Below are 57,671 nucleotides of genomic sequence, written 5' to 3' on the forward strand. Positions count from 1 at the left end.
ACATGCTGCCTCACCCGACCCACCCGGGTCACAGCACAACGTAACAACACGCAGTAACTGCACCTACGAACTTAAGGACCCACGTTGACCGAGACCACGCGGCTGGCGCCGGGCGATAAAGCGCCCCCCTTCAGCCTTCCCGACGCCGACGGCAACAAAGTATCGCTGGCCGACTACAAGGGCCGCCGGGTCGTTGTGTACTTCTACCCGGCCGCTTCGACGCCGGGGTGCACCAAGCAGGCCTGCGACTTCCGCGACAGCCTCGCCGAGCTCAACGAGGCCGGCCTCGACGTCGTCGGAATCTCCCCCGACAAGCCGGAGAAGCTGGCCAAGTTCGGCGACGCCGAGGGGCTGACGTTCCCGCTGCTGTCCGATCCCGAGCGCAAGGTGCTGACGGCCTATGGCGCCTACGGCGAGAAGCAGATGTACGGCAAGACCGTCACCGGCGTCATCCGCTCGACGTTCGTCGTCGACGAAAAGGGCAAGATCGCCGTCGCGCAGTACAACGTAAAAGCCACCGGCCACGTCGCCAAGCTGCGTCGCGACCTTTCCGTCTAGCCGATGAAGGCGGCCGCCGTGTGCTCGGTGATGGGCCGCGCGCAGCCCTGTTCGTCGCAGACCCGCTGCAACTTCTCCAGCGTCTCGTCGAGCCCCGGCCCAAGCCGCTTTCCGGGGGTGAAGGTGGCCGGAAGATGCTGCATGCCCTGAATCACGCCGATGGTCGGATAGTGCACGGTGCCGGCCGGGTCGCAGCGGTAGTCGGGCATCCGGTCGAGCACCGCCATAAGCATCGATTTGAACACGACGCGCGCGACGTTGGAGCCGATGCAGCGGTGAATGCCGAGGCCGAAGCTGAAGTGCCGGTTGTTCTTACGGCCGAGATCCAACCGATTCGGATCGGGAAACACCGCCGGGTCGCGGTTGGCCATCGCCCAGGACAACCACAGCCGATCGCCCTCCTTGAAACGTGTGCCCGCTATTTCCAGATCGGCGGCGATCGTGCGACCGTCCCCGGGCGCGGGCGTGAAGTACCGCAGGAACTCCTCGGTCGCCGAGTCGAGCAGCGTTTCCGATTCCGCCCGGAGCAGTTCGCGCTGTTCGGGATTTTCACCTAGCCATTCGAGTGCGTGCGCGGTCAGCGCGGTCGTCGTGTCGAAGCCTCCGCCGATGATCAAGCCGAGCATTCCGAGCAGTTCGCTGTCAGGGGCGGGTTCTCCGTCGATCTGAAGCCTTGCCAACGCATCCACCAGGCCCGGGCGCGGGTTCTCGCGGATCTCGAGCAGGTGGTTGAACAGGTCCATGCCCATCGCCATCGTCTGCTCCAAAACCCTTGGGTAGTCCGGAGAATCGGCGGGGGTGTAGACACCGGCGTGGGCCGGCTCGCAATAGAGCTGCCATTTCTTCAGGGGAACGCCCATCATCGCCAGCGTCAGGACCGCGGGTGTGATGTTCGCGAGATCGTCGACGAAGTCGATCCGCCCCCCTTCGATTTTCTCGTCGATGCTCGCCCGCACGATCTCGTCGACAAACGGCTTCCAGCGCTTGACGGCCGCCGGCGACAGGTAGGGGTTGAGGATGCTGCGGTAGACGGAGTGCTCCGGTTCGTCCATTTCGAGCATGCCGCCGCGCACGCCGGTCCCCTGCGACACCGTGGGGATTGTGATGCCCTTGTAGCCGGTGCCGTCGCCGGTCACGTCGTGGTCGTTGGACACCTGCGGGCACCGCGCGAGCTCGAAGACTTCCCGATTGCCTGCGGCCACCCAATGCCCGTCATAGGTGTCGGTCCACGCCAGCGGGCAGGTGGCGTGCATCTCCTCGGTGATCGCGGTGAACCGCTCGCGGTACTCCGGGGTATGGCGATCAAAATGGTAACGGTGGGGCTTGCCGGCCTTAGCTGCCGTGCCGGTCAGGGTGTCTTCCGTAGTCACCGTGGCCTCTCCTGCGGACGAGTGGCTGCCTGTAGAAGCAGTATGCGACGAGACGGTCCGTCTACAAAGCCATTCTGAATTTCAATTGGGATCGGTAGCCGCCGGCGACCGCGACAATTTCGGTAATGGATCGCCGTGACGTGCGGCCCAATTAAGCTTCAAAAGGACTGTCGAGGAATACACCTCGCACCTTGGGCCGGATCGTCGCGGGAGCGCTGATATCGGGCGGCGTAACACTGGCCGGCCTGGGCCTGGCCGCACCCGCCCAGGCCGGGCCGTCTTACTGGCATTACTGCCCCGGCCAGAAATGGGGATACACCGTTGCGATACCGCCAGGATTCGATTTGAGTGTGTGCCACTGGTTCGCCGTGACCGTGACCAACGGCCCGTCGGGCCCGGTGTATCACTTCGAGGAGGCCAATCCCGCCGACGTACCCCCGCCGGCCCCCGGCTTCCCCTGGCCGTGACATATCGCGCGACCTCGGCTCGATACAACACCAATACCGAATTCCAGAGCGGATGAGCGATGGCCCCGAAAGAAGACCCGGAGAAGCAAGACCCAGAGGAATACATACGCAACCTCGAGCGTGGCGCCGGGCAGTCGTCGGGTGCTCCCTATTCGTCCGGCACGTCAAACAGCGGCCGTGCACTCGGGAGTTGGTTCGGGGGCGTCGCGAGGCTGGCGAACACCCCGCGTGGTCGGGTGGTATTGGTGGGTGCGTTCGCGGCCGTGTTCGCGATCGCGGCCCTCGTGAGTCATTACTCCGGCACCACCGTGCACGGAAATCTCACGATGATCAATGGCGGGGCCAAGGACACGATCGACTGCAACGGCGGAAACCTCAGGCTCGAAGGCGACAACAACACCTATATCGTCACCGGCCACTGTCGCAGGCTTGACGTCTCCGGAAGCGCGAACCACGTGACCGTCGACAGCGCCGACGTCATCAGTGCTTTCGGCGACGACAACGCGATCACGTACCACTCCGGGTCACCAACGATCAACAAGACGGGTAACAACAACGTCGTGTCTCAGCGCCAAGGCAGCCGTTGACCCACTGACGGTGCTGGTCCCGAAAGCCCGTGCGGCGAAGGTCAATACATCGTCGCGCCCGACAGATCCAGGGCGATGTCGACCAGCATGTCCTCCTGCCCACCGACCATGCCGCGGCGTCCGGCCTCGACGAGCAGCGTACGTGCGTCCACACCGAACCGTTCGGCCGCGGCCTCCGCATGGCGCAGGAAGCTGGAGTACACCCCGGCATAGCCGAGGGTGAGCGTCTCGCGATCGACGCGCACCGGACGTTGCTGCAGGGGCCGCACCAGGTCATCGGCGGCGTCTTCGAGGGCGTTGAGATCGCAGCCGTGCCGCCAATTCATGCGGGTCGCGGCCGCGATGAAAACCTCCAGCGGGGCGTTGCCCGCACCGGCGCCCATGCCGGCCAGTGACGCGTCGACCCGACGGCACCCATGCTCGACGGCCACCATCGAATTCGCCACGCCCAGCGACAGGTTGTGGTGGGCGTGAATGCCGACTTCGGTTTCCGCGCAGAGCCTTTGACGCACCGCGTCGACGCGCTCGGCGACGTCGCGCATGGTCATGGCACCGCCGGAGTCGACCACGTATACGCAGCCGGCGCCGTAGCTCTCCATCAACGCGGCTTGCTCGGCCAGCGCCTGCGCAGTGCTGAGGTGGCTCATCATCAAGAAGCCGACCGTGTCCATGCCCATCTCGCGGGCGGCTGAGATGTGGTGTGCCGAGATGTCGGCCTCGGTGCAGTGCGTGGCGACCCGCACCACACCGGCACCCGCCCGGTGCGCGGCGGCGAGGTCTCGGATGGTGCCTATTCCCGGCAGCACCAGCGTCGCGATCTTGGCGCGGTGCACCACGGCGGCGACGGCCTCGATCCACTCCAGATCCGTGTGTGCGCCAAACCCGTAGACGCAGCTGGACCCGCCCAGTCCGTCACCGTGAGCGACCTCGATCGAGTCCACTCCCGCGGCGTCGAGCGCCGCCGCGATGTCGGCGGCCTGTCGCAGCGTGTACTGGTGTCGCACCGCGTGCATCCCGTCGCGCAGGGTGACGTCGCTGATGTAGAGCTGCTCGGTCGTACTCATGGTCAGACACCGGCCTTCGTCATTGAATGTGCCGCAATGCTTTTCGCCGTCGCCAGCGCCGCGGAGGTCATGATGTCGAGGTTTCCGGCGTAGGCGGGCAGGTAGTCGGCGGCGCCGGTCACCTGCAGGAGGCTGGTGATCCTGGTGCCGATGAACTTTCCTGTCTCGGGAATGTAGAGCGGGTCGTCCGGGCCGAATCTCTCGAACTGCACTGGCTGCTTGAGCCGGTAGCCGGGCACGTAGCGCTGGACCCGCTCGATCATCGCGGCGATGGACGCCTCGATGGCGACATGGTCGCAGTCACCTTCGACCAGGCAGTACACCGTGTTGCGCATCAGGATCGGTGGATCGGCCGGGTTGAGGACGATGACCGCTTTGCCCCGTTGAGCACCGCCGACCACTTGCAATGCGGTGGCGGTGGTTTCGGTGAACTCGTCGATGTTCGCGCGGGTACCGGGCCCGGCCGACCGCGACGAGATCGACGACACGATCTCGGCGTAGGACACCGGCGCCACCTGGTTCACCGCGGCCACGATCGGCACCGTCGCCTGCCCGCCGCACGTCACCATGTTGAGGTTCGGCGCGTCGATGTGGTCTTCGAGATTGACCACCGGAACGCAGAACGGGCCAACAGCAGCCGGGGTGAGGTCGAGAACACGTATCCCGCTGTGACGCAACGTCTCCCAATGCCTGAGGTGGGCATTGGCAGAGGTAGCGTCGAATACCAACCGAATCTGGTCGAAGCCGGGGATCGCGAGCAACCCGTCGACGCCCGCCGCGGATGTCGGCACGCCAAGTTGTTTCGCCCGCGCCAGACCGCCGGAAGCCGGGTCGATGCCGATCATCGCCGCCATGGTCAGCGGTCCGCCGCTGCGCAGGATCTTGAGCATGAGGTCGGTGCCGATGTTGCCCGACCCGATGATTGCCACGGGAAATGCGGGACTGGCCATGGGTTTTCCTTTCGGTCTAGGTGAAACTGAGGCCGACGGTGCCCAGGCCGGTGATCGTCGCCGATGCCCGATCGCCGGCCTGCACAAACGCGGCGCTGGTGTAGGAGCCGGACATCACGAATTGCCCCGCCTCGATCGCGGTCCCGTACTCGGACAGCGCGTTGGCCAGCCACGCGACGGCCGCGGCCGGGTCCCCCATCACGGCGGTACCCTGGCCGGTTTCGACGAGCGCATCGTTGAGGTAGAGCGCCGCGGTGGTATCGGGCAGCCGCGACGTGTTCGAGATCGGCACCCACCTGCCCAGCACCACCGCGCCCGAGCTGGCGTTGTCGGCGACGGTGTCCGCCAAGCTGATCCGCCAATCCGCGATGCGGCTGTCGACGACTTCCAGCGCCGCGGCCACTGCTTCGGTGGCCGCCATCACCTCGTCGACCGTCACCCCCGGACCGCGCAGCGGCGCCCGCAGCAGAAACGCCACCTCGGGCTCCACCCGCGGCGCGCAGAAATCACTCCTGGGCACCGTCGTCCCATCGGCCAGCATCATCGTGTCCAGGACGTAGCCGAAGTCGGGCTCATTGACACCCAGCAGGGTTTGCATTGGCGCCGAGGTCAGCCCGATCTTGTGGCCGCGCAGCCGCGCACCCGCACCGAGGTGGCGAGCCAGATTACGCCGCTGAGTCGAATAGGCCTGAGCCACATCCAAATTGGGGTATGCCTCGGTCAGCGGCGGGATCGGGTCGCTGCTCAACTGTGCGGCGTACAACCGCTGAGCCGCGGCGTCCAGCTGCAGGTCCGCAGCGAACACATCGGTCATCTGAGGTCCCCGGATCCCAACAGCTGAGTCGCCGACTCGAAAACCAGGCGCGCGTGCAGCTCGAACAGCTTGAGCAGATCCACCGAATCGCCGCCGATCTCTTTGGCGATGAACAGCCCGTCGGCACCGGCGATCGCGTACGTGGTCAGCAGCCGCACGCTCTGCTCGTCGAGTTCGGGCGCGACGTCGCGCACCATCGTCTCGAACCGGGCAAACGCCCGGTCGCGCACTTCGAGGAACATCGCGCGGGCGCGCGGCTCGATCGGGCGCCGCTCCAGCGCGAGCATCAGGCCCAGGCGGATGAAGTCGGGCGCATCCAACAGCGCCTTGGCCACCTGTGTCCCCAGTTCGACCACCCGCGCGCGGACCATGGCGCCGCCCGGAAGGTCCAGCGCGGCGAGCCACCGGCCGAAGCTGCGCTCGATGACCGCGGCTATCAGGTCGTCCTTGTCGGCGAAGTGCCAGTAGATGGATGTTGGGGGCAGCCCGCTTTTCTTGCTGACCAGAGAGATCGTCGTGCCTTCGTAACCGCGTTCGGTCGCGACCTCGGTCGCCGCATCGAGGATGCGCTCGCGCGACTGCTCTCCGTTGCTGCGGGTGCGTCTGCGGGCGCGCGGTTCGGCTGCGCCCGTTCCTTCCGTCACGGTGCCTCCTCGGGGGTGTTGACGATCACGCTACAAAAGCTTACTGTATGGATCGCTACATTAACAACTCGCGAAGAGGTCGACATGACGGACCAGAAAACCTATGACGTGGCGATCGTTGGCTACGGACCGGTGGGCTGCACCGCAGCGAACCTGTTAGGCCAACTGGGTCTCAATGTCGTGGTGGTGGAACGCGACCCCAACATCTATGCCCGGGCGCGGGCCATCTCGACCGACGAGGAAGTTGTCCGCATCTGGCAACAGGTCGGGCTCGCCGATCGCCTCAACGCCGACATGCAACCCGGCTCCGGCGCGGCGTTCGTCGACGCCAACGGTGTGCCGTTCGTCAGGCTGCTGCCCGTCTCGCGGGGCAACGGCCACCCGCCGCAGCAGTTCATCTACCAACCGGCGCTGGAGAAGGTGCTGCGCGAAGGGGTCGACCGGTTCCCCAACGTGTCCGTCCTGCTCAACCACGAATGCCTACGGCTCATCCCGCAGGAAGGCGGCGTCGAATTGATGCTGGCCGACCTCTCGGTCGACGAGTTCCGCCGCGTGCGGGCTTCCTATGTGATCGCCGCCGACGGCGGGTCAAGCGCCACCCGTGCCCAGCTGGGTGTCGGGTTCAGCGGTCGGACCTACGCCGAGCGCTGGATCGTCATCGACACCAAAGTGCTCCAGGAATGGCCCGGCCACGACCGGCTTCGTTTCCACTGCAACCCCGATCGGCCCACCGTCGACTGCCCCACCCCGCTGGGACACCACCGCTGGGAGTTCCCGGTACGCGACGAGGAGGATGAGCGCGACCTGCTGTCGGAGGAGGCGATCTGGAAGGTGTTGAGCCGTCAGGGAATATCGCCGGAGAACGTACAGATCCTCGGCTTCGCCTGCTACAGCCACCATGTCCGCTTCGCCGACCGGTGGCGGACGGGCCGGATCTTTTTGGCCGGAGATGCCGCGCACGCGATGCCTCCGTGGATCGGCCAGGGTATGTGCGCGGGCGTGCGCGACGTGGCGAACCTGTGCTGGAAGCTGGGGGCGGTGCTGCACGGGTCGCTGCCGGAGTCCGTTCTCGACACCTACCAGGCCGAGCGCCTTCCGCATGTGCAAGAGGTGACCAACCGCGCGGTCAAGACCGGCAACCTCATCATCCAGCGCAATCGGTTCCGGGCGGCGATGCGCAATCACGTGTTCCGCACCGCCAGCAGGGTGCCGTATTTCAGCACCTGGTTGCGCGACCATCGCTGGCTGCCCGACGCGCGCTATCACGACGGTTTGTTGGCGCGCAACGGAAACGGGGCGGTCGGCTGGCTCATCCCACAACCGTGCGTCCTCGATGAAAAGGGCGACAACGTGCGCCTCGATGACGTGCTCGGCGGCCGCTGGACCGTACTGCACACCGGCGGCCCAGCCCAATGGCCGGACTGGCGGGCAGCGGGCGTGCCCGTGCTGCAGGTCGCCCCGCCCGGAAGCGTTCCGCGCGCGGACTGCGTCGTCGACAATGACGGGTCGCTGATCGCCTGGCTCGGTAAGAAGGGCGCCTCGGTGGTGGCCCTTCGGCCCGACGGCTTCATCTACGCGGGCGCCGGTGACCGCCAACCTCTGCCCCCGCCGCCGGCCGGCTTCAAACCTTAAGGAACGCAATGAGTATCGGCACTATCACCGAACACACCGTACGGGTCAACGGCAAAGAGATCTTCGTCGCCGAGAGCGGCGCCGGCCCTGCCGTCGTCCTGCTGCACGGGGGCGGTCCGGGCGCGTCGGGCATGTCGAACTACGCCCGCAATGTCGACGCCCTCGCCGCGGAGTTCCGCGTCCTGGTTCCGGACATGCCGGGTTACGGCCGCTCCAGCAAGGGTGTCGACCGGCGAGATCCGTTCGGATACCTGGCCGTTCACATCCGCGGCATGCTCGACGAGCTCGGCATCAACCGCGCGCATCTGGTCGGCAATTCCTACGGCGGTTCGTGCGCGCTGCGGCTGGCGCTGGACACCCCGGACCGCGTCGACAAGCTCGTGCTGATGGGTCCCGGTGGCGTCGGAACCACCCGCGGACTGCCAAGCGCGGGGTTGCGAAATCTGTTGGCGTACTACGGTGGCGACGGACCGAGCCTGCAGAAGCTGCGCACGTTCATCCGCTCCTACCTGGTCTATGACGCGGACGCAGTGCCCGACGCGCTGATCGAGTCCCGCTACCAGGCGTCGATCGATCCTGAGGTCGTTGCCGACCCTCCCCTGCAACGCCCGTCCGGCTTGCGCACCCTGTGGCGCATGGACTTCACCCGCGACCGCAGACTGGGCAGCCTCTCGACGCCGACGCTGATCGTCTGGGGACGTGACGACAAGGTCAACAAACCCAGCGGGGCCGCGATGCTGGCCGACCGGATGCCCAACGCCGACGTCCTGCTCGCCGCCCGCACCGGACACTGGGTGCAGTGGGAGCGCGCCGAACTGTTCAACGCGGTCACCACCGCATTTCTGAAGGGCTAGGACTCAATATGTCTGCCACACAATCATCTTCGGTGTTCGGCAACGTGCATCTGGGTTATGTCGTGATCGAGACAAACAAGATCAGCGACTGGAAACGCTTCGGCCGCGACGCGATCGGCATGCATCTCGACGAGCTGGCCCCCGACACCGTCCGATTCCGCCTCGACGACAACGAATGTCGCGTGCTGCTCCGGCGGGGGCCCGCCGAGGATGTCGTCGCGCTGGGTTGGCAGCTCGACGGCCATGCGACCTTCGATGAGGTCAACCGCCGCGTCGCCGATCACGGGGTGCCCTGCGTCGAGGGGACCGAAGAAGAAGAGAAGCTGCGTGGTGTCGAACGCTTCCTGCGGTTTCCCGGCCCGCACGGGCTCGCCCAGGAGATCTACACCACCGCTCGTACCGCGCCGCTGTCCCTGGACATACCGGGGAGCGGATTCGTCACCGGCGCAGGCGGAATGGGCCATGTCGCCCTCACCACCAAGAAGCCGCACCAAGTGCGCGGCTACTACAACCACGTGTTCGACGCGCGGCTTTCGGACTACATCGACGAAACGATCAGCGGAATGAAGTTCAAGATCCGATTCCTCCGGGTCAACGAACGACACCATTCCGTGGCAATCGCGTCGGTAAACACCTTGCCGCTCAACCCGATTCGCACCCGAGTCCAGCACGTCAACATCCAGGTCACCACACTCGACGACATGGTCGCTTCCTATCGACGCGTCAAGGAACTGGGCTTCGGCATCGCGCTGTCGGTGGGCCAGCACACCAACGACAAGGAGCTGTCCTACTACGCCTTGACGCCGTCGGGATTCGAGTGGGAGGTCGGTTGGAACCCGATCGTCGTCGACGAGTCCACCTGGAACCCCACCACGCACCAGGGCATCAGCATTTGGGGGCACCAGCCGGAAGGGCAAACCGTCATCGCCAAGCTCAACCAGTTCGCGACGGCCGCGCGCTCGGTGCTGCAGCGGGAAGACACCGTCGCGGCGCTCAGCGCACCGGGGATCGCCGACGACTAGCGGCGTCGAGCTAGGCCAGCTTCGCCAACAGCAGGGCCTCGGCGATGGCTGCGCGTTCCAGCACGCCCAAGTGCAGACTCTCGTTGATGCTGTGGGCCTGCGTTGCCGGGTCTTCTACCCCGGTCACCAGGATTTTCGCCTGCGGGAACGCCTCGGCGAACTCGGCGATGAACGGGATCGAGCCGCCCATGCCCATGTCGACCGCGTCGACACCCCACGCCTGCCGGAACGCTGCTCGTGCCGCGTCGTAGACGCTGCCGCTGGCATCGATGGCGTACGGCTCACCGATGTCACCGCGGGTGACGCTGACCTGTGCGCCCCACGGGGTGTGCTGTTGCAGGTGGGTCGTCAACGCGTCCAGGTGTGCGGCCGCGTCGCCGCCGGGCGCGACCCGCATGCTGATCTTGGCGGCCGCCCGCGGGATCAGCGTGTTCGACGCCTTCGCGATCGGCGTGGTATCGATGCCGATCACGGTGATCGCGGGCTTGGCCCACAGCCGCTGCGGCGCCGAACCCGAGCCGATCTCGGACACCCCGTCCAGCAGGCCGGAGTCGGCGCGCACCCGTTCGGGTGGGTAATCCACCGCGGCGGCGGTGCTTTCGTGCAAGCCGGCGACGGCCACGTTTCCGTCGTCGTCGTGCAGGCTGGCCAGCAGTCGCACCAGCACGCTGAGCGCGTCGGGCACCACGCCGCCCCAAATGCCGGAGTGCAGGCCGTGGTCGAGGGTGGCGACCTCGACGACGCAGTCGACCAGGCCGCGCAGCGTGACCGTCAGCGCCGGGGTCTCGGTGCTCCAGTTGTCCGAGTCGGCGATGACGATCACGTCGGCGGCCAACGCGTCCTTGTGCGCGGCGAGCAGGCGCCCCAACGACGGCGAGCCGGATTCCTCTTCCCCTTCGACGAAGACCGTCACGCCGACCGGAGGTTGGCCGCCGTGCGCCCGGAATGCGGCCAAATGCGTTGCGATACCGGCCTTGTCGTCGGCGCTGCCGCGCCCATACAGGCGTCCGTCGCGCTCGGTGGGCTCGAACGGCGGCGACGCCCACTGGTCGCGGTCGCCCTCGGGCTGCACGTCGTGGTGGGCGTACAGCAGCACGGTGGGCGCGCCGGCGGGTGCGGGGTGCTGGGCGATGACGGCCGGGGCGCCGCCCTCGCCGACGATGCGCACGTCGCCAAAACCGGCCTGGGACAACAGATCCGCCACTGCCTGCGCGCTGCGATGCACCTCGTCGCGGCGGCCCGGATCGGCCCACACCGATTCGATCCGCACCAGGTCCTCGAGATCGCGGCGCACCGACGGCAGGACGTCACGGACGCGCTGGGCTAGGTCAGTCATGTTTTCGAGGCTAGCCGCGTGGTAAGCCACATCCGTCACTTGGGCCGCTGGAAGTCACGGAGAACGTTTTGCCCGCCTCTCAGCGACAGACACAGGTCCGGCTTGCCGAATGGCCGAATTGTCGCTGAGAGGCGGGCAAAACGGCACATGCCGGCTTCGGGTGACGGGTGAGACCCATGCGAGGCCCCAACGCTACGGCGTCTCGAGGATCGCGACCGCGGCCGCGGTATCCCCTTCGTGAGTCAGCGACACATGGATCGTGACGTCGGCCAGATGCGTGGCGATGTCTCCGGTCAACCGCACCCGCGGCCGTCCCCACATGTCGGTGACGACTTCGATGTCGCGGTGGATGTCCTCGCGCAGGATCGGCCGCTGGGAGAATCGGGATCCGGACCAGGCCTTGATCACCGCTTCCTTGGCGGCCCATCGTGCCGCCAGGTGACGCGCCGCCGACGAACTCTTGTCGGAGGCGTCGCGACGCTCACCCGGCGTAAATGTTTCGGAGAACACCGTTCCCGGTTGGTCAACCTGGTCGGCGAAATCCGGAATGGAGACGAGATCGATCCCCACACCGACAATGCCCATGGCTGGCCAGGTTAACCGATCGCCAAAGTCATCCGGCAGGCACCTCATAGGCCTCGTCATCGCCCAGTCGCGCGACCGGGTTCAGCAGCATCGACGCCTCCTGTCGCTTCTCCGGCGCGCTGTGGTCGAAACGACGGTCCGGCGGCCGCTGATACATCGGCTCGCCGCCGGCGATGGCCGACACCAGCCGGCGCTGCCCGGCCAGCAGGCGCGCGTTCGCCCGCCGCTGGTAGTCCTCGCGCTCGCTCGGGTCCAACGTCGCGATGAACGCCTGCGGGTGCACCAGCGCGACCAGCCCGGACACGTGACCGAACCCGAGGCTGGTCAGCATGCCGGCCTTGAGCGGGAACTTCCCGCCGAGGCGCAGGGTGTCGCGCACCCAGACGAAGTGGGCCGAGCCGGACAGCTCGTCGTCGACGCAGTCCAGGCTGCGGTTCGGCGGGATCACGCCGTCGCGCAGCATCTGGCACAGCCCCATCATCTGGAAGACCGCGGCGCCACCCTTGGCGTGTCCGGTGAGGCTCTTCTGCGAGACGACGAACAGCGGCGCACCCTCAGAGCGTCCCAGCGAGTCGGCCAGCCGCTCGTGCAGCTCGGTCTCGTTGGGATCGTTGGCCAGCGTCGACGTGTCGTGCTTGGAGATCACCGCGATGTCGTCGGCGCCAACACCCAACTTGGCCAATTCTCGCGCCAGCGGCGACTCCTTGCCGCCGCGTCCCGCGCCGAGTGCACCCAGGCCGGGGGCCGGGATGGAGGTGTGCACACCGTCGCCGAAGGACTGCGCGAAGCCCACCACCGCGAGTACCGGCAGACCCATCTTCAGCGCCAGGTCACCGCGCGCCAGCAGGATGGTGCCGCCACCCTGTGCCTCGACGAAGCCGAGCCGCCGACGGTCGTTGGGCCGCGAGAACTTCGAGTCCGTGATGCCACGGTCGCGCATCATCTCGGTGCTGGCGGTGGCCGCCATGTCCCCGAAGCCGATGATGCCTTCCAGCGTCAGGTCGTCGATACCGCCGGCCACGACCATCTCGGCCTTGCCCAACTTGATCTTGTCGACGCCCTCCTCGACCGACACCGCGGCTGTCGCGCACGCGGCGACCGGGTGAATCATCGAGCCGTAGCTGCCGATGTAGGACTGAACCACATGCGCAGCAACGATGTTCGGCAGTACTTCCTGGAAGATGTCGTTCGGCTTGTTACGGCCCAACAGGTTTCCGTGGTACATCGTCTGCATCGAGCTGCCGCCACCCATGCCGGTGCCCATGGTGTTGGCCACCAGGCTCGGGTGCACATAGCGCATCACTTCGGCGGGATTGAACCCGGCGGACAGGAACGCGTCGACGGTCGCGACGATGTTCCACACCGCAAGGCGGTCAATGGAACTGGCCATGTCGGCGCTGATGCCCCACACGGTCGGGTCGAACCCGGTCGGGACTTGGCCGCCGACCACCCGCGACAGCTTGTTCTTGCGCGGCACCCGAATCTCGGTGCCGGCCTTGCGGATAACCTGCCAGTCGCTCGACTCGGGCACCGGCCGGATCACCGTGTGCTCGGGGTCGAATTCGGCGAACGCGCGGGCGTCGGCCTCCGACGAGACGACGAACGCGAAGTCCTTGTCCAGGAACACCGACACCAGCAGCGGCGACGCGTGGTCGGGGTCGATCGAGCCGTCGTCGACGAACTCCCGGATGCCGCAACGCTCGACGACGATGTCGTGGTAGCGCTCGACCAGTTCGGCCTCGTCGATCAGGTCACCGGAAGCCGTGTCATACCAACCCGGTTGGGGGTCGTCCTCCCAGCGGATCAGCCCGGTGGTCCAGGCCAGCTCGAGGACACCCGCGGCCGACAGTTCGTTGTCGACCTCCATCTCGAAGCGGGTGCGCGACGAACCGTACGGGCCGAGTTCGGCGCCGCCGACGATCACCACCAGGTCGGCGGGGTCGAGATCGAGGTCGGCCCATTCCGGCGGCGGCGCCGGGGTGAACCCGCGCGGCGGGGACGGCAGCGCGGCGATGGTGCCCGCTGCCGGCTGGTCGTCTTCGACTGCCTCCGAGGACATCTCCTCGCGAGCCTTGGCGGCCAACTCCGCCATGTCGATTTCGACGTCGCCGAGACCACCGGTCAGATCCGCCTCAATCGGCTTGCTGGCCGCGGCCACCTTCGACTCCACATCGCACAGCGCCAGCAGCATCCCGGCCATCTCGTCGGTGGAGTAGGTGGTGACACCGGCTTCCTCGACGGCGGTGACGATGGCGTCGTTGTGACCCATCAGCCCGGTGCCGCGGGTCCAGCCAATCAGCGCGTGCGCCAAGCTGACTCGCGCGGCCCACGAGGATTCCGCGTGCCAGCGGCTCACCAGGGCGTCCAGCGCGGACTTGGCCTCGCCGTAAGCGCCGTCACCGCCGAACATTCCGCGGTTGGGCGAGCCCGGCAGCACGACATGCAGGCGTGAGGCGATGTCGCGCTCGGCGCCGATCTTGGACAGGCCCGCGATCAGCCGCTGTACGGCCCACAGCAGAACCTTCATCTCCATCTCGGAGCGTGAGCCGGCCTCTGACAGATCGCCGGCCACCCGCGGTGCCGCGAACGGGAACAGCAGGGTCGGGGTCTGGGCGTCCTTGATGTGAATCGACTGTGGCCCAAGGCTTTCGCTCTGCTCGGTACCGACCCATTCGACCAAGGCGTCGATGTCGGAGTAGGAGGCCATGTTGGCCGCGACCACCCACAGCGTCGCACCGAACCGGGCGTGGTCGCGGTAGAGGTTGCGGTAGAACGCCAGCCGGTCGTCGTCAAGCTTGGACGTCGTCGCGATCACGGTGGCACCGCCGTCGAGTAGACGCGCCACGACCGACGCGGCGATCGAACCCTTCGACGCACCGGTGACGACCGCGACTTCGCTGTTGTAGGGGCCGGGGTCCGGGTTCTCGGCACCCGCGGCGATGCGGCCGAACAGTGAGGCGTGGATTCCACGGCCCGCCGCCAGGGCCTTGCCCTGCCACCACGTCGCCTGGGTGGCGACGACATGGCCGGCGCCCTCGAACCGCTCCGACAGGTTCACCCAGTCGGCATCGATGTCGCCCTCGTCGGTCAGCCATAGCTTGACCAGGTCCTCGCGGGCGCTGGCCCAGCGGTCGTCGAACACCACGGCCTTCTTGGCCTCGAACGTCGGCGCCACCAAACGTGGCCATTCCGAACCCAATTCGGCGGTGACCAGGTCGATCAGCTCGGCATCGGTGGCCACCGGCGAGGCGCTGACGGTGTCGTCCAGACCCAGCTGTCCCAGCACCAGGCGGGCCGCCGAAGCCAGCACGCCGTCGCGGCCGGTGATCTGGTCGGTGAACTCCGAGAGTGCGGCGGCATCGATCGTCGCTCCGCCGCCACCGCCCGCCGAGGGCAGCGACACCGAAACACCGTGGCGCGCCGCGACCGCAGCGACCGCGGCGTCGACGACCTTGTCGACAGCGGCAGCGTCGGACAGCGCACCCTCGTGCAGGTGCCCCATCGCACCGCCGCGGACGCTGGTGCCCTCGCGGGTTCCCAGCGCGACCTCGACGACGACGTGCTTGGCCCACCCCTCGCCGAGCTCCCAGGTCTTGGTGACCCGCTCGATGATCGCGGCCGGCCGCTTGCCGGACGGCCCGAGGACCGTGCGCAGCTGGTCGTTGATCGCGTCGGAAAGCACTGGGCCGTACGGCTTGTAGGTACGCGCCAGCTTGGTGACCTGCGACCGCAGCCCGGCCAGGTCGGCCTCGGCGGCACCGTCGATGGCCCCGAGGTTCAACTCCGAACCGAGGTCGACCAGTAGCTGGTTACGTCGCGACGACGCACCGTCGGTGATGGACTCGATGGAGTCCAGCTGCTCGATCTGGTCGATGCGCATCTTCGCCGACAGCGCGATCAACGCCAGAGTGGCGTCGGCCGCGTCGAACGTGAGGTCGTCCGGTCGCGGAGCACCCGAAGGCGCGGTGGGCGCGGCTGCCGGTGCGACCGCTTGCGGCGCGGCACCCTCTGACGCGGCAGCGCCGGCATCGACGACCGCTTCCTCCTCGGCCTCCGGCTCGGGGTCGGTGTCGTTGGCGAACAGCACCGCGGCGTCGCGCTCGGCGTTGAGCACTTCGACTGTGCTGTGCGCATATTCGGGTAACTTGAGGGTGTTGGTGGCCAGTCCGGCGACGGTCGGCGCGGACTTCACGCCGATCTCGACGAACCGCTCCACGCCCAGGCCGCCAGCGGCTTCCTCGATGAAGAGCAGGTCCTGAGTTTCGATCCAGCGCACCGGGCTGGCGAACTGCCACGCCAACAGCTCGATGAACACCGTGCGGGCCATCTCACGCGGCCGCTCGGCAAGCCAGGTGTCGTAGTCGGCCAGGATCTCATCCAGCGGTTCGGCCGGCACCAGATCCCGGATCTCCTGGATGAAGTCGCGATCCAGCGTGAACGGCCGCGGCACCAGGTTGGGGATGTAGCGGCCGATGACCAGCTCGGGGTCCTGGTCGCGCGGCATCACCCGCTCCAGCGAGCGGCGGAAGTCGGCGACGCCGACCCGCAGCACCCGCGAGTGGAACGGCACGTCGATGCCCGGCACCAAGATGAAAGAGCGCTTGCCGCCGCTGATTTCGCGACGCTTCTCCACGGCTTCCTCGAGGGCCTCGAGACCGCGGACCGTGCCGGCGATCGCGTACTGCGAGCCGCGCAAGTTGAAGTTCACGATCTCCAGAAATTCCCCGGTGCGCTCGGCGATTTCGGCGACGAAGTCGGTGACCTGGTCGTCGGGCAGGTCGATCTGCGAGGGGCGGATCGCGGCCAACCGGTAGTTGGAACGGCCCATCTCGTCGCGCGGCACGATGTCGTGCATGTTCGACCCGCGGTGGAACACGGTCTCCAGCAACGCTTCCAGCTCGTAGACGCCCAAAACGCATGCCAGCGCGGTGTATTCACCGACGGAGTGCCCACACGCGATGGCGCCCTCGACGAATGCACCCTGCTCGCGCATCTCCGCGACCTGGGCGGCCGCCACGGTCGCCATTGCGACCTGCGTGAACTGCGTCAGGTACAGCACACCGTCGGGGTGGTGGTAGTGCACGCCGCTGGCGATCAGGCTGGTCGGGTTGTCGCGTACCACGTGCAGCACCGAGAAACCCAGGGTGTCGCGGGTGAACTTGTCCGCGTCGTCCCAGACCTTGCGCGCGGCCTTGGACCGGGCCCGGACCTCCATGCCCATGCCCTTGTGCTGGATGCCCTGGCCGGGGAACGCGTAGACGGTCTTCGGTGCGGCCAGTCGCGCGGTCGCCGACATCACCAGGTCGGTTCCGACCTTTGCCGTAACCTCCAAAACCTCTGCGCCCTGGTCGATCCCGACGCGATCGACCCGGAAGTCGACCTCGTCGCCGGGGCGCACCATGCCCAGGAAGCGCGCGGTCCAGCCGATCAGGCGGGCCGGCGGCCGGGCCTGGCCGTCGGTGGCGGTCACGGTGTGCTGCGCGGCGGCCGACAGCCACATGCCGTGCACGATGGGCGATTCCAGGCCGGCCAGCAGAGCGGCAGCCCGATCCGTGTGAATCGGGTTGTGGTCACCGGACACCACGGCGAACGGACGCATGTCGACCGGCGCGATCATGGTGACGTCGCGGCGGCGACGGCGCGGGGTGTCGGTGGTGTTCTTCGATACCGCACCACCGGCCCGGGACGGGTCGGTAAGTTCGGCCGAACCGGTACGCCCGAGGATCGCGAAGCGCTCCTCGAGGGTCGCGATCGTCGTACCGTCGGGGCCGGCCACCGTCACCGAAACCGGGACAACTCGGCCCATGTCGGTGTCGATCGCCGCCGAAGCCGTTGCGGTAACGGTCAATTGGGCCGGTTGCGCAGGCAGCTTGCCGACCACATGAACGGCGTGGTCGAGGTGGACCAGGCTCAGCAGGCCCTCGACGACCGGGACGCCGGTCTCGGTGACCGCGGAACCGATCGTGGCGAAGACCGCGGGCCAGCACAGGCCGACCAGCGCGTCGGGCACGGTGGTGAGGCTGGGCGCCAGGCGCTCGCCGAAGGTGGCCGTGACCCCGGTGTGGTCGGCGACGCGCTCGGGGTCCCAATCCACCGTCACGGTCGCGGTCCCGTCGGTGACCGCCGGGAGGGATTCCGGACCATCGACGCCGGCGGCGATCGCCAGGACGGCACGCATAGCGGCGGTGGCGTCGTCGGCGGAGACCATCGGCGCACCGCCGTCAATGGTGTTGGCGTGCAACGTGAATGAGATGTCAATCCAGACGCCGGACACCGGGACGCTCAGAACGACGCGCTCCTCGGACTGGACCTGCAGGCGAGCACCGGTCGACGAGTGCGTGGCGCGCTGACCTTCGTGGACCAGCCAATCGGCCGGATCGGCGATGCGGTGAACCGGGTTGATGGCGGTGCGCCCGGCCCACAGCACATCGGGGGCGTCGAGCACGACTGCCAGCGGTCCGGTCACGTCCGGGCGGCCCAGCCGGCGCGAGCGGACGGCTTTCGCCTCGCCGCCGGCGGCCAACACGTCGTCGATGGCGGCCTGCTCGAAACGGTCGAGCAGTTCACCGACGGGCTCGTCGGCCCGGGTGATGCCGGCAACGGCGGCGGTGCCGGGGATGATGCACACCTGGTCGGCGTCGTAGCGGGCGTCGTGCGCCTGCCACAGCGAGTCGCTGCGCCACCAGCGCCGCACGTCCTTGTCGATGACCGGCACGAAGTTGACCGGCTTGCCCAGCGTCTTGCACAGCGTGACGAAGAACGGTACGTCGGCCGGGTGCAGCACCACGGTTTCGGCGTCGGGGTAGCTCGCGAGCAGCTGTTCGAGAGCCGCCTGCGGGTTGTCCAGTAGCGCCTCGTCGTTGAACAGCGTTTCGATCGGGCCGTGGTCCTGGGAGTGCAACCGGGCCTCGGCGCGCTGCAGCATCTGCTGGAAACGGTCGCGCCAGGTGTCGGCCAGCCATGGGCTGCCGGGCCTGGCGGTGTCGGCGGTCGAGTTGCCCTCACCGATGGCGAGCTCGACGTAGCGCTGCAGCCACTGCAGGTACGTCATCTCCTTGACGTCACCGAAGTACGGCTTGGCGGTGTTGGCCATCGCGGCGATGATCTCGTCGCGGCGCTGCGCGACGGCGTCGGCGTCACCGGCGACCTCGTCGAGCAGCCGGCCGCAGCGCGAGGCGGAGTTGTCGATCTCGTGAATGTCGGCACCGAGCTGGCTGCGGCTGGAAGCCATGCCGCCCTGGGCTTTTCCGGCACCGATCCACTGGTCGGTGCCGGTCGTCTCGACCAGCAGCTGCTTGACCGACGGCGACGTGGTGGATTCCAGCGTGGCCATCGCCGCGGTGCCGACCAGGATCCCGTCGACCGGCATCGACGGGAAACCGTACGACTGCGACCAGCGGCCGGACAGGTACTCGGCGGCGCGCTCGGGCGTGCCGATGCCGCCGCCGACGCACACGGTGATGTTGGAGCGCGAACGCAGCTCCGAGTAGGTCGCCAGCAGCAGGTCGTCGAGGTCTTCCCACGAGTGGTGGCCGCCGGCGCGTCCGCCCTCGATGTGCACGATCACCGATTTGGTGGGCGCCTCGGTCGCGATGCGGATGACCGAGCGAATCTGCTCGATGGTGCCGGGCTTGAACACGACGTGGCTGATGCCGACCTCGTTGAGCTCGTCGATCAGCGCGACGGCTTCCTCCAGGTCCGGGATGCCGGCGCTGATCACCAGGCCGTCGATCGCGGCGCCGGCCTGACGGGCCTTCTGCACCAAGCGCTTACCGCCGACCTGGAGCTTCCACAGGTAGGGGTCGAGGAACAGGGTGTTGAACTGGTAGGTGCGGCCCGTGTCGAGCAACCCGGACAGCTCCTCGATGCGCGCGGCGAAGATTTCCTCGGTTACCTGCCCGCCACCGGCCAGCTCGGCCCAGTGTCCGGCGTTGGCCGCGGCGGCGACGATCTTGGCGTCGACGGTGGTCGGGGTCATGCCGGCCAGCAGGATCGGCGAGCGCCCGGTCAGCCGGGTGAACTTCGTCGAGAGCTTGACGCGGCCGTCGGGCAGGGTCACGACGGTCGGCGCGTAGCTCGACCAGGGCCGTGCCACCTCGGGGGTGGCGCCGACGGTGAACAGGTTGCGCTGACCGCCGCGGGTGGCGGCGGGCACGATGCCGACGCCGAGGCCGCGGATCACCGGCGCGGTGAGTCGGGTCAGGATGTCGCCGGGACCCAGGTCGAGAATCCAGCGCGCGCCGGCGTTGTGCACCGCGGTGATCTCTTCCACCCAGTCGACACCGCTGACCAGGATGGCGTCGGTCAGGCGCCGGGCCAGCTCGACGTCCAGGCCGACCTTCTCGGCCCAGCCGCCGACGATGTCGATGCCGTCGGCCAGCCGTGGGGTGTGAAAGCCCACCTCAACCTGAACCGGGTCGAACGTCGGCGCGAAGACGTCGCCGCCGCGCAGCTTGTTCTTGCGGTCGGCTTCTTCTTTCTCGGAGATCTGCTGGCAGTACAGCTCGAAGCGGGAGAGTTGCTCCGGCGTGCCGGTGATGACGACCGAGCGCCGGCCGTTGCGGATGGACAGCACCGGGGGCAGCACGGTGCGAACGTCCTTCGAGAACTCGTCGAGCAGCGCGACGATGCGCTCCGGGTCGGCGTTGGTGACCGACACCATCGGCGGGCGGTCGCCGAGTACGGAGATGCCACGGCGACGGGCCACCAGCGTTCCGGCCGCTCCGATCAGCTGGGCCAGCGCCAGCAGCTCGACGTCGCGAGCCCCCTCGGCCTTGAACGCCTCGACGGCGAGCACGCCCTGCGAGTGCCCGGCTACGGCGACCGGTGGGGTCGCGGTCCAGTCCATGCCCTGTCGCGCCAGGGCACGCCCGGCCGCGATCTGGGTGAGCAGCACGCCGGGCATCGACACCGCGGCCGACGTCAGGTGCTTGTCGGCCGGCGTCGGGTCCTCGGCCGCCAGCGCGCGCACCCACTGCAGCGGCTCGAAGCCGATCGGACGCACCACGACCAGCTCCTTGGCCACCGGCTCGAGCAGCAGCTCCGCTTCGCCGACGAGCGTGGCGATATCGGTCTCGATGCCCGCCGACGACACCAGTTCTTCCAGAGTTTCCAACCAGGCACTGCCCTGCCCACCGAACGCGACAGCGTACGGCTCGCCGGCCGTGAGACGGTCGACCAGAGCGTGGGTGTTGTGCGGGCCATTCCCGTCGCGGTCAGCGGACACCCGGTCGTGCTCGTGGATCGTCACCTTGTATATCTCCCTGTATGCGTCTTCACGTATCGGTTCGTTCGGCCTGCTGATAGTCCCGGCGGGCGGGGCCCCAGCCGGCTCTGGGTCGATTCCGCTTTGAATCGCAGCCCGAATAGCGGCTGACCGGTGTGTTGTCGGCGGGCCACTCAAGTCGACCAAGCGGCGCGGCGGACTGCATCGGCTGTACTAAGAGTGTCATAAGGATTCGGGTCGTTTTTCTGCGCTGATCGGTTACTGATGAGTTCTACGCGCGGGTAACCGTGTCGTGGGTAACACCCGGATTAACCGGCCTTCGGGGTATCCAGAACAAACGTCCTGCATGCAGGTGGTTACGGTCGAGTAGCTATAACTGCGCTGTTCAAGGCGGCATTGTTATCAAATCGTTATGTTAAGAATTCGTAGTGCGTGCCGCCCTTCGCGCCGCGGCGGCCGCGGCGTCTCGCACTCGAAGGCCTGCGCGCGGCACGACGAATGGCGAACAAGTGTTTGCTGGAGTCGAGTTGCGAAAGCGCGGCCGGATGAGCTAAAGGGTCAGAGATATTCGCGATGCCGCGTGATTGCTAGGCCCACTGCCCGAATTGCGGCTTGAGGATCTCGTTGACGTCCACCCCAATGCCGCCCACGCTGCGCTTATCGATCTCGACCTGGTGCAGATTGGCCGCCGGATGGGCATAGCCCTTGGGCGAGCCCCAGTTGTGCTGCCAGAAGCAGGAGCCCAGGCCGTCGTGCAGCGCCCAGTCGATGGTTTTGGAGTTGGCGTAAACGCCCGTCCGCTGGTGCCCGATCACCGACTCCCAGGACCGCAGGTATGGAGCGATCTGGCTTTTGTACTGGTCATAAGACGGGTCGTCGTCGATCGATGCGTAAATCGGCGCGTCGGCAGGCCCGCCGGCCGCCTCGTGTAGCTCCATCCCCCGCTTGGCGTGTTGCAGTCCGGCGCTGGCGCCGCCCAGCCAGTCGGCGGAGTTGCCCTTGCCGTACTGATAGCAGGAGACGATTTTGAGCCCGCTGCTGTGCAGGTCACGCGCTTCGGAGAGTTGGATCGGCTTGCCCAGCATCCAGTTGCCGCCCGGCCGCCGGTCCGAGACATAACGAATCGACCCCACGGCGCCCGCGGCCCGGATCTGGCTGGCCGGGATGACCCCCGCGGCGTAGTCCAGCAGAGTGCCCAGGGATGCCGAGGCCGTCGGCGCGCACATCGACGAGCCCGCGACACCCAGCCCGACCAGAGCCGGGGTCGCGGCCGCGAATTTGAGCACGTCACGGCGCGAAATCGACACACCGGAAAGGGTACGACACAAAGCTCATCAGACACATCAGTCACACGGGTCACAGCTTTGTCACTTCTGGACAACTCGTGTTTAGTCCGCGGCGACTCCGCGGGGATCGAGGGTGCGGTTACGCCAATGACTGTGCGCTCAGGGTGGAGACACGCCGGGCCGGGCCGCCGTGCGCGCACGCCGAAAACCGTGAGCGCACCCCCAAACCAATCCAGATCCCTGCCCAATTTTTATTGTCACTACTAACTTTATAAAGTTAACGTCGGAGGGTGCAGAAATCACAGGGGGCTTCCGATGGATCGTGACCAGCTCATCGACCTGACCCGACGGGCTTTGAAGTTGGCCCGCGATAAGACCACCGACCTGGCGCCGCAGACATACACCGTCGACGCCGGCGATTACACATCACTGCAGCGACACCTCAGCGAACGGGCGTTGCTGCTGGCCAGCCCGCAACTGGTCGGCTACGTCAGCGAGCTGCCCGCCCCCGGCGCCTACTGCACCAAGACCGTGATGGGGCGATCGATCCTGCTGACGCGGACGTCCGACGGGTCGGTCCGCGCCTTCGACAATGTCTGCCTGCACCGCCAATCCCCGGTCGTGACCGGGTGTGGCTCCGCGAAGCGGTTCAGCTGTCCCTATCACGCGTGGACTTACGACAACACCGGCAAGCTGGTCGGGCTGCCGGGTCGCGAGGGCTTCCCGGATACGACGGTCAAGTCCGATTCATTGACCGAGCTCCCCGCCGCCGAGTTCGCCGGGTTCCTCTGGGTGGCGCTGGACAAAGACGCCACCCTGGACGTCGCCGCGCACCTGGGACCGCTGGCCGACGAACTCGACTCGTGGGGCATCGGCCGCTGGTCTCCGTTGGGTGAAAAGGTCCTCGACACCCCGATCAACTGGAAGCTGGCCGTCGACACCTTCGCCGAGAACTACCACTTCGCCACCGTGCACCGGGACACCTTCGCCACGATCGCCCGCAGCAACTGCACGGTGTTCGACTCGTATGGGCCGCACCATCGGTTGATCTTCCCGCTCAACGCGATCCTCGAGCTGGAGAATGTTCCCGAGGAGCAGTGGGACCCGTTCCACAACATGGTGGTGATCTACGCGTTGTTCCCCAACATCGTGATCTCGGTGACGATCGCCAACGGCGAGCTCTTCCGGATCTACCCCGGCGACGAACCCGGCAGGTCGATCACCGTGCACCAAAACTCAACACCGCTGGACCTTTCCGAGGAATCCGTGGCGGCCGGTGCTCAAGCCGTGTTCGAGTACGCGCATGCAACCGTGCGAGACGAGGACTACAAGCTGGTGGAGGCGCTGCAGGCCAATCTCAACTCGGGCGCACGCGACCACCTGGTGTTCGGCCGCAACGAGCCAGGACTGCAGCATCGCCACATCGCCTGGGCCGAGGCGCTCGCCGCCTCAGCTGCTGTCGGCTGACTGGACCTCGGACAGCACCGCGATCAGATCGTCGAGAAGCGTTGCAAGCGCGCTGTTTTGCGCGGGAAGAGCCCCGGCCAACAATTCGGCCGCCGCGCCGCGACGGCCCGCCGCCACCAACGCCACCAGCTCGTCGACCATCGACTGCAGGCCCGGATCGACGTCGGCGACAGTGGTGGCCAGCACCTCAACCAGCTCCCAGTCCCGGTACAGCGCGAACGAACGCTCGTTGAACGCGAAGCCGCTCACCGGCTGACCCCACAGCGTGCCCTGGTAGCGGTACGGGCCTTCCATATATTCGATCGGCAAACCGTGCGCCGGAGCCGGCACCAGAGGCTCGCCAATGAGATCGAGTTGCAGTGTGGCGCAAGTAATTCGGTGCCGGTCGGCCATGTACCGAGCCGGGGCCGGCGGACGCACCAGCGGCCGCACGGTTTCCGGCCATCGCACATAGCTGCTGACAGTGACCTCCACGTCCTCGGCGCACTCGGGTGCGATGGCCGGGTCGGGATGACTCGTCGTTACACCGGTAAACGGTTGCAGCGCATTGCCGTTCGTGCGATCGAACTGCCGCCAGATACTCAGGTCGACGCCGTTGTCGAAATTGATCGTGCGCCATTCGTGCGAGCGGGCCCGCGGGTCTCCCCCGGATCCACCGCCACCTGCGTACTTGGGGAACCACTGCCTGTCGACATGTCCGGCGCTACCGGAGACCTGCTCGATCGTCTCGCCCCAGCGCAGCGTTCCGGTCATCGACATGCCGGTCTGGAAATACGAGTACGTGTCGTCTTGGCCGAAGCAGACGATCTTGCCGTTGTAGGTCGACGCTCCCACCGGCGTCGGCGCGCGCGTCGGGGTAACGACCAAATCCAGCCGCATGGACCGGCCCTGGTGATCCTGGCCCACCAGGCTGACCCGATACGTGTAGGGCAGCAATTCACCGTCGCCGTCGCGGCATGTCGTCCAGGACGCGGTGCCGGCACTGCTCTGATAGCTGATGTCGAGATAGCCTGCGGCCATGGACAATTTGCGCTGCGCGCCCGGTTCCATGTTCTTCGGCGGCATGTCGTAATCGGTGTACGTGCCGTAGTCGCCGGTATCCAGGTCGAACAGCGCCATCGTGTAGAAATCGGCGACGACCGTTCCCCCGGGTTGGTTCTTGTTGAAGATGGTCAGGAACGCAAACGACCGGTCGCTCTCGACGGCCTGCAGTTGCCCGGCGATGAACCACGTGTCGGACTCCTGGTCGGGATGTTCACCCTCGGCCTCGGGGAAATCCAGCTGGCTGTCACCGGGCACCAACTGATACGGGTAACGGCGCCAATCGGTGTTCATTTCGGCTTCCTTGCCACGGCGCTATCCTTATTCTTTGCTATGTTAGCGTCAATAGCGAAGTTACGGCCACGACCTCACCCCCGGCCCAAGGAAGTGCCCCGATGACAGAAAAATCCGACCATCGGACCTACGCCGAAGTGTTCATCGGAGGGCAGTGGCGCAGGCCCGCCAATCCGCAACAGCTCGCCGTGATTTCGCCGCATACCGAGGAGCCCATCGGCCACGTCCAAGTCGCCGGGCCCGAGGACGTCGATGCCGCGGTTGCCGCCGCCCGCCACGCCTTCGACCATGGGCCGTGGCCACGACTGACCCACGCCGAACGGATGGCCAAGGTCGAAGAGCTCGCCGCGATCTATGCCGGCCACGTCGACGAGATGGCTGATCTGATCACCGACGAGATGGGGTCGCCACGCACCTTCAGCCGGATGGGTCAGGGTGCGGCGGCGGCGGCGCTGATCCACCTCACGCTGGCCGCCGCCCGCGACTTCCCTTGGGTGGAACGCCGCCAAGGTGTGCTCGGCGAAGTACACCTCCGCCGGGCGCCGGTCGGTGTGGTCGGGGCGATCGTGCCGTGGAACGTACCGCAATTCCTGATCATGCCCAAGCTCATTCCGGCCCTGATCGCCGGCTGCCCGGTCATCATCAAGCCTGCACCCGAAACACCTTTGGACGCTTTGTGGTTGGCCGAGATGATCGAGCAGCTCGACCTGCCCGACGGCGTGGTGTCGGTGCTGCCGGGCGGTACCGACGTCGGTGAGGCGCTGGTGCGCCATCCCGGCGTCGACAAGATCTCCTTCACCGGGTCCAGCGCCGTCGGACGCCGCATCGCCACGCTCTGCGGCGAGCAGCTCAAGAGGGTGAGCCTGGAGCTCGGCGGCAAGTCGGCAGCGATCATTCTGGACGACGCGGATATCCCCAAGACGGTGGCCGGGCTGAAGTCGGCCAGCCTGATGAACAACGGACAAGCCTGCGTCGCCCAGACCCGCATCCTGGTCAGCGACCGACGGCAGGACGAGTTCGTCGACGCGCTGGCCGAGATGATGTCGGGACTCAATGTCGGGGATCCGACCGACGAGGCGACCGACATCGGGCCGCTTTTCGCACAACGACATCAACGCCAGGTGCAGGAGTACATCCAGTCTGGACAAACCGAAGGCGCGCGCACCGTGCTCGGTGGCCTCAATAGCGCACAAGACAGTCCGGCTGAGCGCGGCTGGTATGTGAGGCCAACGCTTTTCGTCGACGCGACCAACAACATGCGCATCGCCCGCGAGGAGATTTTCGGACCGGTGTTGACCGTACTGCGGTATCGCGACGAAGCCGACGCGGTCCGGATCGCCAACGAGAGCAACTACGGCCTGGCCGGTTCGGTGTGGACGTCCGACATCGCGCACGGCCTCGAGGTCGCCGCCGGTGTGCGCACCGGCACGTACGGCATCAACATGTACACCCTGGATATCGGCGCCCCGTTCGGCGGTTTCAAGCAGTCGGGCATCGGACGCGAGTTCGGCCCAGAGGGCCTGCACGAGTACGTCGAGCTTCAGACGCTGGTGTGCAAGGGGCAGCTGCCGCCGCTAACCGATTGACAATCAACCACTTTGGGGCATCTGCAACGTGAGCTCGACCGGGCAGCACAGCACGCCGTGTTGGTTGGTCACTTCGATCGTGATGTCGACCAGCCGGCGCGGTGGGTCCACCGAGGTGTCCAGCCGCTTGGCCACCGCCCGGCCCCGGCCAATCATCGTGTCACCCGCGTAGATCGAACCGGCCAGCCGCAGCGAGCGGCGTACCACCCGGCTGCTCGGCCCGGCCCAGTCGGTCGCGATGCGATCGGCGAACCCGGCGAGATGCATGGTGTTGAGGTAAATCGTTGGATTGCCTTGACTTTGCGCGTACACGGGATCGAAGTGGCCGGGGAAATAGTCCCAGGTCGCGCCGGCGTTCTCGACCACCCGCTGGTAGCTGATTTCATCGACCACTTCCGGCAGCTCGACGGGAACGGTGATCTGGTTCCAATCCAATTCGGCAAGGTTCATGCCGACGGTGCCGGGGTGAAGCGGAACAACGTATTTCGTGATCGGGCAACGACCGTTCCGTCCTGACGGCGATAGGTCTCCAGCGTCTCGATGAAATGGCCGCTACCCAGCCGGGTCTGCTTCTCCGGTGATACCGAGACCAGTTCCTCGACACTGGTGAGCATGTCACCCTCCACGATGGGTTCGGTGAACTCGACGTCGTTGGCGGCATTGATGAATGTGGTGCCCGGCAACGGCACTCGCAAGACCAGCGAGGCGACGGGTCGCCGGCCGCCCGGCTCCCACGGCGGGGGTATCAGCCAGCCCATCAACAGACCCGGCGGGGCCAGCAGGCCGCCCCACCGCTGCCGGGCGAATTCCGGATCCCAGTACGACCGGTTGCCGTCGTGAATCATCGAGGCATACAACTGAATACGCGCACCGCTTACCGGATTCACCGCGGTCCGCGGTTCGCTTGCCGCGCCAACCATGCGCAGCGCGTCTTCGTATGTGCCGAAGGCTAATTGGTAGCTGAGGTCCGAATCCACGTAGCGGTGCCGCTCACATGACAAGCGGGTGCCGGCTCGGCACCAGATCCCAGGACAGATTGCGCGACGTGTAGTACCAGCCGCCACGCTCGTAGATCAGCTCATCCCGGTACGTCCCGGTGGCGCGCAGCGTGGTGTCGCCGAAGGCGGCGGAGAACAGCACCACGACACAACGCTGCATCGCGTGGACACCGTCGACCGCGATCTCGTGATCGACGGTCACCAACCGTTGTCCCTCGCCCCCGTCGAAGGCCAGACGCAGGTCGGCGAACAGTTCGCCGTCGCGGACGAAGCTGGCGCCGGAATGACGAAAGGTCGCGATCCAGCTATCGCGGTCACCGTCGGAGTATGCGCGATTGTGCCGGGCGTTCAAATTCAAGATCGCATCGCGGCCGGTCGCGGCGTGCAGGAACTGTTCCTGCTGGTAGGACAACGTCATTTCTACTCGCCAGCCTCTCCCCGAAGGACAAAAAGAATCGAGCTACGTAACATGGACTTTACTTACCGCTTAACAATATATCCGTATTCTTCCCGATCCCAGACCCCTGAAGTCAAACCTTTGGCTCGCAATAAATCTTTACGTACCCGTCCGATAACGTTCTTCGGGAGTTCGTTGACCTCCTCGACATACCGGGGCACGCAGAAGTAGGGCATCCGGTCGGCGCAGAAGTCGAGCAAATCGGCGCAGTCCAGCACCGCGTCCGGCCGCAGCGCGACCACGACCAGGATGTCGTCCTCGCCCAAATCGCTGGGCACCCCGATCGCTGCAGCCTCGGCGACCGCGGGATGGCCCATCACGACGCGTTCCACTTCGACCGAGGAGATGTTCTCGCCGCGCCTGCGCAGCGAATCCTTGATCCGGTCCACATACGTCAGATTCTGATCGGCGTCCAGCCGGCCGAGATCACCGGTGCGAAACCACTCCGGGTGCGGGTCCACCCGAGCGTCCCGGCCTAGGTAGCCCTCGCTCATCACGTGCGGGTGCCTGGGCCGGCAGGCGATCTCGCCCACGGCCCCGGCGGGCAGCGGGTTCCCGTCGTCGTCGACAATGCGCACGTCGAAGTTGGGATTGGGCCGCCCCGAGGTCCCGGGCACGCCCTCGTCGGCGACGCCCTTGACCGCGATCGGGAAGGCCTCGGTCATCCCGTACATCGTGACAATGCGGCAGCCGTAACGCTTTTCGATGTCGCGGTAGCGGCCAGCGTCGATCGGCGCGGCGGAGATGAACCGCAGCGGCAGCTCCGCATCGCCGCGCTCGGCGGGCCGGTTGTACAGCATCGACACCATCGCGCCGGCTCCGGCGAAGCCGACCGCGCCATGGGCGCGGATGTCATCCCACACCTGAGCGGGATGGAACGATTGCGCCAACACGGTCGTCGCGCCTACCAGCATCGGGGCCAGCACGCTGGGAGCGGCGCTCAAGTGGAACAACGGCATCGCCGTCCACAACGCCTCTCCCGCCCGCAACTCCCAGGCCGCCGCAACGGTCGCAGCCACCGAGAACAGGTAATGCCAGCTCGTGGCAACGGCTTTCGACGGCCCAGTGGTGCCCGACGTGTAGAACAACGCCCCTACGTCCCCCTCCCCCGCCGGTTTGTCCGCGCAGCGGACTCCGGCGTTCAGCGCCGCACCAAGCGAATCATCTTGCACGACAACGTCAGTCACCGTGTCCAGCCCGTCGGCAACCTCATCGACGCGCGCCCGGCGCTCGGCGTCGGTGAGAATCACCTTGGGCCGCGCCAACTGCAGCGTGTGCAGCAGGAAGTCTCCCTTGTTCGCGGCGTTGACCGCCGCACTCACCGCGCCGATGCGGGCCGCGCCCAACCAGAAGTACACCCATTCGGGACAGGTTCCGGTGAACAACGCCACCCCGTCACCGCGGCCCACCCCCAATTCGCTGAGCATGTTCGCCGCCGCGCAGGAGCGCTGCCGCATCTGCTCGAACGTCACCTCGGTCCCGGCGATCGACATCATCACCCGATCGGGGTACTGCTCGGCCCGGCGATCCAACACGTCCGCAACGGTGAACCGCTCCACGCCGAAATCGGAGGGCCCCAGGGGCTTACTCCGAACCGAATGCATCACTTAGGCTTTCGCGGCCGCCGGGTCGGGCTCGCCGGCAGCGGTGTACCCGAAGTCGTCAGGCGACGGCTCGGCGTCCGGGTAGAAGCGGTGCGCCCAGCGCCGCAGCGCCGCATAGTCGCGCGCCTCCTCGGGAGCCAGGTTCGGCTTCTCCAGGTACTTCATGTTCTCCCAGGTGAAAAAGTCCTGTTTGATGACTTCTTGTTGCAGCGCCAGGAATTTCGCGGCCCGGCCAGTGGGCTTGTCGCCGGTGTCGCCGGGTTCGCGGACGGAAGCCTGCGTGTAGAAGTAGTCGGTGTAGTCCTCGTCGACCGGCGTCTGCCCGGTGACCTCGATGGTGGCCACCAGGTCACTCGGAAAACGGACGAGCCCTAGGCCCAACGAATAGTTGTCGTAGATGATCTTGGCGTCGACCGGCCCGTTGGGGGTCAGCCACGTCTTGGCCCGGCCCCCACCAAAGTGAGCGTTGACGGTGGCATGCAGGTGATAGCCCGCCACCTCGAACGAGGCGGTGTTGGCGGGGTTGGCGGCCTTGTGCACATACTGCACGTGATAGGGGTCGGCCGCGTTCTCGATGATCATCTGCGCGTGCACCTTGACCCGGTTGAGCATCCGGCTGTGCGGGTGCAGCGGGTAGTACTCGCCGGTCTCCAATTCGGGCAGCGCCGGCGGCTGCCAGTAAGGCGCCCGGCCGTGGCGTTCGTGCCAGACCAGGATGAAGCCGTACCACTCCATGGTCGGATAGGTGCGGATGCGGACGTTGTTCTTGCAGCCGATCTTGCTGTACGGGATCAATGCGTTGCTGCCGTCTCCGCGCCACTGCCAACCGTGCCAGGGACAGACGATGTTCTCGTTGTCGACGGTGCCGCCGACGCCCATGTTGGCGCCGAGGTGCTGGCAGTAGGCGTCCAGCACATTGACCTTGCCGGAGGCGGTGCGGAACAACACCAGCTCCTCACCGAAGTAGTGCAGGCGCTTGACGTCACCGGGCTTGACGTCGCTGGCGAAGGCAACGATGAACCACCCGGTCGGGAACCGATAGGTGGACAGCGCAATGCCGGACTGTCCGAACTCGCGTTCCGACGGGTCTTGCTCTGAAATCGTATGCGTCACGAGAACTCCGTTTCCCACGCGGCCGGGCCGCTCTTACCTCACCGCGTTTCGACGACTAAAGTCTATTTTTACTATTTTAATCATTGAACGTCAACGCGGCGCCGGCCGGTTGCCGCACGGTCGGAGAGCGAGCGGGGTTGCGCATGACTGCTGCTGCAGTGGACCTATCCGATTTCGCCTTGTGGCGTAACGGTTTTCCCGACGAGTTGTTCGCCGATTTACGACACACCCGATCCCTTTTCCGGCACGAACTGACACCGGGTGTCGCAGCCACGGTCAAGCGCCAATTCTGGGTCGCCACCAAGCACCGGCATGCCGTTCGCCTGCATCGCGACACCGAATCGTTCACCGCGGCCGACGGCCCGCTCATCCAGCCGGTCGCGCTGTTCTCGTCGTCGCCAACGATCATCACGCTGGACCCACCGGAGCTGAACAAGCGCCGCAAACTCATCTCCAACGCGTTCAATCCACGCGCGATCGCCAAGCTGGAGGCCGGCATCCGAGCGCGAGCGGCGCAGATGATCGACGCGCTGCTCGCCAAGGGCGGTGGGGATTGGATCGAAGATGTTGCCGACGCGTTGCCGATGACGGTGATCGGCGACATCATCGGCATCCCAGACGAAGACCGGCCGCGGATCTTCGACATCTTCGACCGCATCCTGAAGGCGCTAACGCCCGAGGCAGGCCCGAGCGGACAAGTAGAGCTCGAGCTCTTCGGTTCGGTCTTCGCATACGCGATGGAGCTCACCGCGGACAAGCGCGGCAACCCGACCGGCGACATCTGGAGCACGCTGGCGACCGCGGTAATCACCGGCGACGACGGCCAGGAATTCCGCCTGCCCGCAAACGAGCTGGAGTTCTTCTTCTTCGTGCTCGCGTTCGCCGGCAGCGACACCACCAAAAACGCACTGGCCATGGGATTACAGGCGTTCGTCGCCGACCCCGAGCAGATCGAACGCTACCGCGCGGACGAAGCGGTGCGGCCCGGCGCCGTCGAGGAGGTGCTGCGCTGGGCCTCCCCGGTGGCGTACTGGACCCGAACCGCGAAGATCGACGTGGAGATGGACGGTCAGCACATCCCCGCGGGTGACCGGGTGGTGTCGATGCTGCGTTCTGCCAATCGCGACGAGGACGTCTTCGAATCGCCGTTCGCGTTCGACATCGGCCGGCAACCCAACCCGCACGTCGCGTTCGGCGGCGGCGGGCCACATCACTGCCTGGGCGCGATGCTGGCGCGCGCCGAACTGCGGGCCGTGCTCGACGAGCTGCTGCTGCGCTGCGATCGCATCGAAATCGGGCCCGTCACCGTGTCGTATCCGAACCTGACCACCAACATGTCGATCTACGACGAGATGCCGATCTCCCTGGCCGAGCGCTGACTCAGTCCTCCTGGATTCGCAGCGCGGCCTTGGGGCATTGCTCCACGGCGGCTCGCACATCGATTTCGCGATCCGGCGGCACCGGACCGTCGGCGATCTGCACCACGTCCTCGTCGCCCAGTTCGAAGATGTCCTGGGCGAGCGATTCACAAAAGCCGTTGGCTTCGCACAAGGTCTCGTCGACGGTCACGCGCATCAGTTGCCTCCTTACAGGCCCTTCGGGCGGGTTCCGATCACCCCGCCGGCAGCGAGGTTCGCCAGTTCTTCGTCGGTCAGCCCGCACCGATCGCGTAGTACCTCTCCATTGTGCTCGCCCAACAGCGGCGGTGGGCGAAGCAGCCACCGATCCTGACCGGTAAGCAACGCGAACGGCGGGCACGGATACTCCGCTCTCCCGATGCTCGAGTGCTGCAGCTCTTCGAAAAAACCCCGATCGCGCAATTGAGGGTTCTCGGTCACCAGCGACGGCGAGACCACCGGCGCCGCAGGCACACCCGCGCTCGCCAGCCGCTCCACCGTCGGCCCCAGGGGCTGCCCGGCAAACCACTGCCGCAGCCGGTCGTCGATGTCGTCGGCGCGCTCGCGTCGTCCTGCGGCGGTGCTTAGAGAATCGTCACACCAGGCCGGCCGCCCCATCACATCGACGAGCGCGGCCCACTGCTGGTCGTCGCGCACGGTGACCGCGATCCAATCGTCGTCTCCAGTACACCGGTAGAGGTTCTGGATCGACCCTGCGAAACCACGATTACCGTTGCGGCTCAGCGTCTTTCCGTATACCTCGTATTCGATCGCCTGTATCGCGGCGGCGTTGAGCACCGTCTCGAGCATCGGCAGCTCCAGCTGCTGACCCGTTCCGGTGCGTTCGGTGAAGTTCAGCGCGGCCAGCACGGCAAACGCGGCGTGCACCCCGGCCAGCGGATCGCAGGCGCCGCGCGGGGCCACCGGCGCGGCATCCGGCAGTCCGGTTACCCAGGCCAGCCCGGCGAGCTGTTCCATCGTGGGAGCGAATCCGACCCGGTCGCGCCAAGGGCCGTCCAGACCGAACGCGGGCATCCGGGCGACAACGAGTTTGGGATTGACTTCGAGCAGCACGTCGGCGGTCAGCCCGAACTGGTCCATCACGCGCGGCGAGAAGTTCTCGATCACGACGTCGGCGCCGGCCGCCAGTTTCTTGAACAGCCGCCTTCCCTCTTCGGAGCCCAAATCCACTGTGACCGAACGCTTGTTGGTGTTCATCGCGTGGAACACCCAGCCGTACTCCCACCAGTCGTCCACGTCTTTGCGCATCCCGCCGGAGTAGCGAATACCGTCGGGACGCTGGATGGACTCGACCTTGATCACCTCCGCGCCGAACGCCGCCAGCAGGTGGGTTGCCGCGGGGCCGGCCCAGAACGCGGTCAGGTCCAGAATTCGCACACCCTCCAACGGCCTGGCGCCGCGCGCCAGCGCGCTCTCGGGCCCGCTTGTGCGCCAAGGCGATTCGTCGTTGTCGGCGCCCAACGCGGCGGTCTGACCCACCGGAGCCGCCGCACACGCCGACATCAGCCACGGCGGGCGGGGCTGATGAAAGCCGGCGGGGTTGGGCTGGAACACGCCGCGTTCGGTCGCGTACTCCGTGTCCCGGATCGTGGCGCCGTTACCCAATGCCGCGATCGGTAGCCGGAACAGCTGGCCGAGCTCGACGATCTCCGCGACGGTGCGTTCGGCCAGCCACGGGCCGATCTGTTCGCGGATCAGGTCGCGATAGCCCCACCGGCCGATCTGAAAACGCAGCTGCTCAATCTCTTCCAGCTGCGGGCATTCCACCATCGCCAGGAAATCGAGCCACTGCTGACCGGTCACCATCGTGATCCCGACGTAGCCGTCCTTGGCCGGCTCGATCGACGGTACTTCGGTGGTGCGGCTGATCGGCGGCACCCGCAGCAACTGAGAATGCAGCCATTCGCTGCTCTGCATCAACGTCATCGCCTCGAGCATCGACAGATCCAGATGTTCACCGGGACCGCCCTGCTCGACGCGACGACGCACGGCCAGCGCACCGAACGCGGCGAACACACCGCCCATGTACTCCCCCAGGTCGCCGCCGATCGAGATCGGAGGCCCGGCCGGATCGCCGCGGAAGCCGGGCGAGCCGGCCCAGGCCTGCAGGGTGAACTCGCTGGCGGGCCGGTCGGCATACGGTCCGGTCCAGCCGAAGTCGGAGATCGTGACGACGACGGCCTGCGGCGCATCCGCGAGCAGCAGGCGCGGATCGATACCCAGCGCCGCGGCACGGGACGGGCCGGCGGTGAGGATGATCACGTCGGCGCCGGCCAATTCGGCGCGCAATCGCTGCGAGCCGGGCGCGAAGGTCATGCTCTGCTTGCCGGCGTTGAGATAACTGTAGAACGGCGACGGCCGGCCATCGGGCACGGACGAACCCGACGCCGAATAACGCCGTAGCCAATCGCCTTGCGGCGGTTCGATTTTGCGCACCCGCGCCCCGGCGTCGACCAGCAACTTGCCGCAGTAGCTGCCAGCTATCCGGTCGCTGATCTCGACGACCCGCAGCTCGTGCAGCGGTGTCGGACGGTCGTCAGACCCCTGGCTCAATTGCATCCGCCCTTCCGATCGACACGCGATCAGAGATGCTATTTATATCATTACTGCTAAAATAGCTAAGCCAGCTGAGTGCGGGTTCGCCGCTCTGCCGCTGCTCCTGCGAGGAATGGATGACCACCCTGGGAATTGGGCCCGATGCCCGTCGCCGGTTGTCGGCGCCGAGGATCGCCGAAATCGTAGCCGACGAACTGCGCCGCCAAATCATCGACGGCGAGCTTGCCGACGGCGATCTCCTGCCGCGCCAGGAAGTACTGGTCGAACAGTTCAACGTCAGCCTGGTCTCGCTGCGCGAAGCGCTGCGCATCCTGGAAACCGAAGGTCTGGTGTCGGTGCGCCGCGGTAACCGCGGCGGCGCCGTCGTGCATGCGCCGGCCAAGACCAGCGCCGCCTACATGCTCGGACTGTTGCTGCAGAGCGAGTCCGTTCAGGTCGCCGACCTCGGCATGGCGTTGCAGGAGCTCGAGCCCGCGTGCGCCGCACTCGCGGCTCAGCGTCCGGACCGAGCGGACACCCTGGTGCCAGAACTCAAGCAGATCAACGATTCCATGGCCGAGCACCTCGACGACGGGCGACTGTTCACCGAAATCGGCCGCCAGTTCCACGATCTCATCGTGCAGGGCTGCGGAAACCACACCATCATCGCGGTCGTCGGCAGCCTGGAGACGCTGTGGAGCAGCCACGAGCGTCAATGGGCCGACGAGAGCGCGGCGCGCGGCACCTATCCCTCGTTGACCCAGCGGCGTGCGGTCCTCAACACACACGTCAAGCTCGCCGAGACGATTGCCGAAGGCGACGTCGACCGGGCTCGGCGCATCGCGGGACGTCACCTCGCCGATACGCAGACCTATGTGCTGGCCGGTCGGCCCAGCCAACGGATCTATGCCCTTTCGCCGCAGTCTCTTTCTCGTTCGGGGTCACGCCCGCGCGATCTCCGGCAGTCCTAAGCCCCTATGCGAACCGCATTGGTCACCGGCGGCAGCGGCGGGATCGGAAAGGGCTGCGGGCGCAAGCTTGCCGAACTCGGTTACGACGTGGTCCTGGTGGCCCGGCGCGAGGGCCCGTTACGCGCGGCGGCCGAGGAGATCGGGGCCCGTCACATCGTGGCCGACGCATCCGATCCGGACGGCTTTCCCACTGCGATAAGCACTTTGGAGACAATCGACCTGGTCGTTCACGCAGCTGGCGCGCTGGGTGGAACGTATGCGCGCAAGCAGACGTTCCAGCAGTGGCAGACCATCATCTCGGCCAACCTGGATTCGTGCTTCGTGGTGACCGCCGCGGTGCTGCCGCGGATGCGGCCCGGGTCCCGCTTCGTGTTCATCTCGTCGTCGGCCGCGCACGAGCCGATGATGGCCCGTACCGCCTACTCCGCGTCGAAAGCCGGCATGAACGCGTTCGCCCGCGCCCTGGCGCTCGAAGTCGATCGCGACGGCATCGCCGTGCACATCGTGACACCGGGCCCGGTGGAAACCGAGATGCTGCAGGACGTTCCCTTCGAGATGTTCGCGATTCAGACCTCCGATGTCGCCGAGGCGGTCGCCTGGCTGGACACCGTGGACCCGTCGGTCGATGTGCCGGAGATCCGGCTTTCCGCGGTGCAGCGCGGTCCGTACGCCCGGCCGCCGGTCGTTCCTACCGAAGCGCGCCGCCGCCGTCAGGGAACGGCTTGATCACCGATTCACCGAACTGGTGCAGCGATTCCGGCTTCGCGAAATCGGCGAACCACACATAGAAGCGCTCCACCCGCTGGGCAGCCAGGCCCGCGAAATGCTGGGTCAGATCGTCGGCGTCACCGCACACCAGACCCGCCCCGAGCACGCCGAAGCGCCGGGTGCTGACCTCACGCACGGTCCCGGGGTCGGTACCCGAGTGGGCGAAGCCGATCATCTGCTGCACCGAGATCCGGGCGTCGCCCGCCGAAGGGGCCAGCTTGGCCAACCGGTCGATGTGGTCGGCCTGCAGGTTCCACCAATCCGCGTGATTGCGAACAAGTTCCATCATGCGAGGCCCGCTGCCACCCAAAACCAGCGGTATCGGATGGCTGCGCGCGGGTGACTGAGCCACCGCGTCGTCGTCGGCACCGTCGCCCCAGTACTGCCTGATCAGGGCCAGGTGGCGGCCAAGTTGCGCGACGCGGGCCACCGGATCCTGCTGACCGACATCGAATCTGGTGAACTCGGTGGGCCAGGATCCCGAACCGAGGCCCAGATCGAACCTGCCGTCCGATGCGTCCGACAGGGTGACGGCTTGCTTGGCGAGCACGGCGGGATGCCGAAAGGCGTCGCACAGCACCAGGTGTCCGACCCGCAACCGCTCGGTGTTGGCCGCCACCCAGGTCGCGACGGCCATTGCCTCCCAAATGCTTTCGCCCGGCAACCCCGGAGCCTCGAGGTGATCGATGAACGCGATTCCGTCGAAGCCACTGGCTTCGGCAGCCCGCGCCCGTCCCGTGATGTCGCCCACCGACAACCGCACCTGCGGCAGGAACAGATACCACTCGACCATGCGCCACCCATACTCGTGCCGATTGCAACAGCGCGGCTAGTTTACTATCTTTATTATGTTAGGGGTCTTATGGATGTCGGACTGACTTCGGATCAGCTGTCGCTGCGCGACACCGTGCGCGACATTTTGCGTACCGAATGTCCTCCCGATGCCGCCCGGCAGGCCCTGACGGACCCGGAGCGCTGGCGCGCTCTGTGGAAGACGGTAGTCGACTTGGGCTGGACCGAACTCGCCGCACCCGGCGGTGACTTCGGGCCCGTCGAGCAAGCACTGGTTCTCGAGGAGTGCGGTGCCGCGTTGGCACCAATTCCATTGCTCAGCAGCGTCGGTTTAGCCGCGGGCGTCTTGCGGGCCTGTGGTCTGGACAAGCTTCTCACCGACATCGCCGGCGGCGTCGTCGCCACCCTGGCGGTGCACGCCAAGGGATCTCGGCTACCCGGGCCACCGCTGACACTGCGCGGCGGACGGGTGCGCGGCGCAGCGGTCGCGGTCCCCGACGCGGCCCGGGCAGAGCTGATCGTCGCGCTGGCCAAATCCCTCGACGGCTATGTCGCAGTGGTGGTGCGCACCGGCGACGGCATCACGATCACCGCGGGCGAATCCACCGACCCCGCACACCCGGTAGCCGACGTCGAGATCGACGCCGAACCCGTGGCCTCGGCGCCCGTCGACCTCGAGTCGGCGCTGACCGCACCGATGGTGGCCGTCGCCGCCGATCTGGTCGGCACGGCCGGCGCCGCCCTGCACCTGTCCGTCGAGCACGCGAAATCACGCCGCCAGTTCGGCACCCCGATCGGGGCGTTTCAGGGGATCAAGCACGCGCTGGCCGACAACTATGTCGGCGTCGAGCGCGCCCGCAGCCTCACCTACGCGGCCGCAGCGCGCCTCGCCACGGCGAACACCGCACCCGCGGACGCCTGGACGGCCGCGGCATTGGCCAAGGCGGCGGCCGGTGACGCCGCGGCCAGCTGTGCCCGCACCGCCGTCCAGGTGCACGGCGCACTGGGGCAGACCTGGGAGCACGATGCCCACCTCTATGTCCGGCATGCCTGGCAAGGTGCGGCGCAGCTGGGAGACAGTCGCGCGCTCTACCACGAGGTGGGCTGCCGCTTCGTCGCCGGAGGCGCGGCATGACGACTGGATCCGAGGTCGTTGCCGAGTACGTCGACTGGTTAGCCGCATTCCTGCCCGACGACTACTACGAGAATTACCGCCGGTATCGCTGGGATATCCCGCTGCGCCGCGACCACCAACGGGCCGCGTTCGAGGCCGGGTGGATCCAGCCGACCTGGCCGCGTGAGCATGGCGGCCGATCGCTGGGCCTGCGCGACGCGATGGAGATACGGATCGAGGGCGCGCTGCGGTCGGCGCCCAAGCTGCCCAACATTCAAGGGCCGGGTGTCGCCGCACCCGGCATCCGCCAGTTCGGCACACCGGCCCAGATCGAGCGCCTGCTGGTGCCGCTGCTGCGCGGCGACGAATGGTGGGCGCTGGGCATGTCCGAACCGGAAGCCGGATCGGACTTCGCCGGACTGCGCACCCGAGCCGAGCAGGACGGAGACGTCTTCCGGGTCAACGGCCACAAGATCTGGACCACACAGGCCCACGAATCACGGTGGTGCACGCTGTATGCCCGCACCGATCCGGACGCGCCCAAGCACCGTGGCATCTCGTGCCTGATCCTCGACCTGCACTCCCCCGGTGTGCGCATCGAACCCATCCGGATGTCGTCGATCTCCGACGAGACGTTCTGCGAGGTCTTCCTCGACGACGTCGAGATCCCGGTGGAGAACCTGCTGGGCCCGGTCAACGGCGGCTGGAACGTCGCGTTGTCGTCGCTGCACCACGAGCGCCAGATGATCTGGATCATGAACTGGGTCGAAATCAAGCGCGGACTCGACGCGGTGCGCAACGCCGGCAGCGCCGCAGAAGACCAGGGCCTGTGCGCCGAACTCGGGTCGCTGCTTGCCGATGCCGAAGCGCTGCGGGCCACCGGATACCGCGCGCTGGGCAACGAACTGGCAGGCCGGAACAGCCCCGAGGCCGACATCATGAAATTACTTGGATCGGTTACCTTGCAACGAGTTTGGGAACTCGCCGCCGCTGCCGAAGGCCCGAGCTCGGCCAGCGATCCGGATCTGTTGTTCGAACGCCAGGACGCGCTGGCCGCCACCATCTACGGCGGAACCTCGGAGGTGCAGCGCAACATCATCGCCGAGCGACTACTCGGGCTGCCGAAGGGATAATGATGGATTACGACCTCGGCGACGACGCCGTCGAATTGCGACACCGGCTGCGGGAGTTGATCGCTCATCACGTGCCCCCCGACTTCCTCGGGGCCTGCACGGAAGATCCCGAGGATCTCGCCACCACCGAGACGTTCTGCAAACTGCTCGCCGTCGAGGGGCTGCTGGCGCTGGCCTGGCCGAAAGAGCATGGCGGCGGCGGTGGTTCGGTCTGGCAGCAGACCGTGCTACGCGAAGAGATGTGGGCTCAGCACGAACCCCGCGGTCCGCAGTACATGGGCATCAACTGGGTCGGTCCGGCACTGATGCGCTACGGCACCGACGAGCAGAAGGCCAAACACCTGGCGGCCATCGCCTCCGGCGATGTGATTTGGTGCCAAGGCTTTTCCGAGCCGGAGGCCGGATCAGACCTGGTCTCGTTGCGTACCCGCGCCGTGCCCGACGGCGAGGGGTGGCGCATCACCGGCCAGAAGGTGTGGACGTCGTACGCCCAGATGGCCTCGTGGTGCGTACTGGCCACGTGCACCGACCCCGACGCGCCAAAGCACAAGCGGCTCACCCTATTTCTGATCCCGATGGATCGGCCCGGTTTCACGGTTCGGCCGATCCCGTCGATGCTGGGGCCGCATCACCTCAACGAGATGTTTCTCGACGGCGTACCGGCATACCCGGGCGACGTGCTCGGCGAGGTCGGTGACGGCTGGCGGGTGATGCGCGAAGCGCTCGCGTTCGAGCGCGTCGGCATCGCCCGCTACGCACGCTGCGAGTCACTGCTGCACCGCTTGCAAGGCGAGCTCGGCGAGGCCTGGGACGGGCTGCCGGAGACGCTTCGGGCCCGGTGGGTCCGGACACTTGTCGACTTGCGAGTGGCCAGGCTGCTGGCCTACCGCGCGGTGTCGCTGCAGGACGACCCAAGCGCGGGGGCGGCGGCCAGCGCCGCCCGCATCGCGACCACGACGTGCGATCAACAGGTCGCCGAGTTGCTGTTCGACGTGCTGGGACCCGTCGCGCTGGACAGCGGGGCCTCGTCGGCACTGCACGGGGCGATTGAAGACCATTGGCGCTACGCACAAGCGGCCACTGTGGCATCGGGCACCATCGAGGTGCAGCGAATGCTGGTGGCACGAGACGCCCTGGGAGAACGCCGGTGAAAACCACACTGCCACAAGACATTAGCGACTTCGCGGTGGTCGCAGCCAAACGGTTCGATCGGCTGGGCGGGCCACCGGCCGCCCTGCGAGCCGAGCGAGACGACAGCGTGCGGGACGCGGCGCGCGTGGCGTTGAGCGAGCTCGGCGCGTTCGACCTCGACGTCCGGTCCGGTCCCGACGACATGTTGGCCGCGGCAGTGCTCTGCCAAACCGCCGGTGCGCACGCGCTGCCCTATCCCCTCGTCGAGGAGCTGCTGGCAATCGACGGTGCCCGGCTGGCCCTGGTCAACCCCGAGTCGCCGCGCATCGACCACGGCGATCTGCCCGGCGACTGGATCGCCGCGGACCTGGACGGCAATCGCTACCGGCTGCGGATCGCGTCGCGGACCAACGCCAAATTGGGTCCGTTCCTGGTGCCGGCCTCAATCAGCGCACCCGACGGGACAGTGCCGGCCGCCGACGTTAATCTTCATCTCGTGCTGGGATCATGGCGGATTCTGGGTGCGATGCAGCGCTCGCTGCAGATCGTCACTGACCATGTCCAAGCACGCATCCAGTTCGGTAAGCCGCTGGCGGACTTCCAGGCTGTCCGGTTCGCCGTCGCGGATGCCTCTGTCGCGGTGCGCGGCCTGCACGAACTAGCGAAATACACCGTTTGCCGCCCCGAGTCACTGCCGGTGCAGGTGCATTCCGCCGACGCGCTGGTGTTGCGGTTCAAGGCCACCGACACCGCACGGCAAGTGCTGCGCACCTCGCACCAGCTGCTGGGCGCCCTGGGTTTCTGCGACGAGTCCGATGTCAGCGTGCTCGACCGGCACACCCAGCCGCTGATCCGTCTTCCCCTGGGCGCCGAGGCGCTCGGGTTGCGCCTAATCTCCGACGTCCGCGACGGCTCTTTCGAGACCCTGTTCAGCGAACCGGTTTCGGAGCCCGCATGACGACCGAGTCTGCAATGGCCGGGGTGACGCCGAACCCGTTCGAAGACGGAGTCCCGTTCGGGACCAAACTGGCCGAACTCGCCGACGAGCTGGGCGACAGGCCGGCGGTGACGATCGTCGCGCTGGACGGCACCGCCCAGACGCTGAGCTTTCGCGAACTCGACGCCCGAGCCAACCAGTGGGGACGGGCACTGGCCGCCAGCGGCGCTGAAACGGGTTCGCTTGTCGCGCTTGCTATCCCGAACTCACAACACCTGGTGCTGGCCACGCTGGGATGTTGGAAGATCGGCGCGGTCCCGATTCCCATGCACTGGGATCTGCCCGAATGGGAGCGGGATCGGGTGCGCGCGGTGATCGATCCCGCCGTTGTCGTCGACGAGACAAGCCGGTGGGAGCTGGAGGCCCGGGCCGCCGCGGAATCGACCGGTCCCCTGCCCGAGGCCGTGTCCCCGCATGCCAATGGAATCTGTAGCAGCGGGTCGACGGGCGTACCGAAGGTGATCCTCAGCTTGGCTCCGTCGCTGTGGATACCGCAGCACGGCGAACCGTTTCTGTCCAACTGGACGCCGGTGGACAAGCCCCAGACGATTCTGGTGCCCGCTCCGATGTATCACACCAACGGCTTCGCAACCTTCCTGATGCTCCTCAGCGGCGACCACCTGGTTATCCTCGAAAAGTTCGATGCGGCAGTGTTTGTCGACGCGATCGAGCGCTACCGAATCACCAATTTCACGGCCACGCCGACGATGCTGGCGCGCATCGCGGCCCTGCCCGACATCCGGCAACGCGACCTGTCCAGCGTCGTGTTCATCCTGCAGGGCGCCGCGGTGATGCCGCCGTCGCTGCTGCACACCTGGTTCGAACTGCTCAGCCCCGAGCAGATCGTGACGGCCTACGGGATGACCGAGAATCTCGGCCTCACCGCATTGCGCGGCGACGAATGGCTGACGCATCCCGGAAGTGTCGGTCGCGGCTTCCGCGACACTGAGATCCGGATCCTGGATGCCGACAAGAACCCGCTGGGCCCCGGCGAGCACGGTGAGGTCTACCTGCGCTCGGTGATGAGTGCGGGCTACCGCTATCTCGGTGGGGCGCCGCCGCTGCCGTCGACCGAAGACGGGTTCCGGTCCGCCGGCGACATCGGCCACCTCGACGAGGACGGCTTCCTCTACATCGTCGACCGTCGAGTCGACATGATCGTCAGCGGCGGTGCGAATGTCTTTCCCGCCGAAGTCGAGTCGGCGCTCGCGGGGCATCCCGGCATCGCCGATGTGGTGGTCATCGGACTCGCCGACGAGCGGTGGGGCCGCCGCGTGCACGCTGTCGTGCAGGCCGCCGAGGGCGTGGAGGTTACCGAACAACATGTGATCGAGTACGCCAAGAACCGGCTGGCGCCCTACAAGGCGCCCAAGACGGTCGAGTTCGTTGACGCGATACCTCGGACCGCGGCGACGAAGGTCAATCGCTCCGCGATGATCAAGGCCCGCGGCGGCTGAGGGCTCAGCGCGCCTTCAAGTTGTCGTACCCACTCCGTATGATCGAACCTATGTTCGAAGAATCGGCGGTCGTGATCGATCGGATCTGCGCGGCGTCGCGTGCGGAGAACCGGGCGGCCGGCGCGCGGCTGGCGGCGATCGGCGAACTCGACGCGCTGCGGCTGCGCGAATGCGGGGAACGAGAGTCCTGGGCGAGTGACACCTGGGACGCCATTTCGGCGGAGGTCGCGGCGGCGCTGAATATCAGTCAGGCGCTCGCGTCGAGTTATCTCAACTATTCACGCGCCATGCGAAATCGGCTACCCCACATCGGCGCCGCGTTGATCGCCGGCGAGATCAGCTATTCGACGTTCCAGACGATCGTGTACCGCACGGATTTGATTACCGACTCCCACGTCATGGCGGCAGTCGACGCCGAACTCGCGACAAGGGTGCGACGGTGGCCGTCGATGACTCGCGGCCGGCTGAGCGCGGCGGTGGATCGAGTCGTCGCGCGGGCAGACCGCGACGCGGTTCGCCGCGCTCGTGAGCAGCAGGCCGATCGCGAGTTCTCGCTCTGGGACGTCGGCAACGGCCTGACCGAGGTGTTCGGCCGGCTCGTCACCCCCGATGCCCGCGTGGTGGATGCGCGGTTAAATGCATTGGCGCACAGCGTGTGTGATGGAGATACCCGGACCGTGAAGCAACGCCGTGCCGATGCCTTGGCAGCGCTGGCCGCCGGCGCGGACAGACTACAGTGCCGCTGCGGGCAGCCGACGTGTCCCGCCGCGACCGCGGCCGCACCGAGCCCGGTGGTGATTCACATAGTCGCCAACCAGTCCAGCGTCGATCACACTTCCCGGGAGCCCGCCGCGATCATCGGCTCCGAAACACTCATCCCGGCCGAACTCGTTGCACAACTGGCGGACTCGGCGAAACTGCGGCCGGTGCTGCATCCCGGCGATACGCCGCCGGAATGCGGCTACGTTCCGTCGCGCGCGCTCGCCGATTTTGTGCGCTGCCGTGACCTGACCTGTCGATTCCCCGGTTGCGACCGCCCGGCCACCGATTGCGATCTCGACCACAGCATCCCGCACGCCGACGGCGGTGCGACCCACGCGGCGAATCTGAAATGCCTTTGCCGCCCTCACCATTTGGTCAAGACCTTCTGGGGCTGGCGAGATCGGCAGGTTGCCGATGGCACGGTGATCTGGACGTCGCCGTCCGGGCGCACGCATGTGACCACTCCCGGCAGCGCACTGCTATTCCCGCAGTTGTGCGCGCCCACCGGCGAGGTCGCTCCGGACGTCCGGCCCGACCCCTGCACCGATCGATACGCCATGATGCCGCAGCGGCGTCGCACCCGTGCCCAAAGCCGCGCTGACTACCTCACTGCCGAACGGCGGCGAAACCGGAAAGCCCGCAACCAGCTCCAGACCACCTCGGCCGCAACGCAATCCGCGTCACAGGCCCGACCGCCGGACGGCGAGCCACCACCTTTCTAAATGTGGTGGCCGAAGACGTCTTCCATGACTTCACCGACCGCCGCCAGCGAACGGCTGGAGTGCTGCTTGACCAGTACATGGCCGCCCAGTACGACGAGTGCGATCGGCAGCTCGACCGCGCCGAACACCAGCAGCGCGGTCAGTCCCGCGACGTAGACGACATCGTGCTTGTCCGGCCGGTGGAACTTTCCGATGATCGGCAAATCGATCGCCCGTGACTCCAACTCCCGCAGGGTGTGCAGGGTCCGGGCGCGCTTGGAGTTCGGGTGCGCCTCGGCATAGGCCGCCCACCGTTGCGCGAAACTCGGTCCGAAACGCAGCTCTTCCTGCAGCTCGTCGTGGAGCTCTTCGTGCAACTCGTCATGAAGCTCGTCGTGCAGCTCGTCATGGAGCTCTTCGTGCAACTCGTCGTGCAGCTCGTCATGTAGCTTGTCAGAGTCCGAATCCGTTGCAGCCGAGCCGTTTTGTTCTTCGTCCAGCGTGGTCATGTCTGTCTCTCTCTGTTGTGTAGTCGGTTAACCGGCTGGTGTGAGTTCCAGTTGGGGTGCCCCCTCACCCTTGGCGCCATTGCCGCTGTCCATACCCGGGAGCTCCTGGGCCCACGTCGTGAGCGAGCCCACCATGTTGTTCAAGACGTTGTCGGCCTCCCCGCCGTACTTTGAGACGCGTTTCCCGATCATCGCGGCCATCCGGATCAACAGGTCAGGCTTGGCGGCCGTGAGCACGGTCAGCGCCACGGCCGGGGCCACACCTTCTATCCACCCCAGCGGACCCAGCGGCACGCAACCGACGAGTTGGCTGAGGCCAGGGGTCGTGATCAGGGCGCCCATCGCAACGAAAGTGCCGACGACAGTGCTGACCACGAGCGGATCGCGCGAATCCAGCAACGTCTGCCCGAGCTGCGTGGTGACCAGGCCCACCAGACCGACCGTCGCCGCACGCTGCGGGGCGGCACGGGTAAAGGTGGCCAGACTCCACGAGGTGCTTGCTCCAATCGTGGTGGCGGCTCCGCGGATAGCGACGGTCTCCATCAGATCGTCCATGTTGATCCCACGCTCCGACGGCGGTCGCATGTTGCGCACCGCGCTCACCGCGACGGCCGTCGTGGGGAACACGTCGGTCAGGATGTTCACCAGCAGGATCTGTCGCGCCGTCAGCGGCGCCATGCCGCGGACCATCGTCCCGTACATGTTGAAAGCAACTTCACCGGCGTTGCCGCCCAACAACATTCCAACCGCGGCCTGCGCTTGCTGCCACAGCCGGTGCCCTTCCTCGATCGCCTCGAGAAGGCTTCCGACACGACCCTCGGTCAGCACCACGTCCGCCGCGCCACGCGCCGGGTCGCTCCCGTGCGAGGACACGCCCACGCCCACCGCGGCGGCACGGATGGCGGCGGCGTCGTTGGCGCCGTCGCCCACCATCGCGGTCACCACCCCGGAATTGCTGATCTGCTGGACAATCTGGACCTTCTGCTCGGGCGACATTCGCGCATAGATCACGTTGGTCTTGACGACCTCGGCCCGTTCGGCGATCGACAACCGCTCCCAGCGCGCTCCGGTGATGATGCAGTCCTCGGGCACGTCGAGCCCGATCTCGCGGGCGATGGCGCGGGCGGTGGCCGGGTGGTCACCGGTGATCACCCGAACGCCGATGTCGCGTTTGGCCAGCCCGAGCAGGAGCTCCCGCGCGTCGGGCCGCGGCGTGTCGGTGATCCCGAGGAAGCCCAGCAAGCGAAGACCATTGCGGCACAACGGTTCCAGGCCCTTGTCCTGCGCGATCTCGAGCTCATCCTCTGACAGCGTCTTGTCGGCGACAGCTATCACCCGAAGACCCTGCGTGGCCATCCCATGCACATGCGCCAGCAGCTCCTCGCGCAGGTCGTCGTCTTGACCCTCGACGCACGCGGAGAGGACGATTTCCGGTCCGCCCTTGACCGCCAGGGTGTCGCCGTCCAGCCCCGCCGCATACGCCCGGCCGGCTCGGAACGGCAATTCGCGGTCGCGCTTCGGCTGGCTTCCGGCCCGGTTGACGACCGCGGCATCCGTCGCCTGCAGCGGAGCGTGCTCGGTCAGCGCTACCGGGGTCGCCAGCGCCGCGCGCTCGAGAATCACGTCTTCGTCGAAACCTGGTTGTGCGGAGATATTCGTTACCACCAACCGGTTTTCGCTGAGCGTTCCGGTCTTGTCGAAGCAAACCACCTCGACACGACCGAGCGTCTCGACCGACCGCGGAGCGCGGACCAGTACATTGCGCTCGGTCAATCGCCTGGCCGCCTCGCGTTGAGCCAGCGTCGCCACCAACGGAAGGCCTTCCGGCACCGCGGCGACCGCGCAGTACACCCCGCTGGTGACGGCCTCTTTGATGCCCGATCCCCGCAGCAACGCGGTGGCAATCACGCCCACACCACCGGTGAGGGTCCACGGCAACACTTTCGCGGTCACCGCGGCCAACTGCGCGTGCAGCCCCACCTCGTCGCGCCGGCGCGGAGCTAGTGCCATGGCCCGGCCCGCGGCGGTCGAGTCGCCGACCGCGATGACCACCGCGCGGCACACTCCGCTGAGCACGGTCGAGCCCTCGTAGATCATGCAGGCGCGTTCGGCCAGCGGTCGGCCCGGCGTCGGCGCGGGGTTCTTCGTCACCGGCAACGACTCACCGGTCAGCGACGATTCGTCCACCTCCACGGCGACCGCGCTCAACACGCGGGCGTCGGCGGGGACCAACTCGCCGGCGCGGACCTCGATGATCCGTCCCGGCGTCAGTTGCTCGGTGGCAATCAGCTCGAACTGATCAGGGCCGGTCAGTACCCGCGCGGGCGGCGTTTGGGCGCTGAGCATTCTGTTCAGCTGACGATCCGAGCTGAGTCGCTGCGCCGCGGCAATCGCGGCGCTTCCGACGAGAACGATCCCGACCAGCACACCGTCCATCGGCGAACCGACGAGCGCGCTCGCCATCGCACCGGTGGCAAGGATCGGCGTGAGCGGGTCCTGCATCTCGTGCCACATCGCGTCCACGACATCCTTACCGCTGTCCGCGAATCTGGCGGCCAGCGCCTGCATCCGGGTCTTCGGCAGCTGTGCTGCCGGGGCAGCGGGACCGGTGGAGTCGGCGAGCTCGGGCCACAGCGCCCGAATCTGTTCCTGCGCCTGGTCGGCATCCAGGGCATGCCATTCGGTGTCGGAGGCGGCCGCCGGATCGGGCTGCATTGCCACACCCCGCCCGATCACGTATCCGGGGATGAGTGCGATGGCGGCAGCCGCGATGCTGGGGCGCACGCCCGCTGCCCGAACTCCGGGCAGCAGCGTCAGCGAGCCGAGAAGTGTTCCGGCAGCGGCTAACTCGACGCCTCGACGTGCGGCCGATTTGGCCGCGGGGATGGCGTCGATGATCCGGCAGGCAACCTTCAGATTCGGGATCAGGACGTCGGCCGTCCACGCGGGCGCCGCCCGCCCGGCAGGCCAAACCCCCAGCGCGAGGTCCGCGGCCGCGAAGGCGAGCCGAAGGTCACGCCCGAGCACGGCGACGACCTTGCCGTCGGCCTGCAATTGCCGGACCGCTCCGAAGATGGTGAGGTCCACGTCGGCGTCGTCGAACGGCAGCAGTTCGTCGAATGTCCCGCGCAGGTGGCCGGCATCGGCCTGATCCACCGAGATGAGCTTGAGATCGGCGGCACGCGCCGCGGCCATCAGCGGTTCGGCGTACGGGTCGGCGTTGCGCGCCACCACGACCTCGAGGTCCTCGAGCTCAGGCAGCTGATGCGCGGGTGACAGCGAGCAGCCGGTGTGGACACCCGGGCCGAGCAGACCGTCGTTGACATCCGTTTGGGCGCACTGCCATACCTTGGTGCGCAGTTCGCCGTCGACGCCGCTGATCTCGGCGACTCGCAGGGTCTCTCCGATCAGCACCGCGGGCTCGACGATCAGCACGTCGACACCGTCGAGGCGACGGATCGCGTCGGGTCGCATCACCAGGGTGTGGTGGTAGCGGTTCAAGCCGGCGCAGAACGTGGTGGCGAACGACTCGCGCGCGTAGTTCAGTGCCCGCGGCGCGGCGACGATGACTGCCTCGCTTGCCAGCATCGCGCCGCCGCTGACGGTCAGGGCGATGGCGCCGGCAAGGCCAGCCGCGGTAGCTGCGCGGGCGTAGTTCTCCGACGCGGTATCCGGTACCGGGCGGGGCCGCGACGTTTCCGGGTGCGGCTCGCACTGCGCGCTGAGCGCAAGGTTGGGTTCGTGCTCGTTCCAGGCTTCCACGGCTGACAGCGCCTCGATGAGACGCAGGCTCCGAAGGCACATGTCGGCGGCGATCACCGACGGGGTGTGGCCGAGCGACTGGGTGACGGCGGTGCCCAACGCGAGCAGCGCGTCGGCCCGCCCGCGCCCGAGGGCCCGCTCGAACACCCGGCGGACGTCGGGCTGCGCCTCGGCGAAAGTGGTCGCGGCGGCGAAAGCCCGCGGCAGTCTCGGCATCCGCGTCACCTGCAAGAACGTGGTCACACCGAGTGAGATGGCCTTGGCCCCCAGCAGGCTCATCCGGTTGACGACTTCCGCGCCATCGCCGGGGATGTCGATCACCTGCAACCGCTCCAGGGTCTGCGAACCGAACTCGTCAGCCGACTTGCTTCGATCGGCTTTGGCGGTGAAGGCCCGTTCGATCGCCTCCACCATCAGCGCCAAATCGTCTACGGCAGGCCCGTTTTCGTCGATGTCGACGATCAGGCGCGAGAGCGGCCAGTTCACCTGGGTGCGTGCGACACCGAGGGTGCTGCCGATCGTCCTCTTCAGGACGGTCTCGTACTCGGACGAGCGGGTCGCCTCGGGCATACGCAGCTCAATCCACCCCCGGCCATTGCCGGACCAGCGGCGGCGGGGACGGTCCCCGCCCAACAGTTCAGCTGCCGCGGCTGCGCCGCCTGCGACCACCATTCGAAGCCCCGAGACGATCGGCTCGATGAGCATATTGCGCTTTACACCCTCTCGCGATAGTTAGCTTTGACATTGCAGATTCACGCAGCAGACTCGTCGAAGTAGTACGTGCGTGCTACACCGTAAGGACTAAGAGGATCTAAGAGCGCCACTTAGAGCTTCTGAAAAGCAAACGGACGACAAATTATTGGCCACGCATACAACAACTCGAATCTTGGGAGGGCACAGTGACGCTCATCGAACGAGCCACTAAATCGGCGAACTCGGTTGCCGACCAAACGGTTTCAACAGTTAGCCAGATTGGCACCGCGGTTGCCGAGGGTGTCGTTGTTACAACAAGGGACATTCGCACCGGAATGCGGGAGGGCCACATCCGCCCCCGAACCGCCGTCGTCGCCGCGGCCGTCGGCCTGATCGCCGTCGTCGAATGGCCCCTTCTGCTCGCGGCCGGCGGTGTCGCGCTGCTCGCCAGCAAACTGAAGAAGCCATCTCCCGAGGCCGAAACCGACGGCGCAGCCGTGGTCGAAACGATCGACATCGAGACCGAAACCCCCGAATAAGTTTGCGCTGAGCCCGCGGCGCCCGGGCGCACCGGCCCGCCGACACCTCACGGCACGCCGGCCCGCGCGGTAACCTCATTCTCGACGCGCACGCATGCGCGACGGAAGGGGACTAGCGCACATGACCGCCCCCAGTGATGAAGCCGAGGTGACGCGCGGCGACCGCTTCATCAAGACGGCAGTGGAGATCCTGCGCGAGACCGGGCGCACCGACTTCACCGTGCAGGAGATCGTCGCCCGCTCCAAGACCTCGCTGCGGGCCTTCTACCAGCATTTCAGCAGCAAGGACGAACTGCTGCTCGCGCTTTTCGACAGGACCATTTCACAATCGGTGCAGAGCTGGCGCGCCGAGATCGACGGGCTGGACAGCACGTCCGCACTCAAGCTGCTGCTCGACCGCATCAGTCAGCAACCGGAATCCAGCACCCAGGACAGCCTCAATCGGGCGCTGGGTCTGTATAACCAGCATCTGGCCGAGACGCGTCCCCGTGAATATGCCCGGGTGCTGTCCCCCTTGCATCAACTGATTCGCGACATCGTCGGGCAAGGCATCACCGAGGGGGTGTTCAACCCGGGGCTCGATGTCGCGGCATCGGCGGCCATCGTCATGCAGACGATGGTCGGCGCCCAGCGCTTGCATTGGCTGGGCACCGAATTGACCGGGACCCCGATCGACGCCGGCCAGCTGTACGACTTCCTCAGCCGCGCGCTGGGCATCCGCGACGTCGACGACGAAGCGGGCACGCCCTCGCTGGCCGAGCTGTTCGCTCAGATCGGCTTGCGCCCGGGCTCCCGCAACGGCGAATTCGCGATGACGATGCCGGTAAGTCCGAACGTGGTCAACACTTCTGGGGCGCTGCAGGGTGGACTGATCGCCACCCTCGTCGACGTCGCGGGCGGCCAGTACGGGCTGGATTTTCTGGAGCCGGGCACCACCATGACGACCGCGGATCTCTTCGTCCGCTACCTGCGTCCGATCCGGCAGGGCGCCGCGTTCGCGGTGCCCCGGATGCTGCGCGCGGGCCGGCGGGCGATGGTCATGCAGATCGACATCTACAGCGACGGCGACGACGAGGTAGCCGCGACGGCGACGGTGAATTTCGCCATCATCAACGGCGCGACACCCAAGGGTCTCCGGGCCGACACCTAAGGCCGGTACACGCTATTGCACAGCGGTGGTAACGTCATTACCACCCAACGAGAATCCAGCCTTCAAGGAGATCGCTATGCCGTCTCGCGAGCTTCCATTCCCCGTATTCGACGCCGATAACCACATGTACGAGCCGCAGGAGGCGCTGACCAAGTTCCTGCCGGAGAAGCGCAAAAACGTCATCGACTACGTGCAGGTTCGCGGCCGCACCAAGATCGTGGTGCGCGGACACATCAGTGACTACATCCCCAACCCCACCTTCGAGGTGGTGGCCCGTCCGGGCGCCCAGGAGGAATACTTCCGCAACGGCTCGCAGGGCAAGAGCTACCGCGAGATCCTCGGCGAGCCGATGAAGGCCATCCCCGCATTTCGCGAGCCGGGCGCGCGCCTCGAGGTGATGGACGAGCTGGGCATCGACTACGCCCTGATGTTCCCGACGCTGGCCAGCCTGGTCGAAGAACGCATGAAGGACGACCCGGAGATGACCCACGACGTCATCCACGCGCTCAATGAGTGGATGCACGAGCAATGGTCGTTCAACTACCAAGACCGCATCTTCGCCACCCCGGTCATCACCCTGCCGATCGTCGACCGCGCGCTCGAAGAGCTGGAATGGTGCCTGGAGCGCGGCGCCCGCACCGTGCTGGTCCGCCCGGCGCCGGTGCCCGGCTACCGCGGCAGCCGGTCGTTCGGTCTGGAAGAGTTCGATCCGTTCTGGCAGGCCTGCGTGCGCGCCGAGATCCCGGTCTCGATGCACGCCTCCGACAGCGGCTACTCCGAGCTGCTCAACATCTGGGAGCCCGGCGACGAGTTCCTGCCGTTCAAGCCGACCGCCTTCCGCAGTCTGGCGATGGGCCACCGGCCGATCGAGGACGCGTTCGGTGCGCTGATCTGCCATGGCGCCCTGTCGCGCAACCCCGACCTGCGGATTCTGTCCATCGAGAACGGCGCCGACTGGGTGCCGACGCTGTTCAGAGGACTCAAGGGCGTCTACAAGAAGATGCCGCAGGCGTTCACCGAGGACCCGATCGAGACGTTCAAACGGTGCGTCTATGTCAGCCCGTTCTGGGAGGACCGATTCACCGAGATCGTCAACATGGTCGGTACTGACCGGGTGGTGTTCGGATCGGACTGGCCGCACCCCGAGGGCCTGAAGGACCCGATCAGCTTCGTCGACGAGCTGGAAGGCTTCAGCGACGAGGACAAGGCCAAGATCATGGGCGGCAACCTGATGGAGCTGATGAAGGTCTCCGCGCCGGCCAAGAAGCCTGTCTCGGCCTGATCCGGTACCAAGCATCGCCCGCCTCCGAGCGACATCGGTCTGCGTTGTCGCTCGGAGGTGGGCATTTTGTCTGTGCTGGTCGAAAGCCGAACTATAGACGCGGCCTTCCACCTTGCTATAGAAAAGAATCTTCCCCCAGGTTATGGAGCGCACGATGAATCTGGCTGCGGTCGAGTCATTGGTAACCAGAGTGACGCTGAGCCCCCGGCTGGTTTCCGAGCTGGGCGATCCGCACAGCACGCTGCGCGCGGCAACCCAGCGCAGCGGCACGGTCGTGATCATTCGCGCGGGCGGCGAGGTCGACGCCTCCAACGAGCACACCTGGCGAGGGCTGGTCGCGGAGGCGGCCGCGGTCGCCGCCGCGCCGGGCCCCTTCATCGTCGACATCAACGGCCTCGATTTCATGGGGTGCTGCGCGTTCGCGGTGCTGGCCGCCGAATCCGAGCGATGCCGGGCGCGCGGCATCGCGTTACGGGTGGTCAGCTGTGATCCCGGCGTGGCCCGGGTCATCCAGGCGTGCAATCTCGGCAGCGCATTGCCCCTGCATCCGACCATCGACAGCGCGCTGGGTACGCCGGTGGCCTGAAAGCGGGTCGGACGTTAGCAAACTGATGCATGAGGCAGCCCCCAGCCATTGCTAATCTGATTACTTGCGCGTGTCGAATAGGGCCGCGCGTTGTTGGATTGCTCGGTCCCGAGAAAGGCCCGCCGGGAGGCTCAGGAGGACGGCCATATGGTGGCCGAAAAGGACTGGGACAAGATTGTCGGTGCGGCTGACGACGTGCGTCGCATCTTCGAAAAGGTCCCCGCGATGCTGATCGGTCTGGAAGGGCCCCAACATCGCTTTGTCGCGGCCAATGCCGCCTACCGCGCCCTGAATCCGGCGCTCAACCCGGTGGGAATGCTGGCGCGCGAGGTCTATCCCGAGCTGGAGAGCCAGCAAATCTTCCAGATGCTCGACCGGGTCTATGAGACCGGCGAGCCGCAATCCGGCGTCGAGTGGCGGCTGCAGGCCGACTTCGAAGGAACCGGGCTCGAGGAGCGCTACTTCGACTTCCTCGTCACGGCTCGCCGCCGCGAGGGCGCAGCGATAGAGGGCGTGCAGATCATCTTCGATGACGTCACGGATCGGGTGCAGGCGCGCTTGGCCACCGAGGCCCGCATCGAGGAACTCTCCGAGCGCTATCGCAACGTCCGCGATTCCGCCATCGTGATGCAGCAGGCGCTGCTGGCCTCGTCGGTCCCCGTGGTTCCCGGCGCCGACATCACCGCGCAGTACCTCGTCGCCACCGAAGACACCGCGGCCGGTGGCGACTGGTTTGACGCGATACCTCTCGGGGACCGGCTGGTGCTCGTCGTCGGCGACGTGGTCGGCCACGGCGTCGAAGCGGCGGCGGTCATGTCGCAGTTGCGCACCGCGCTGCGAATGCAGATTTCGCAGGGCTACGGCATCACCGAAGCGCTCGAGGCCGTCGACCGCTTCCACGAGCAGGTGCCCGGGTCGAAATCGGCCACGCTGTGCGTGGGCTCGCTCGACTACGACACCGGTGAATTCCAGTACTGCACCGCCGGGCATCCACCGCCGCTGGTGGTGAGCGCGGCCTCGAGCGCACGCTACGTGGAACCGTCGGGCGCCGGTCCGCTCGGCAGCCGCGTCGGGTTTCCGGTTCGCAGCGAAATGCTGAATATCGGCGATTCGATTCTGTTCTACTCCGACGGCCTGATCGAGCGGCCCGGGCGCCCATTGGGCGCCAGCACCGCGGAATTCGCCGACCTGGCCGCCAACATCTCCGCCGGTGTCGGCGGGTTCGTCATCGATGCGCCGACGCGAACCATCGACCGCATCTGTTCGGAGACGCTCGAATTGCTGCTCCGGTCAACCGGTTACAGCGACGACGTCACGCTGCTTGCCGCGCAGCGCCGCACTCCCCCGGCTCCGCTGCGAATGACGCTGGACGCGACGATCCGCGCCGCGCGGACCGTGCGCTCCCGGCTTCGCGGCTGGCTTTCCGAAGTCGGCGCCGACGCCGACGACATCTCCGACGTCGTGCACGCGATCTCCGAGTTCGTCGAGAACGCGGTCGAACATGGTTACGGCGCCGAGGTTTCCGACGGCATCGTTGTCGAGGCATCGCTGTCCGGTGATGGCAACATGCACGCGGCGGTGATCGACCGCGGACAGTGGAAGGATCACCGTGAAGGCGAACAGGGTCGCGGGCGCGGGCTTGCGATGGCAGAGGCGTTGGTTTCCCAGGCCCTCATCACCCGCAGCGACAACGGGACGACGGCCAGCGTGACGCACCGGCTATCGCGACCGGCCAACTTCGTCACCGACATGATCGTCAGTCGGGCAACCTACCGCCGGGCCAGCGACAACGAATTCGTCTCGACCGTCCACGAGCCCGGCCACATCGTCGTCAGCGGTGACGTCGACTCCAACACCGCGTCCACGCTCGACCGCCTGATTGCCGTCGAAAGCCGTTCGGGCATAGCCCCTTTGACGATCGACCTCAGCGCCGTCACCCACCTGGGCTCCGCGGGCGTCAGCGCGCTGGCGGCCGCCCGTGACCGGGCATTGCGACAGGGCGGCGAATGCGTGCTGATCGCCCCACCCGGCAGCCCGGCCCAGCACATCTTGTCGATGGTCCAGATACCGGTCAGCAGCGGCGACAGCGAGAACGTCTTCGCCGAAGACTAGTTCTTGCCGTGCCGCACCTGATTGAACGGCACCCCTCGGTCGGCGGCGTATTCGCGCGGGAAGCCCAGCACCCGCTCCCCGATCACGTTGCGCGCCATCTCCGTTGTGCCGCCGCCGATGGCGACGCTCTGCCGCACCAGGTACCGCAGTCCGGCCTCCAGGCCGTCACCGGTCTCCCCGACTACACCGGCCGCTCCCGCGACCGCCATCGCGGTGTCGACGTCCACCTGCACGGTCTCGGCGTGGAACAGCCGAATCAGCGTGCCGGCCGCCGGAGGCAGCACACCATCGCGGACGTTGCGCGACACGTGTTCGATCAGCTGTTCGGCCACTATCCGATGCACCAACGCCCGGCCGGCCATCTCCCGCAAACGTTCGTTGTCGGCCTGGCCGGTCTTTGCCAAAAGCCCAACGTAGTCAATGGGATTGGCGTTGCCGCCCTCGCTGCCGCTGCCGCTGGCGAACTCCGAACCCTGGCCGACTGCCCGCCGCTCGTGGTACAGCTGACGAGAGGCCACCGCCCAGCCGCCGTTGACCTCCCCCACCACGGCGTCGTCGCCGACGTCCACGCCGTCGAAGAACTCCTCGCAAAACTCCGTGGAGCCGCTGAGCATGGTGATGTGGCGCAACGTGATGCCCGGGTGATCGATCGGCACCAGGAACATGGTCAAACCTTCGTGCTTGGGCACATCCCAGTTGGTACGGGCCAGGCACAGGCCGTAGTCGGCGGCGAACGCGCTGGTGCTCCAGGTCTTGGCGCCGTTGATCACCCATCGGTCACCGCGCCGTTCGGCCCGGGTGATGACGCCGGCCAGATCCGACCCGCCGCTGGGTTCGCTCAGCAGCTGCACCAGCACCTCGTCGCCACGCAGTGCCGCGGCGATGTGCTGTCGTTTCTGCTCTTCGGTACCGGTGTCGAGCAGGGTGGCACAACAGATGGTGAACGTCGGGATATTGAGGATCAACGGCATCTCGTAGCACAGGGATTCGTCGTCGAACGCCTTCTGGTAGGCGTAATCCAGACCCAGGCCGCCGTATTCGCGCGGGAAGCAGATGCCGGCGAATCCGCCTTCGTAGAGCCGCTTTTGCAGTTCCCGGGCGCGTTTCCAGGCGTCCTCGTTGTCCCGGGGCGCAGCCGGCGGCGAATCGGGGTCGATAGGCGGCATGTTGTCCGCCAACCACGCTCGGGCGCGGGCGGCGAATTCTGCGACGGATTCCGTCGGCGTCGTCTGGTAGTCCGTCATTTCGCGGTGCGGCCGGCTTTCTCTGAGTCATACACCCGCAAGTTGTGTTCTTCCGGGGTGCCGAACATGGCGCGGTACAAGGTAACTCGCCTCAGGTAGAGGTGCAGGTCGTGTTCCCAGGTGACACCGATGCCGCCATGCATCTGCACACAGCCCTGGACGATCCGCCCCGCCATCTCTGAAACATAGGATTTCGCGACGCTGGCCGACAGGCCCGCCTCGGGGGCGCGCTCGGCGACGTCGGCAACCGCGGCCGCCGTGGTGGCGCGGCACGCCTCCAGCCACAGCTTCATGTCGGCGAAGCCGTGTTTGAGCGCTTGGTAGGACGCCAGCGGACGGCCGAATGTGTGCCGGTCCAGCGCCCATTGGACGGTGAAGTCGAACACGGTTTGCACGATGCCGACCACCTCGGCGCACTGCAGCACCGCGGCGATCTGGCTCTGCCGGTCGATCAGCCCGGCGGTCTCGGCGGCGCTGCCGATGGCCGCCGACGAGTCCACGACCACCCCGTCGAAATGCACTCGCGCGTATTGCTTGACCAGATCGACCGACTGCTGGGGCTCGACCCGGACCCCGGGCGCGTCCGTCGGGACCAGGAACTGACGAACCTCAGAACTATCCGGGCCGCAGCGCGCCACCACGAGCAGCAGGCCGCTCTGGGCGCCGGCCTCGACGCGGTCCTTGGTGCCGTCAATGCGATAACCGGCATCGGTCTGGGTGGCTGTCACCGACGGATCCAACGGCGCCCAGCCACGGCCGGGTTCACAGACCGCCCAGGACGCCACGGTTTCGCCGGAGATCAGCGCCTCGATGACCGCCGCGTGTGAATGCGCATCGGCACATTCAGCGAGGGCGGTGAGCACGACGCTGACCGGGTACAAGGGGCCGGGTGCGACGGTCTTGCCGAGCATCTCGGCGACCGAGGCCAGATCCGCGATGCCGCTCTCCGAGACGCTGCCGCCACCCAACTCCTCCGGAACCAGCAGGCCGGTCCAGCCGAGCTCCGCGGCGCGCCGCCACCAGGCCGGGTCGAAGGACACTCCCGCCGCGTGCAGCTCCC

44 protein-coding genes (1 of these 44 running past the window's edge) are annotated in these 57,671 nt (G+C 66.8%); 22 read left to right on the top strand and 22 right to left on the bottom strand.

Annotated features, from left to right (window positions below; all coding sequences use genetic code 11):
- Nucleotides 1-84 precede the first annotated feature (84 nt).
- Entirely contained in the window at nucleotides 85-558 is a 474-nt protein-coding gene (bcp, locus tag ACAG21_RS19175) for a thioredoxin-dependent thiol peroxidase (RefSeq protein WP_370497841.1), read from the top strand.
- Here the strand turns inward: bcp and ACAG21_RS19180 are convergent.
- Nucleotides 555-1,928, bottom strand: coding sequence for a cytochrome P450 (locus ACAG21_RS19180; protein ID WP_370497842.1), 1,374 nt, complete (start codon nucleotides 1,926-1,928; stop codon nucleotides 555-557). The two genes, bcp and ACAG21_RS19180, sit on opposite strands and share 4 nt — an antisense overlap.
- 191 nt (nucleotides 1,929-2,119) lie before the next feature.
- Here ACAG21_RS19180 and ACAG21_RS19185 point away from each other — a divergent pair, with 191 nt between their 5' ends.
- Together ACAG21_RS19185 and ACAG21_RS19190 are read left to right on the top strand one after the other, a co-directional pair.
- Complete coding sequence (locus tag ACAG21_RS19185; RefSeq protein ID WP_370497844.1) at nucleotides 2,120-2,395, top strand: hypothetical protein; 276 nt, start codon at nucleotides 2,120-2,122, stop codon at nucleotides 2,393-2,395.
- 59 nt (nucleotides 2,396-2,454) lie between these two features.
- Nucleotides 2,455-2,982, top strand: a complete 528-nt coding sequence (locus tag ACAG21_RS19190; protein WP_370497845.1) for a DUF3060 domain-containing protein — start codon at nucleotides 2,455-2,457, stop codon at nucleotides 2,980-2,982.
- A 41-nt stretch (nucleotides 2,983-3,023) separates the two neighbouring features.
- Here ACAG21_RS19190 and dmpG read toward each other — a convergent pair whose 3' ends face one another.
- From dmpG to ACAG21_RS19210, 4 genes are read right to left on the bottom strand one after another with little or no spacing between them, the layout of a single operon-like run.
- On the bottom strand, nucleotides 3,024-4,046 hold the full coding sequence (dmpG, locus tag ACAG21_RS19195; protein ID WP_370497846.1) for a 4-hydroxy-2-oxovalerate aldolase: 1,023 nt from the start codon (nucleotides 4,044-4,046) through the stop codon (nucleotides 3,024-3,026).
- A 2-nt stretch (nucleotides 4,047-4,048) separates the two neighbouring features.
- The gene (locus tag ACAG21_RS19200) at nucleotides 4,049-4,996 is read right to left on the bottom strand and encodes an acetaldehyde dehydrogenase (acetylating) (RefSeq protein WP_370497847.1); all 948 of its coding nucleotides are present in this window, start codon (nucleotides 4,994-4,996) and stop codon (nucleotides 4,049-4,051) included.
- Nucleotides 4,997-5,012: 16 nt separating this feature from the next.
- Nucleotides 5,013-5,810, bottom strand: coding sequence for a 2-keto-4-pentenoate hydratase (locus ACAG21_RS19205; RefSeq protein WP_370497848.1), 798 nt, complete (start codon nucleotides 5,808-5,810; stop codon nucleotides 5,013-5,015).
- The gene (locus ACAG21_RS19210; protein ID WP_370497849.1) at nucleotides 5,807-6,454 is read right to left on the bottom strand and encodes a TetR/AcrR family transcriptional regulator; all 648 of its coding nucleotides are present in this window, start codon (nucleotides 6,452-6,454) and stop codon (nucleotides 5,807-5,809) included. The genes ACAG21_RS19205 and ACAG21_RS19210 overlap by 4 nt, the downstream gene beginning before the upstream one ends.
- Before the next feature lie 84 nt (nucleotides 6,455-6,538).
- Between ACAG21_RS19210 and ACAG21_RS19215 the strand changes: the two genes are divergently transcribed.
- The 3 genes from ACAG21_RS19215 to ACAG21_RS19225 are packed head-to-tail and all read left to right on the top strand — an operon-like array spanning nucleotide 6,539 to nucleotide 9,962.
- The gene (locus ACAG21_RS19215; RefSeq protein ID WP_370497850.1) at nucleotides 6,539-8,086 is read left to right on the top strand and encodes a bifunctional 3-(3-hydroxy-phenyl)propionate/3-hydroxycinnamic acid hydroxylase; all 1,548 of its coding nucleotides are present in this window, start codon (nucleotides 6,539-6,541) and stop codon (nucleotides 8,084-8,086) included.
- 8 nt (nucleotides 8,087-8,094) lie between these two features.
- Complete coding sequence (locus tag ACAG21_RS19220) at nucleotides 8,095-8,940, top strand: alpha/beta fold hydrolase (RefSeq protein WP_370497851.1); 846 nt, start codon at nucleotides 8,095-8,097, stop codon at nucleotides 8,938-8,940.
- Between the two features lie 8 nt (nucleotides 8,941-8,948).
- Complete coding sequence (locus tag ACAG21_RS19225) at nucleotides 8,949-9,962, top strand: VOC family protein (RefSeq protein ID WP_370497852.1); 1,014 nt, start codon at nucleotides 8,949-8,951, stop codon at nucleotides 9,960-9,962.
- A 10-nt stretch (nucleotides 9,963-9,972) separates the two neighbouring features.
- Here ACAG21_RS19225 and ACAG21_RS19230 read toward each other — a convergent pair whose 3' ends face one another.
- From ACAG21_RS19230 to ACAG21_RS19245, 4 genes are all read right to left on the bottom strand, one after another.
- Nucleotides 9,973-11,298, bottom strand: coding sequence for a dipeptidase (locus ACAG21_RS19230; RefSeq protein WP_370497853.1), 1,326 nt, complete (start codon nucleotides 11,296-11,298; stop codon nucleotides 9,973-9,975).
- Between the two features lie 192 nt (nucleotides 11,299-11,490).
- Nucleotides 11,491-11,883 (bottom strand): holo-ACP synthase, encoded by a 393-nt coding sequence (locus tag ACAG21_RS19235; protein ID WP_342929900.1) that lies wholly within the window; start codon nucleotides 11,881-11,883, stop codon nucleotides 11,491-11,493.
- A 28-nt stretch (nucleotides 11,884-11,911) separates the two neighbouring features.
- Nucleotides 11,912-21,133 (bottom strand): fatty acid synthase subunit beta domain-containing protein, encoded by a 9,222-nt coding sequence (locus tag ACAG21_RS19240; protein ID WP_370497854.1) that lies wholly within the window; start codon nucleotides 21,131-21,133, stop codon nucleotides 11,912-11,914.
- A gap of 563 nt (nucleotides 21,134-21,696) precedes the next feature.
- Nucleotides 21,697-22,416 (bottom strand): DUF1906 domain-containing protein, encoded by a 720-nt coding sequence (locus ACAG21_RS19245; protein WP_370497855.1) that lies wholly within the window; start codon nucleotides 22,414-22,416, stop codon nucleotides 21,697-21,699.
- A gap of 294 nt (nucleotides 22,417-22,710) precedes the next feature.
- Here ACAG21_RS19245 and ACAG21_RS19250 point away from each other — a divergent pair, with 294 nt between their 5' ends.
- Complete coding sequence (locus ACAG21_RS19250) at nucleotides 22,711-23,862, top strand: aromatic ring-hydroxylating dioxygenase subunit alpha (protein ID WP_370497856.1); 1,152 nt, start codon at nucleotides 22,711-22,713, stop codon at nucleotides 23,860-23,862.
- Here the strand turns inward: ACAG21_RS19250 and ACAG21_RS19255 are convergent.
- On the bottom strand, nucleotides 23,845-25,197 hold the full coding sequence (locus ACAG21_RS19255; RefSeq protein ID WP_370497857.1) for a secreted hydrolase: 1,353 nt from the start codon (nucleotides 25,195-25,197) through the stop codon (nucleotides 23,845-23,847). The genes ACAG21_RS19250 and ACAG21_RS19255 overlap by 18 nt on opposite strands.
- Before the next feature lie 101 nt (nucleotides 25,198-25,298).
- On the opposite strand from ACAG21_RS19255, the gene ACAG21_RS19260 reads away from it, so the two are divergent.
- On the top strand, nucleotides 25,299-26,783 hold the full coding sequence (locus ACAG21_RS19260) for an aldehyde dehydrogenase (protein ID WP_370497858.1): 1,485 nt from the start codon (nucleotides 25,299-25,301) through the stop codon (nucleotides 26,781-26,783).
- Nucleotides 26,784-26,786: 3 nt separating this feature from the next.
- Here the strand turns inward: ACAG21_RS19260 and ACAG21_RS19265 are convergent, their stop codons facing one another.
- From ACAG21_RS19265 to ACAG21_RS19285, 5 genes are all read right to left on the bottom strand, one after another.
- A complete protein-coding gene (locus tag ACAG21_RS19265; protein ID WP_370497859.1) occupies nucleotides 26,787-27,233 on the bottom strand; it encodes a MaoC family dehydratase in 447 nt (148 codons plus the stop codon).
- Nucleotides 27,230-27,703 (bottom strand): MaoC family dehydratase N-terminal domain-containing protein, encoded by a 474-nt coding sequence (locus ACAG21_RS19270; protein ID WP_370498025.1) that lies wholly within the window; start codon nucleotides 27,701-27,703, stop codon nucleotides 27,230-27,232. The genes ACAG21_RS19265 and ACAG21_RS19270 overlap by 4 nt, the downstream gene beginning before the upstream one ends.
- A 70-nt stretch (nucleotides 27,704-27,773) precedes the next feature.
- Entirely contained in the window at nucleotides 27,774-28,199 is a 426-nt protein-coding gene (locus ACAG21_RS19275; protein ID WP_370497860.1) for a nuclear transport factor 2 family protein, read from the bottom strand.
- 62 nt (nucleotides 28,200-28,261) lie between these two features.
- Nucleotides 28,262-29,842: an AMP-binding protein gene (locus ACAG21_RS19280; protein WP_370497861.1), complete on the bottom strand. Its 1,581-nt coding sequence runs from the start codon at nucleotides 29,840-29,842 to the stop codon at nucleotides 28,262-28,264.
- Between the two features lie 3 nt (nucleotides 29,843-29,845).
- Complete coding sequence (locus ACAG21_RS19285) at nucleotides 29,846-30,955, bottom strand: Rieske 2Fe-2S domain-containing protein (RefSeq protein ID WP_370497862.1); 1,110 nt, start codon at nucleotides 30,953-30,955, stop codon at nucleotides 29,846-29,848.
- Between the two features lie 83 nt (nucleotides 30,956-31,038).
- On the opposite strand from ACAG21_RS19285, the gene ACAG21_RS19290 reads away from it, so the two are divergent.
- On the top strand, nucleotides 31,039-32,334 hold the full coding sequence (locus ACAG21_RS19290; protein ID WP_370497863.1) for a cytochrome P450: 1,296 nt from the start codon (nucleotides 31,039-31,041) through the stop codon (nucleotides 32,332-32,334).
- A 1-nt stretch (nucleotide 32,335) separates the two neighbouring features.
- On the opposite strand, the gene ACAG21_RS19295 is transcribed toward ACAG21_RS19290, so the two are convergent.
- Together ACAG21_RS19295 and ACAG21_RS19300 are read right to left on the bottom strand one after the other, a co-directional pair.
- Nucleotides 32,336-32,530, bottom strand: coding sequence for a ferredoxin (locus tag ACAG21_RS19295; protein WP_370497864.1), 195 nt, complete (start codon nucleotides 32,528-32,530; stop codon nucleotides 32,336-32,338).
- Between the two features lie 11 nt (nucleotides 32,531-32,541).
- The gene (locus ACAG21_RS19300; protein WP_370497865.1) at nucleotides 32,542-34,932 is read right to left on the bottom strand and encodes a CoA transferase; all 2,391 of its coding nucleotides are present in this window, start codon (nucleotides 34,930-34,932) and stop codon (nucleotides 32,542-32,544) included.
- Nucleotides 34,933-35,045: 113 nt separating this feature from the next.
- Between ACAG21_RS19300 and ACAG21_RS19305 the strand changes: the two genes are divergently transcribed.
- Together ACAG21_RS19305 and ACAG21_RS19310 are read left to right on the top strand one after the other, a co-directional pair.
- Nucleotides 35,046-35,879: a FadR/GntR family transcriptional regulator gene (locus tag ACAG21_RS19305; RefSeq protein WP_370497866.1), complete on the top strand. Its 834-nt coding sequence runs from the start codon at nucleotides 35,046-35,048 to the stop codon at nucleotides 35,877-35,879.
- A 6-nt stretch (nucleotides 35,880-35,885) separates the two neighbouring features.
- Nucleotides 35,886-36,605, top strand: a complete 720-nt coding sequence (locus tag ACAG21_RS19310) for an SDR family oxidoreductase (protein ID WP_370497867.1) — start codon at nucleotides 35,886-35,888, stop codon at nucleotides 36,603-36,605.
- Here ACAG21_RS19310 and ACAG21_RS19315 read toward each other — a convergent pair.
- Nucleotides 36,568-37,440, bottom strand: coding sequence for an LLM class flavin-dependent oxidoreductase (locus tag ACAG21_RS19315; RefSeq protein WP_370497868.1), 873 nt, complete (start codon nucleotides 37,438-37,440; stop codon nucleotides 36,568-36,570). The genes ACAG21_RS19310 and ACAG21_RS19315 overlap by 38 nt on opposite strands.
- A 69-nt stretch (nucleotides 37,441-37,509) precedes the next feature.
- Here ACAG21_RS19315 and ACAG21_RS19320 point away from each other — a divergent pair, with 69 nt between their 5' ends.
- From ACAG21_RS19320 to ACAG21_RS19345, 6 genes are read left to right on the top strand one after another with little or no spacing between them, the layout of a single operon-like run.
- Nucleotides 37,510-38,574 carry an acyl-CoA dehydrogenase family protein gene (locus tag ACAG21_RS19320; protein WP_370497869.1) on the top strand — a complete coding sequence of 355 codons (1,065 nt, stop codon included), beginning with the start codon at nucleotides 37,510-37,512 and terminating at the stop codon, nucleotides 38,572-38,574.
- Nucleotides 38,571-39,686, top strand: a complete 1,116-nt coding sequence (locus ACAG21_RS19325; protein ID WP_370497870.1) for an acyl-CoA dehydrogenase family protein — start codon at nucleotides 38,571-38,573, stop codon at nucleotides 39,684-39,686. Before ACAG21_RS19320 ends, ACAG21_RS19325 begins: the two co-directional genes overlap by 4 nt.
- A gap of 2 nt (nucleotides 39,687-39,688) precedes the next feature.
- Complete coding sequence (locus tag ACAG21_RS19330) at nucleotides 39,689-40,837, top strand: acyl-CoA dehydrogenase family protein (RefSeq protein WP_370497871.1); 1,149 nt, start codon at nucleotides 39,689-39,691, stop codon at nucleotides 40,835-40,837.
- The gene (locus ACAG21_RS19335; RefSeq protein ID WP_370497872.1) at nucleotides 40,834-41,775 is read left to right on the top strand and encodes an acyl-CoA dehydrogenase family protein; all 942 of its coding nucleotides are present in this window, start codon (nucleotides 40,834-40,836) and stop codon (nucleotides 41,773-41,775) included. The genes ACAG21_RS19330 and ACAG21_RS19335 overlap by 4 nt, the downstream gene beginning before the upstream one ends.
- Nucleotides 41,772-43,271 (top strand): class I adenylate-forming enzyme family protein, encoded by a 1,500-nt coding sequence (locus ACAG21_RS19340; RefSeq protein ID WP_370497873.1) that lies wholly within the window; start codon nucleotides 41,772-41,774, stop codon nucleotides 43,269-43,271. Before ACAG21_RS19335 ends, ACAG21_RS19340 begins: the two co-directional genes overlap by 4 nt.
- A 50-nt stretch (nucleotides 43,272-43,321) precedes the next feature.
- Nucleotides 43,322-44,755, top strand: coding sequence for an HNH endonuclease signature motif containing protein (locus tag ACAG21_RS19345; RefSeq protein WP_370497874.1), 1,434 nt, complete (start codon nucleotides 43,322-43,324; stop codon nucleotides 44,753-44,755).
- Here the strand turns inward: ACAG21_RS19345 and ACAG21_RS19350 are convergent.
- Nucleotides 44,752-45,243, bottom strand: coding sequence for a hypothetical protein (locus ACAG21_RS19350; protein ID WP_370497875.1), 492 nt, complete (start codon nucleotides 45,241-45,243; stop codon nucleotides 44,752-44,754). The two genes, ACAG21_RS19345 and ACAG21_RS19350, sit on opposite strands and share 4 nt — an antisense overlap.
- A 27-nt stretch (nucleotides 45,244-45,270) precedes the next feature.
- Complete coding sequence (locus ACAG21_RS19355) at nucleotides 45,271-49,575, bottom strand: cation-translocating P-type ATPase (RefSeq protein ID WP_370497876.1); 4,305 nt, start codon at nucleotides 49,573-49,575, stop codon at nucleotides 45,271-45,273.
- A 329-nt stretch (nucleotides 49,576-49,904) separates the two neighbouring features.
- Here ACAG21_RS19355 and ACAG21_RS19360 point away from each other — a divergent pair, with 329 nt between their 5' ends.
- The 5 genes from ACAG21_RS19360 to ACAG21_RS19380 all read left to right on the top strand — a co-directional run bounded on the left by ACAG21_RS19360 (nucleotide 49,905) and on the right by ACAG21_RS19380 (nucleotide 55,367).
- A complete protein-coding gene (locus tag ACAG21_RS19360; RefSeq protein ID WP_370497877.1) occupies nucleotides 49,905-50,237 on the top strand; it encodes a hypothetical protein in 333 nt (110 codons plus the stop codon).
- A 121-nt stretch (nucleotides 50,238-50,358) separates the two neighbouring features.
- On the top strand, nucleotides 50,359-51,387 hold the full coding sequence (locus ACAG21_RS19365; protein WP_370497878.1) for a hotdog fold thioesterase: 1,029 nt from the start codon (nucleotides 50,359-50,361) through the stop codon (nucleotides 51,385-51,387).
- Between the two features lie 76 nt (nucleotides 51,388-51,463).
- Complete coding sequence (locus ACAG21_RS19370; protein ID WP_370497879.1) at nucleotides 51,464-52,669, top strand: amidohydrolase family protein; 1,206 nt, start codon at nucleotides 51,464-51,466, stop codon at nucleotides 52,667-52,669.
- A 154-nt stretch (nucleotides 52,670-52,823) separates the two neighbouring features.
- Entirely contained in the window at nucleotides 52,824-53,255 is a 432-nt protein-coding gene (locus tag ACAG21_RS19375; protein ID WP_370497880.1) for an anti-sigma factor antagonist, read from the top strand.
- Between the two features lie 147 nt (nucleotides 53,256-53,402).
- Nucleotides 53,403-55,367 carry a SpoIIE family protein phosphatase gene (locus ACAG21_RS19380; protein WP_370497881.1) on the top strand — a complete coding sequence of 655 codons (1,965 nt, stop codon included), beginning with the start codon at nucleotides 53,403-53,405 and terminating at the stop codon, nucleotides 55,365-55,367.
- Here the strand turns inward: ACAG21_RS19380 and ACAG21_RS19385 are convergent.
- Together ACAG21_RS19385 and ACAG21_RS19390 are read right to left on the bottom strand one after the other, a co-directional pair.
- The gene (locus ACAG21_RS19385) at nucleotides 55,364-56,611 is read right to left on the bottom strand and encodes an acyl-CoA dehydrogenase family protein (RefSeq protein ID WP_370497882.1); all 1,248 of its coding nucleotides are present in this window, start codon (nucleotides 56,609-56,611) and stop codon (nucleotides 55,364-55,366) included. The genes ACAG21_RS19380 and ACAG21_RS19385 overlap by 4 nt on opposite strands.
- Nucleotides 56,608-57,671, bottom strand: the 3' portion of a protein-coding gene (locus ACAG21_RS19390) for an acyl-CoA dehydrogenase family protein (protein WP_370497883.1). 97 nt of this gene lie beyond the right edge of the window; only the last 1,064 of its 1,161 coding nucleotides appear in the window; its start codon lies beyond the right edge, outside the window — the gene reads right to left on this strand; the stop codon is at nucleotides 56,608-56,610. The genes ACAG21_RS19385 and ACAG21_RS19390 overlap by 4 nt, the downstream gene beginning before the upstream one ends.

This window comes from Mycobacterium sp. pR1184, from assembly GCF_041287235.1.
Lineage (GTDB): Bacteria > Actinomycetota > Actinomycetes > Mycobacteriales > Mycobacteriaceae > Mycobacterium.

Excerpts from the sequence above, each read along its gene's own strand:
- ACAG21_RS19190 (WP_370497845.1), top strand. The coding sequence starts at position 2,455 with ATGGCCCCGAAAGAAGACCCGGAGAAGCAAGACCCAGAGGAATACATA.
- dmpG (WP_370497846.1), bottom strand. The coding sequence starts at position 4,046 with ATGAGTACGACCGAGCAGCTCTACATCAGCGACGTCACCCTGCGCGAC.
- ACAG21_RS19200 (WP_370497847.1), bottom strand. The coding sequence starts at position 4,996 with ATGGCCAGTCCCGCATTTCCCGTGGCAATCATCGGGTCGGGCAACATC.
- ACAG21_RS19205 (WP_370497848.1), bottom strand. The coding sequence starts at position 5,810 with ATGACCGATGTGTTCGCTGCGGACCTGCAGCTGGACGCCGCGGCTCAG.
- ACAG21_RS19215 (WP_370497850.1), top strand. The coding sequence starts at position 6,539 with ATGACGGACCAGAAAACCTATGACGTGGCGATCGTTGGCTACGGACCG.
- ACAG21_RS19220 (WP_370497851.1), top strand. The coding sequence starts at position 8,095 with ATGAGTATCGGCACTATCACCGAACACACCGTACGGGTCAACGGCAAA.
- ACAG21_RS19225 (WP_370497852.1), top strand. The coding sequence starts at position 8,949 with ATGTCTGCCACACAATCATCTTCGGTGTTCGGCAACGTGCATCTGGGT.
- ACAG21_RS19230 (WP_370497853.1), bottom strand. The coding sequence starts at position 11,298 with ATGACTGACCTAGCCCAGCGCGTCCGTGACGTCCTGCCGTCGGTGCGC.
- ACAG21_RS19235 (WP_342929900.1), bottom strand. The coding sequence starts at position 11,883 with ATGGGCATTGTCGGTGTGGGGATCGATCTCGTCTCCATTCCGGATTTC.
- ACAG21_RS19250 (WP_370497856.1), top strand. The coding sequence starts at position 22,711 with ATGGATCGTGACCAGCTCATCGACCTGACCCGACGGGCTTTGAAGTTG.
- ACAG21_RS19255 (WP_370497857.1), bottom strand. The coding sequence starts at position 25,197 with ATGAACACCGATTGGCGCCGTTACCCGTATCAGTTGGTGCCCGGTGAC.
- ACAG21_RS19260 (WP_370497858.1), top strand. The coding sequence starts at position 25,299 with ATGACAGAAAAATCCGACCATCGGACCTACGCCGAAGTGTTCATCGGA.
- ACAG21_RS19265 (WP_370497859.1), bottom strand. The coding sequence starts at position 27,233 with ATGAACCTTGCCGAATTGGATTGGAACCAGATCACCGTTCCCGTCGAG.
- ACAG21_RS19270 (WP_370498025.1), bottom strand. The coding sequence starts at position 27,703 with ATGGTTGGCGCGGCAAGCGAACCGCGGACCGCGGTGAATCCGGTAAGC.
- ACAG21_RS19275 (WP_370497860.1), bottom strand. The coding sequence starts at position 28,199 with ATGACGTTGTCCTACCAGCAGGAACAGTTCCTGCACGCCGCGACCGGC.
- ACAG21_RS19280 (WP_370497861.1), bottom strand. The coding sequence starts at position 29,842 with ATGCATTCGGTTCGGAGTAAGCCCCTGGGGCCCTCCGATTTCGGCGTG.
- ACAG21_RS19295 (WP_370497864.1), bottom strand. The coding sequence starts at position 32,530 with ATGCGCGTGACCGTCGACGAGACCTTGTGCGAAGCCAACGGCTTTTGT.
- ACAG21_RS19300 (WP_370497865.1), bottom strand. The coding sequence starts at position 34,932 with ATGCAATTGAGCCAGGGGTCTGACGACCGTCCGACACCGCTGCACGAG.
- ACAG21_RS19305 (WP_370497866.1), top strand. The coding sequence starts at position 35,046 with ATGACCACCCTGGGAATTGGGCCCGATGCCCGTCGCCGGTTGTCGGCG.
- ACAG21_RS19310 (WP_370497867.1), top strand. The coding sequence starts at position 35,886 with ATGCGAACCGCATTGGTCACCGGCGGCAGCGGCGGGATCGGAAAGGGC.
- ACAG21_RS19315 (WP_370497868.1), bottom strand. The coding sequence starts at position 37,440 with ATGGTCGAGTGGTATCTGTTCCTGCCGCAGGTGCGGTTGTCGGTGGGC.
- ACAG21_RS19320 (WP_370497869.1), top strand. The coding sequence starts at position 37,510 with ATGGATGTCGGACTGACTTCGGATCAGCTGTCGCTGCGCGACACCGTG.
- ACAG21_RS19325 (WP_370497870.1), top strand. The coding sequence starts at position 38,571 with ATGACGACTGGATCCGAGGTCGTTGCCGAGTACGTCGACTGGTTAGCC.
- ACAG21_RS19330 (WP_370497871.1), top strand. The coding sequence starts at position 39,689 with ATGGATTACGACCTCGGCGACGACGCCGTCGAATTGCGACACCGGCTG.
- ACAG21_RS19340 (WP_370497873.1), top strand. The coding sequence starts at position 41,772 with ATGACGACCGAGTCTGCAATGGCCGGGGTGACGCCGAACCCGTTCGAA.
- ACAG21_RS19345 (WP_370497874.1), top strand. The coding sequence starts at position 43,322 with ATGTTCGAAGAATCGGCGGTCGTGATCGATCGGATCTGCGCGGCGTCG.
- ACAG21_RS19350 (WP_370497875.1), bottom strand. The coding sequence starts at position 45,243 with ATGACCACGCTGGACGAAGAACAAAACGGCTCGGCTGCAACGGATTCG.
- ACAG21_RS19355 (WP_370497876.1), bottom strand. The coding sequence starts at position 49,575 with ATGCCCGAGGCGACCCGCTCGTCCGAGTACGAGACCGTCCTGAAGAGG.
- ACAG21_RS19365 (WP_370497878.1), top strand. The coding sequence starts at position 50,359 with ATGACCGCCCCCAGTGATGAAGCCGAGGTGACGCGCGGCGACCGCTTC.
- ACAG21_RS19370 (WP_370497879.1), top strand. The coding sequence starts at position 51,464 with ATGCCGTCTCGCGAGCTTCCATTCCCCGTATTCGACGCCGATAACCAC.
- ACAG21_RS19375 (WP_370497880.1), top strand. The coding sequence starts at position 52,824 with ATGAATCTGGCTGCGGTCGAGTCATTGGTAACCAGAGTGACGCTGAGC.
- ACAG21_RS19380 (WP_370497881.1), top strand. The coding sequence starts at position 53,403 with ATGGTGGCCGAAAAGGACTGGGACAAGATTGTCGGTGCGGCTGACGAC.
- ACAG21_RS19385 (WP_370497882.1), bottom strand. The coding sequence starts at position 56,611 with ATGACGGACTACCAGACGACGCCGACGGAATCCGTCGCAGAATTCGCC.